At 62.2% G+C, this 45,524-nt stretch carries 45 protein-coding genes and 4 tRNA genes; 30 read left to right on the top strand and 19 right to left on the bottom strand.

Annotated features, from left to right (window positions below):
- Window positions 1-55: 55 nt before the first annotated feature.
- Both AC3WK8_RS30115 and AC3WK8_RS30110 read right to left on the bottom strand, forming a co-directional pair.
- Window positions 56-397, bottom strand: a complete 342-nt coding sequence (locus AC3WK8_RS30115; RefSeq protein WP_103326380.1) for a zinc ribbon domain-containing protein YjdM — start codon at window positions 395-397, stop codon at window positions 56-58.
- A 121-nt stretch (window positions 398-518) separates the two neighbouring features.
- Window positions 519-1,487: a polyprenyl synthetase family protein gene (locus tag AC3WK8_RS30110; protein WP_053134658.1), complete on the bottom strand. Its 969-nt coding sequence runs from the start codon at window positions 1,485-1,487 to the stop codon at window positions 519-521.
- Window positions 1,488-1,867: 380 nt separating this feature from the next.
- Here AC3WK8_RS30110 and rplU point away from each other — a divergent pair, with 380 nt between their 5' ends.
- From rplU to AC3WK8_RS30085, 5 genes are all read left to right on the top strand, one after another.
- On the top strand, window positions 1,868-2,179 hold the full coding sequence (gene rplU, locus AC3WK8_RS30105; protein ID WP_003228361.1) for a 50S ribosomal protein L21: 312 nt from the start codon (window positions 1,868-1,870) through the stop codon (window positions 2,177-2,179).
- A 35-nt stretch (window positions 2,180-2,214) separates the two neighbouring features.
- Window positions 2,215-2,472 (top strand): 50S ribosomal protein L27, encoded by a 258-nt coding sequence (rpmA, locus tag AC3WK8_RS30100; protein ID WP_003228360.1) that lies wholly within the window; start codon window positions 2,215-2,217, stop codon window positions 2,470-2,472.
- 193 nt (window positions 2,473-2,665) lie between these two features.
- A complete protein-coding gene (gene cgtA / locus AC3WK8_RS30095; RefSeq protein WP_031320559.1) occupies window positions 2,666-3,889 on the top strand; it encodes an Obg family GTPase CgtA in 1,224 nt (407 codons plus the stop codon).
- A 185-nt stretch (window positions 3,890-4,074) separates the two neighbouring features.
- Window positions 4,075-5,193 (top strand): glutamate 5-kinase, encoded by a 1,119-nt coding sequence (gene proB / locus AC3WK8_RS30090; RefSeq protein WP_053134652.1) that lies wholly within the window; start codon window positions 4,075-4,077, stop codon window positions 5,191-5,193.
- A 20-nt stretch (window positions 5,194-5,213) separates the two neighbouring features.
- A complete protein-coding gene (locus tag AC3WK8_RS30085; RefSeq protein ID WP_022641089.1) occupies window positions 5,214-5,675 on the top strand; it encodes a CreA family protein in 462 nt (153 codons plus the stop codon).
- Window positions 5,676-5,786: 111 nt separating this feature from the next.
- Here AC3WK8_RS30085 and rpsT read toward each other — a convergent pair whose 3' ends face one another.
- A complete protein-coding gene (rpsT, locus tag AC3WK8_RS30080; RefSeq protein ID WP_009050949.1) occupies window positions 5,787-6,065 on the bottom strand; it encodes a 30S ribosomal protein S20 in 279 nt (92 codons plus the stop codon).
- Window positions 6,066-6,316: 251 nt separating this feature from the next.
- Here rpsT and murJ point away from each other — a divergent pair, with 251 nt between their 5' ends.
- From murJ to ispH, 6 genes are all read left to right on the top strand, one after another.
- Window positions 6,317-7,855: a murein biosynthesis integral membrane protein MurJ gene (murJ, locus tag AC3WK8_RS30075; protein ID WP_085597044.1), complete on the top strand. Its 1,539-nt coding sequence runs from the start codon at window positions 6,317-6,319 to the stop codon at window positions 7,853-7,855.
- Between the two features lie 129 nt (window positions 7,856-7,984).
- Window positions 7,985-8,929 (top strand): bifunctional riboflavin kinase/FAD synthetase, encoded by a 945-nt coding sequence (gene ribF / locus AC3WK8_RS30070; RefSeq protein ID WP_178088061.1) that lies wholly within the window; start codon window positions 7,985-7,987, stop codon window positions 8,927-8,929.
- Between the two features lie 13 nt (window positions 8,930-8,942).
- Window positions 8,943-11,774, top strand: coding sequence for an isoleucine--tRNA ligase (gene ileS, locus AC3WK8_RS30065; protein ID WP_085597045.1), 2,832 nt, complete (start codon window positions 8,943-8,945; stop codon window positions 11,772-11,774).
- Entirely contained in the window at window positions 11,767-12,279 is a 513-nt protein-coding gene (gene lspA, locus AC3WK8_RS30060; protein WP_053134643.1) for a signal peptidase II, read from the top strand. Before ileS ends, lspA begins: the two co-directional genes overlap by 8 nt.
- On the top strand, window positions 12,272-12,724 hold the full coding sequence (gene fkpB, locus AC3WK8_RS30055; protein WP_103326378.1) for an FKBP-type peptidyl-prolyl cis-trans isomerase: 453 nt from the start codon (window positions 12,272-12,274) through the stop codon (window positions 12,722-12,724). The genes lspA and fkpB overlap by 8 nt, the downstream gene beginning before the upstream one ends.
- Before the next feature lie 123 nt (window positions 12,725-12,847).
- Window positions 12,848-13,795, top strand: a complete 948-nt coding sequence (gene ispH, locus AC3WK8_RS30050) for a 4-hydroxy-3-methylbut-2-enyl diphosphate reductase (protein ID WP_085597046.1) — start codon at window positions 12,848-12,850, stop codon at window positions 13,793-13,795.
- Here ispH and AC3WK8_RS30045 read toward each other — a convergent pair whose 3' ends face one another.
- Window positions 13,796-14,320, bottom strand: coding sequence for a GspH/FimT family protein (locus AC3WK8_RS30045; protein WP_103326377.1), 525 nt, complete (start codon window positions 14,318-14,320; stop codon window positions 13,796-13,798).
- A 276-nt stretch (window positions 14,321-14,596) separates the two neighbouring features.
- Between AC3WK8_RS30045 and pilV the strand changes: the two genes are divergently transcribed.
- From pilV to thiO, 6 genes are read left to right on the top strand one after another with little or no spacing between them, the layout of a single operon-like run.
- Window positions 14,597-15,040: a type IV pilus modification protein PilV gene (gene pilV, locus AC3WK8_RS30040; RefSeq protein ID WP_256592408.1), complete on the top strand. Its 444-nt coding sequence runs from the start codon at window positions 14,597-14,599 to the stop codon at window positions 15,038-15,040.
- Window positions 15,037-15,747 carry a PilW family protein gene (locus AC3WK8_RS30035; RefSeq protein WP_103326376.1) on the top strand — a complete coding sequence of 237 codons (711 nt, stop codon included), beginning with the start codon at window positions 15,037-15,039 and terminating at the stop codon, window positions 15,745-15,747. The genes pilV and AC3WK8_RS30035 overlap by 4 nt, the downstream gene beginning before the upstream one ends.
- Complete coding sequence (locus tag AC3WK8_RS30030; RefSeq protein WP_256592406.1) at window positions 15,747-16,220, top strand: pilus assembly PilX family protein; 474 nt, start codon at window positions 15,747-15,749, stop codon at window positions 16,218-16,220. The genes AC3WK8_RS30035 and AC3WK8_RS30030 overlap by 1 nt, the downstream gene beginning before the upstream one ends.
- Complete coding sequence (locus AC3WK8_RS30025; RefSeq protein WP_103326375.1) at window positions 16,207-16,554, top strand: hypothetical protein; 348 nt, start codon at window positions 16,207-16,209, stop codon at window positions 16,552-16,554. Before AC3WK8_RS30030 ends, AC3WK8_RS30025 begins: the two co-directional genes overlap by 14 nt.
- A 15-nt stretch (window positions 16,555-16,569) precedes the next feature.
- Window positions 16,570-16,971: a type IV pilin protein gene (locus AC3WK8_RS30020; protein WP_085597050.1), complete on the top strand. Its 402-nt coding sequence runs from the start codon at window positions 16,570-16,572 to the stop codon at window positions 16,969-16,971.
- 56 nt (window positions 16,972-17,027) lie between these two features.
- The gene (thiO, locus tag AC3WK8_RS30015) at window positions 17,028-18,140 is read left to right on the top strand and encodes a glycine oxidase ThiO (RefSeq protein WP_103326374.1); all 1,113 of its coding nucleotides are present in this window, start codon (window positions 17,028-17,030) and stop codon (window positions 18,138-18,140) included.
- Here thiO and AC3WK8_RS30010 read toward each other — a convergent pair.
- The 3 genes from AC3WK8_RS30010 to AC3WK8_RS30000 form a co-directional block, all read right to left on the bottom strand.
- Window positions 18,137-19,468, bottom strand: a complete 1,332-nt coding sequence (locus tag AC3WK8_RS30010) for a sigma-54-dependent transcriptional regulator (RefSeq protein ID WP_085597052.1) — start codon at window positions 19,466-19,468, stop codon at window positions 18,137-18,139. The genes thiO and AC3WK8_RS30010 overlap by 4 nt on opposite strands.
- Before the next feature lie 270 nt (window positions 19,469-19,738).
- The gene (locus AC3WK8_RS30005) at window positions 19,739-19,972 is read right to left on the bottom strand and encodes a PP0621 family protein (protein WP_085597053.1); all 234 of its coding nucleotides are present in this window, start codon (window positions 19,970-19,972) and stop codon (window positions 19,739-19,741) included.
- Window positions 19,973-20,097: 125 nt separating this feature from the next.
- Window positions 20,098-21,120 (bottom strand): outer membrane protein assembly factor BamD, encoded by a 1,023-nt coding sequence (locus AC3WK8_RS30000; RefSeq protein WP_022641075.1) that lies wholly within the window; start codon window positions 21,118-21,120, stop codon window positions 20,098-20,100.
- 150 nt (window positions 21,121-21,270) lie between these two features.
- On the opposite strand from AC3WK8_RS30000, the gene rluD reads away from it, so the two are divergent.
- The 7 genes from rluD to AC3WK8_RS29965 all read left to right on the top strand — a co-directional run bounded on the left by rluD (window position 21,271) and on the right by AC3WK8_RS29965 (window position 26,358).
- Window positions 21,271-22,233: a 23S rRNA pseudouridine(1911/1915/1917) synthase RluD gene (gene rluD / locus AC3WK8_RS29995; RefSeq protein ID WP_103326373.1), complete on the top strand. Its 963-nt coding sequence runs from the start codon at window positions 21,271-21,273 to the stop codon at window positions 22,231-22,233.
- A complete protein-coding gene (gene pgeF, locus AC3WK8_RS29990) occupies window positions 22,230-22,955 on the top strand; it encodes a peptidoglycan editing factor PgeF (RefSeq protein WP_103326372.1) in 726 nt (241 codons plus the stop codon). The genes rluD and pgeF overlap by 4 nt, the downstream gene beginning before the upstream one ends.
- 130 nt (window positions 22,956-23,085) lie before the next feature.
- On the top strand, window positions 23,086-25,650 hold the full coding sequence (gene clpB / locus AC3WK8_RS29985) for an ATP-dependent chaperone ClpB (protein ID WP_053134614.1): 2,565 nt from the start codon (window positions 23,086-23,088) through the stop codon (window positions 25,648-25,650).
- A 295-nt stretch (window positions 25,651-25,945) separates the two neighbouring features.
- Window positions 25,946-26,021 (top strand) — tRNA-Asn (locus AC3WK8_RS29980).
- Between the two features lie 9 nt (window positions 26,022-26,030).
- A tRNA-Pro gene (locus tag AC3WK8_RS29975) sits at window positions 26,031-26,107 on the top strand.
- 5 nt (window positions 26,108-26,112) lie between these two features.
- Window positions 26,113-26,188: transfer RNA gene (locus AC3WK8_RS29970), tRNA-Lys, on the top strand.
- Between the two features lie 93 nt (window positions 26,189-26,281).
- Window positions 26,282-26,358 (top strand) — tRNA-Pro (locus tag AC3WK8_RS29965).
- Window positions 26,359-26,466: 108 nt separating this feature from the next.
- On the opposite strand, the gene AC3WK8_RS29960 is transcribed toward AC3WK8_RS29965, so the two are convergent.
- Both AC3WK8_RS29960 and AC3WK8_RS29955 read right to left on the bottom strand, forming a co-directional pair.
- Complete coding sequence (locus tag AC3WK8_RS29960; protein WP_103326371.1) at window positions 26,467-30,099, bottom strand: ATP-binding protein; 3,633 nt, start codon at window positions 30,097-30,099, stop codon at window positions 26,467-26,469.
- Window positions 30,100-30,204: 105 nt separating this feature from the next.
- Window positions 30,205-31,395: an EAL domain-containing response regulator gene (locus AC3WK8_RS29955; protein ID WP_085597057.1), complete on the bottom strand. Its 1,191-nt coding sequence runs from the start codon at window positions 31,393-31,395 to the stop codon at window positions 30,205-30,207.
- A 325-nt stretch (window positions 31,396-31,720) separates the two neighbouring features.
- Between AC3WK8_RS29955 and AC3WK8_RS29950 the strand changes: the two genes are divergently transcribed.
- A complete protein-coding gene (locus tag AC3WK8_RS29950) occupies window positions 31,721-32,350 on the top strand; it encodes a response regulator transcription factor (RefSeq protein WP_085597058.1) in 630 nt (209 codons plus the stop codon).
- Window positions 32,351-32,449: 99 nt separating this feature from the next.
- On the opposite strand, the gene AC3WK8_RS29945 is transcribed toward AC3WK8_RS29950, so the two are convergent.
- The 3 genes from AC3WK8_RS29945 to AC3WK8_RS29935 form a co-directional block, all read right to left on the bottom strand.
- Complete coding sequence (locus AC3WK8_RS29945; RefSeq protein ID WP_103326370.1) at window positions 32,450-33,748, bottom strand: NAD(P)/FAD-dependent oxidoreductase; 1,299 nt, start codon at window positions 33,746-33,748, stop codon at window positions 32,450-32,452.
- A 60-nt stretch (window positions 33,749-33,808) separates the two neighbouring features.
- Entirely contained in the window at window positions 33,809-33,982 is a 174-nt protein-coding gene (locus AC3WK8_RS29940; protein WP_022641066.1) for a DUF3094 family protein, read from the bottom strand.
- Between the two features lie 189 nt (window positions 33,983-34,171).
- The gene (locus AC3WK8_RS29935) at window positions 34,172-34,801 is read right to left on the bottom strand and encodes a DUF1780 domain-containing protein (protein WP_085597060.1); all 630 of its coding nucleotides are present in this window, start codon (window positions 34,799-34,801) and stop codon (window positions 34,172-34,174) included.
- A gap of 150 nt (window positions 34,802-34,951) precedes the next feature.
- On the opposite strand from AC3WK8_RS29935, the gene AC3WK8_RS29930 reads away from it, so the two are divergent.
- The 3 genes from AC3WK8_RS29930 to AC3WK8_RS29920 all read left to right on the top strand — a co-directional run bounded on the left by AC3WK8_RS29930 (window position 34,952) and on the right by AC3WK8_RS29920 (window position 36,384).
- Window positions 34,952-35,419, top strand: coding sequence for an FAD/FMN-containing dehydrogenase (locus AC3WK8_RS29930; RefSeq protein WP_103326369.1), 468 nt, complete (start codon window positions 34,952-34,954; stop codon window positions 35,417-35,419).
- On the top strand, window positions 35,416-36,105 hold the full coding sequence (locus tag AC3WK8_RS29925) for an energy-coupling factor ABC transporter permease (protein WP_085597061.1): 690 nt from the start codon (window positions 35,416-35,418) through the stop codon (window positions 36,103-36,105). Before AC3WK8_RS29930 ends, AC3WK8_RS29925 begins: the two co-directional genes overlap by 4 nt.
- 63 nt (window positions 36,106-36,168) lie before the next feature.
- Complete coding sequence (locus AC3WK8_RS29920) at window positions 36,169-36,384, top strand: hypothetical protein (RefSeq protein ID WP_022641062.1); 216 nt, start codon at window positions 36,169-36,171, stop codon at window positions 36,382-36,384.
- Between the two features lie 19 nt (window positions 36,385-36,403).
- Here AC3WK8_RS29920 and yacG read toward each other — a convergent pair whose 3' ends face one another.
- From yacG to AC3WK8_RS29900, 4 genes are read right to left on the bottom strand one after another with little or no spacing between them, the layout of a single operon-like run.
- Window positions 36,404-36,607 (bottom strand): DNA gyrase inhibitor YacG, encoded by a 204-nt coding sequence (gene yacG, locus AC3WK8_RS29915; RefSeq protein WP_103326368.1) that lies wholly within the window; start codon window positions 36,605-36,607, stop codon window positions 36,404-36,406.
- Window positions 36,604-37,227 (bottom strand): dephospho-CoA kinase, encoded by a 624-nt coding sequence (coaE, locus tag AC3WK8_RS29910; RefSeq protein ID WP_085597063.1) that lies wholly within the window; start codon window positions 37,225-37,227, stop codon window positions 36,604-36,606. Before coaE ends, yacG begins: the two co-directional genes overlap by 4 nt.
- The gene (locus AC3WK8_RS29905; protein WP_103326367.1) at window positions 37,224-38,096 is read right to left on the bottom strand and encodes a prepilin peptidase; all 873 of its coding nucleotides are present in this window, start codon (window positions 38,094-38,096) and stop codon (window positions 37,224-37,226) included. Before AC3WK8_RS29905 ends, coaE begins: the two co-directional genes overlap by 4 nt.
- A 2-nt stretch (window positions 38,097-38,098) precedes the next feature.
- Window positions 38,099-39,316, bottom strand: coding sequence for a type II secretion system F family protein (locus tag AC3WK8_RS29900; RefSeq protein WP_085597065.1), 1,218 nt, complete (start codon window positions 39,314-39,316; stop codon window positions 38,099-38,101).
- Window positions 39,317-39,603: 287 nt separating this feature from the next.
- Between AC3WK8_RS29900 and AC3WK8_RS29895 the strand changes: the two genes are divergently transcribed.
- The gene (locus AC3WK8_RS29895) at window positions 39,604-40,020 is read left to right on the top strand and encodes a pilin (RefSeq protein ID WP_085597066.1); all 417 of its coding nucleotides are present in this window, start codon (window positions 39,604-39,606) and stop codon (window positions 40,018-40,020) included.
- 215 nt (window positions 40,021-40,235) lie between these two features.
- Window positions 40,236-40,592 (top strand): BON domain-containing protein, encoded by a 357-nt coding sequence (locus AC3WK8_RS29890; RefSeq protein ID WP_022641055.1) that lies wholly within the window; start codon window positions 40,236-40,238, stop codon window positions 40,590-40,592.
- Window positions 40,593-40,791: 199 nt separating this feature from the next.
- On the opposite strand, the gene AC3WK8_RS29885 is transcribed toward AC3WK8_RS29890, so the two are convergent.
- From AC3WK8_RS29885 to AC3WK8_RS29875, 3 genes are all read right to left on the bottom strand, one after another.
- Complete coding sequence (locus AC3WK8_RS29885; RefSeq protein WP_103326366.1) at window positions 40,792-43,710, bottom strand: DUF748 domain-containing protein; 2,919 nt, start codon at window positions 43,708-43,710, stop codon at window positions 40,792-40,794.
- 104 nt (window positions 43,711-43,814) lie between these two features.
- Window positions 43,815-44,831: a class I SAM-dependent rRNA methyltransferase gene (locus AC3WK8_RS29880; protein WP_103326365.1), complete on the bottom strand. Its 1,017-nt coding sequence runs from the start codon at window positions 44,829-44,831 to the stop codon at window positions 43,815-43,817.
- A gap of 195 nt (window positions 44,832-45,026) precedes the next feature.
- The coding region (locus tag AC3WK8_RS29875) for a thiolase family protein (protein WP_492574091.1) at window positions 45,027-45,524 on the bottom strand (498 nt) is incomplete at its 5' end.

Raw genomic sequence — 45,524 nt, 5'->3', positions numbered from 1 at the left:
CACTGGGGTGTGGCGGGGGGGGGCCCTCTCGCGCCGGGCGCGAGAGGGAAGGGATTCAGACTTTACGGACGAACTCGGACTTGAGTTTCATCGGACCGATACCGTCGATCTTGCAGTCGATGTCATGGTCCCCATCGCACAGGCGGATGTTCTTGACCTTGGTGCCGACCTTGACTACCAGCGAGGTGCCCTTGACCTTGAGGTCCTTGATCACGGTGATGGTGTCGCCGTCTTGCAACACGTTGCCCACCGAATCCTTCTTCACAGTTTCAGCGGATACGGCTTCGGCTTCGCCGCCGGCGGACCACTCATGGGCGCACTCGGGGCAGATCAGCTGGATGCCGTCCTCATAGGTGTATTCGGAATTGCATTTTGGGCAGGGTGGCAAAGTGCTCACTTAAGCTCCTCAAGGTCAGGATGGCTAAAGGCGCACATTGTACAGGGTTTTGCCGCACAGAGGGGCGAGCAGGGCTGTGGAACGGAGCCGGGCCCTGCTGCAGGCAGGGGCCGGGAGCCTGTCAGTGGGTACGGGCGACGGCGAACTCGCTCAGTTCCACCAGGGCGTCGCGATACTCGCTTGCCGGCAGGGCTTCCAGGCAGGCGATGGCGCGAGCGACGTAGTCGCGAGCCAGTTGCGCGGTGTAGTCCAGGGAGCCCGAGGCTTCGACGGCATTGCGGATGCTTTCCAGGTCCTCAATCCCGCCTTTCTGGATCGCCTGGCGAACCAGGGCGGCCTGTTCCGGGGTGCCTTCGCGCATGGTGTAGATCAGCGGCAGCGTAGGCTTGCCTTCCGCCAGGTCGTCGCCCACGTTCTTGCCCAGGGTCTCGGCGTCACCGCGATAGTCCAGCAGGTCGTCGACCAGTTGGAAGGCCACGCCCAGGTGGTCGCCGAAGGTTCGCAAGGCCTCGGCCTGTTCCGGTGTGGCGCCGGCCAGGGCCGCGGCGCTGTGGGTCGAGGCTTCGAAGAGCATCGCGGTCTTGCCGCGGATGACTTCCATGTAGGTTTCTTCAGTGGTGCTGGCGTCGCGCACCTTGGACAGCTGCAGGACTTCGCCTTCGGCGATGACCCGGGTAGCCTGGGACAGGATGCGCATGACCGGCATCGAACCCAGTTCGACCATCATCTCGAAGGAGCGGGAATAGAGGAAGTCACCCACCAATACGCTGGGCGCATTGCCCCACATGGCATTGGCGGTGGAGCGGCCACGGCGCATGCCGGACATGTCGACCACATCGTCATGCAGCAGGGTAGCGGTGTGCAGGAACTCGATGGTGGCGGCCAGCAGGCGCAGCTCTTCGCCTTCGCGGCCCAGGGCCTTGCCGCACAGCAGCACCAGCAAGGGGCGCAGGCGCTTGCCGCCGGCTGACGTAATGTAGTCACCGATTTTCGAGACCAGCGGTACGCGGGACGTCAGTTGCTTCTTGATGATGCCGTCGACGGCGTTAAAATCTTCCGCCACCGCGCGGTAGAAAGCTTGGGGTTGCATCAGTGACAGGTGCTCCAGAAGGGATGCGCGGCATGCTAGGACCCGCGTCCCCAGGTGTCAAGGCGCCTTCCCGGGTAGCCAAAGCCCCGGCGGGCGTTAATTTGTCAGGGTAGAACACTAGGTTAATGGTCATGGTTTGCCATGAAAACCTGACCACAGGCAGTTGTTCCTCCCGTCCGCGGGGCCCCGTGATTCCGCCTCGCGCCGCCTGAGCGGCACTTGCAAGGCAATTGTGCCTTGCGTACAATCGCGCACCCTGAACTTCCTGGGCAGCACCTGCCTTACGCAATTGCACAGGGCCGTTCCAGCCCCAAGCAGCCATGCCAGCCAATACCTCTTCCTATTAAGAGCTGGGTGAGCAGGATTATCGGAGAAATACCATGTACGCAGTAATCGTTACCGGCGGTAAGCAATACAAGGTCGCTGAAGGTGAATACCTGAAGATCGAAAAACTGGAAGTCGCCACTGGCGAATCCGTGACTTTTGACCGCGTTCTGTTGGTCGCCAATGGCGACGACGTGAACATCGGCGCACCTGTTGTTGCTGGCGCAACCGTCAAGGCTGAAGTGATCTCCCAAGGTCGTCACGATAAAGTCCGCATCATCAAGTTCCGTCGCCGTAAGCACCACATGAAGCGTATGGGCCACCGCCAGTGGTTCACCGAGATCAAAATCACCGGTATTCAGGCTTAATTTCAGCCTAATTCCTCACTAGGAGAATTGAACTCATGGCACACAAAAAAGCTGGTGGTAGTACCCGTAACGGTCGCGACTCAGAAGCCAAACGCCTTGGCGTGAAGATGTATGGCGGCCAGGTCATCAAGGCCGGCAACATCATCGTGCGTCAGCGCGGCACCCAATTCCACGCTGGCTACGGCGTTGGCATGGGTAAAGATCACACCCTGTTCGCGAAAATCGAAGGCGTGATCAAGTTTGAAGTAAAAGGCGCCTTCGGTCGTCGTTACGTGAGCGTCGTCGCAGCTTAATTGCGCGATCGCTGGAAAAGCCCTGTCTCGCGACGGGGCTTTTTCGTTTGTGGGATGAGTCTCTTGCAAAGCTGTTTGTACGGGCTGCCAGCGTTGGAATTTCGGTCGTTGATTGAGGCCGCTGCGCTCATTTTTGCAAGAGTCTTATGTCTTGGTTTTTTCAGCTCGCCCATGCGGCGAGAGGCGTTTGATCATGAAGTTTGTTGATGAAGTTTCGATCCGAGTAAAGGCTGGCGACGGCGGCAATGGTTGCATGAGTTTCCGTCGCGAAAAGTTCATCGAGAACGGTGGTCCCAACGGTGGTGATGGTGGTGATGGCGGCTCGATCTTCATGGTCGCCGACGAGAACCTCAATACCCTGGTGGACTATCGCTACACCCGTCATTTCGATGCCGAGCGTGGCTCCAATGGCGGCAGCACCGATTGCACTGGCAAGAAAGGTGAGGACCTGGAGTTGCGGGTTCCGGTTGGTACCACTGTGATCGATGCTGGCACCCAGGAGGTCATTGGCGACCTGACCAAGGCGGGCCAGCGCCTGATGGTGGTGCAGGGTGGTTGGCACGGCCTGGGTAACACTCGCTTCAAGTCCAGTACCAACCGTGCGCCGCGCCAGACTACGCCGGGCAAGCCGGGCGAGCAGCGTGACCTCAAGTTGGAGTTGAAGGTGCTGGCGGACGTTGGCCTGCTGGGCTTGCCGAATGCCGGCAAGAGCACCTTCATCCGTTCGGTTTCCGCAGCCAAGCCGAAAGTCGCCGACTATCCGTTCACGACCCTGGTGCCGAACCTGGGCGTGGTCAGCGTCGATCGCTGGAAGAGCTTCGTGATCGCCGACATTCCTGGTCTGATCGAAGGGGCTTCCGATGGTGCCGGCCTGGGGATTCGCTTCCTCAAGCACTTGGCGCGTACGCGGATCCTGCTGCATCTGGTGGACATGGCGCCGCTGGATGAGAGCAGCCCTGCCGATGCTGCTGAGGTGATCGTCAACGAGCTGATGAAGTTCAGTCCGTCCCTGGCTGAGCGCGAGCGCTGGCTGGTGCTGAACAAGAGCGACATGCTTCTCGAGGAGGAGCAGGAGGAGCGGGTCAAGGAGGTTGTCGAGCGTCTGGAGTGGACCGGTCCTGTGTATGTGATCTCGGCCATCTCCAAAGAGGGTACCGAGCGCCTGAGCCGCGACATCATGCGGTACCTGGAGGATCGTGCTGATCGCCTGGCGGCTGACCCGGCCTTTGCCGATGAGCTGGCCGAGCTGGATCAGCGCATCGAAGATGAGGCGCGTGCCCAGCTGCAGGCCCTGGATGACCAGCGGGCCCTGCGCCGCACTGGCGTGAAGAGCGTCCACGACATCGGCGACGATGACTGGGACGAGGAAGATGTGGATGACGAGGATGGCCCGGAAATCATCTACGTTCGCGACTGATTCATCGTTGGCGGGCTTGCCCGCGAAGACGGTTTATCTGGCTTGGTGCGGTGTTATCATCGCTGCCGGGCCAGCTTTCAATGCGCCGCTCACCTGAGCGGCGTTTTGGTGTCTGCACGGCGTAAATACGAATAACCCCATGAGTGGCGCTCGGTCGCGCCGCTCGCTGGCAAAGGTTGAATGAGATGCGGAGCAAGGTGACGGGTGCACAGCGCTGGGTCGTGAAGATCGGTAGCGCGTTGCTGACGGCGGACGGCAAAGGGCTGGATCGTGCGGCAATGGGAGTATGGGTCGAGCAGATGGTGGCCTTGCATGAGGCTGGTGTCGAATTGGTGCTGGTATCTTCCGGTGCTGTTGCTGCTGGCATGAGCCGCCTGGGCTGGACCGCACGACCGAGTGCGATGCATGAGCTGCAGGCGGCGGCGGCCATTGGCCAGATGGGGCTGGTGCAGGCCTGGGAGTCGAGCTTCGCCGAGCATGGCCGGCATACCGCGCAAATCCTCCTGACCCATGACGACCTGTCGGATCGCAAGCGTTACCTCAATGCGCGCAGTACCCTGCGGGCATTGGTCGAGCTCAAGGTGATCCCGGTGATCAACGAGAACGACACCGTGGTCACCGATGAAATCCGTTTTGGCGATAACGATACCCTGGCGGCGCTGGTGGCCAATCTGGTGGAGGCTGACCTGCTGGTGATCCTGACCGATCGCGATGGCATGTTCGATGCCGACCCGCGCAGCAATCCAGACGCCCAGCTGATCTACGAGGCGCGAGCCGATGATCCGGCCCTGGATGCGGTGGCTGGCGGTACTGGCGGTGCCCTGGGGCGTGGCGGTATGCAGACCAAGCTGCGTGCGGCGCGTCTGGCGGCGCGTTCCGGGGCGCACACCATCATCGTCGGTGGGCGCCTGGAACGGGTGCTGGATCGGCTGAAGGCGGGCGAGCGCATTGGTACCTTGCTGTCTCCGGAGCGCGGCATGTTGGCTGCGCGCAAGCAGTGGCTGGCCGGTCATTTGCAAACCCGTGGCACCCTGGTGCTGGACGAGGGCGCAGTGTCCGCTCTGTCCGAAGGGCGCAAGAGCTTGTTGCCGGTGGGGGTCAAGCAGGTCCAGGGCGGCTTCCGGCGCGGCGAGATGGTGGTCTGCGTGGCGCCTGACGGGCGCGAGATCGCCCGCGGCTTGGCCAACTACAGCGCCTTGGAGGCGCAGAAGATCATCGGCCAGCCTTCCGATGCGATTGTCGGTGTGCTGGGCTACATGGCTGAGCCGGAGCTGGTCCATCGTGACAATCTGATTCTGGTTTGAGTGGCATAAGGAAAAAACGCATGCGCATGGCAAAGGGATTGTTGGGTTTGTTCTTGGTGATGCCGTTCATGGTGTCGGCCGAGGAAATTGGCCAGGTGTCCACGGTTTTCAAGTTCGTCGGGCCGAATGATCGGATCGTGGTCGAGGCGTTCGATGATCCCAAGGTCGATGGCGTCACCTGTTATCTGTCGCGAGCCAAGACGGGTGGTCTCAAGGGTGGCCTGGGTTTGGCCGAGGATCGGGCCGAGGCCTCGATTGCCTGTCGCCAGGTCGGGCCGATCGCCTTCAAGGGTGATCTGAAGGATGGCGAGGAAGTATTCAAGGAGCGCACCTCGCTGGTGTTCAAGACCATGCAGGTGGTGCGATTTCTCGACAAGAAGCGCAATACCCTGGTGTACCTGGTCTACAGCGACCGGTTGATCGAGGGTAGTCCGCAGAATGCGGTGACGGCGATTCCGATCCTGCCGTGGTCGCATCAGTGATCTGATCGCTGGTGGGTCGGCCCGGTGAATGCTGGGTTGGCTCGCTGGGCGGGGTAAATCGCAGGCAATAAAAAACCGACCCTTGGGTCGGTTTTTCAACAAGCGTGTCGCTTAGGCTGCAGCAGCGAGCTTCAGAGCCTTGATGTGGCCATTCAGGCGGCCTTTATGGCGAGCAGCTTTGTTCTTGTGGATGATGCCTTTATCGGCCATGCGGTCGATAACTGGCACGGCCAGAACGTAAGCGGCTTGCGCTTTTTCGGCGTCTTTTGCGTCGATGGCTTTAACTACGTTCTTGATGTAGGTACGAACCATGGAACGCAGGCTGGCGTTGTGGCTGCGACGCTTCTCAGCCTGTTTTGCACGTTTTTTGGCGGAAGGTGAGTTGGCCACCGTCGAGCTCCTCGAAAGACTTTTTGGGAAATAGCAAACAAAATAGGCCGCGAATCATGCCGATGAGTTGGTGTGTTGTCAAGGGCAGCTGATGCGTTCCGCTGAGTGGTCGATCTGTAGAGGCGGGATATTTATTTCCGGCGCTTGACCTGTAAACTCGCGAGCTTTGGCTCTGTGCTGTTGCGGCGCGGAGTATCGCACAAGTGGGCGCCTTTTCGCCCACTGTTTATCTACAAGGCACAAACCTTTTCATGAATCTGCTCAAGTCGTTGGCCGCCGTCAGCTCTATCACGATGCTTTCCCGCGTGCTGGGCTTCGTGCGCGACACCATCATCGCGCGCACCTTTGGTGCCGGCATGGCCACGGACGCCTTCTTCATCGCCTTCAAGCTGCCCAACCTGCTGCGACGGATCTTCGCCGAGGGAGCGTTCTCCCAGGCTTTCGTACCGATCCTGGCGGAATACAAGACCCAGCAGGGCGAAGAGGCGACGCGCACCTTCATCGCCTACGTATCCGGCTTGCTGACCCTGGTGCTGGCTTTGGTCACGGCCCTGGGAATGATCGCTGCGCCCTGGGTCATCTGGGCCACGGCGCCGGGGTTCGTCGATTCCCCGGAAAAGTTCGCCCTGACCGCGGACCTGTTGCGGGTGACCTTTCCTTATATATTGCTGATCTCCCTCTCATCCCTGGCCGGAGCCATCCTCAATACCTGGAACCGCTTCTCGGTACCGGCCTTCGTGCCGACCCTGCTCAATGTCAGCATGATCATCTTCGCGGTGTTCCTCACGCCGTATTTCGATCCGCCGGTGATGGCCCTGGGCTGGGCGGTACTGGCCGGTGGCCTGGCACAGTTGTTGTACCAGCTGCCGCACCTGAAGAAGATCGGCATGCTCGTGCTGCCACGCCTCAACCTGCGCGATACCGGGGTCTGGCGAGTGCTGAAGCAGATGCTGCCGGCGATCCTCGGGGTGTCCGTGAGCCAGATCTCGCTGATCATCAACACGATCTTCGCCTCGTTCCTGGTGGCTGGCTCGGTCTCCTGGATGTACTACGCCGACCGGCTCATGGAGCTGCCGTCCGGAGTGCTGGGCGTGGCGCTGGGGACCATCCTGTTGCCGACCCTGGCCAAGACCTATGCCAGCAAGGATCGTCATGAGTATTCGCGAATTCTCGATTGGGGGCTGCGCCTGTGCTTCATCCTGGTGCTGCCTTGCTCCCTGGCGCTGGGGATCCTGGCCGAGCCGTTGACGGTATCGTTGTTCCAGTACGGTGAGTTCAGCGCCTTCGACGCATCCATGACCCAGCGGGCGCTGGTGGCTTACGCAATCGGTTTGCTGGGCATCATCATGATCAAGGTGCTGGCTCCGGGCTTCTATGCCCAGCAGAACATCCGGACCCCGGTGAAAATCGCCATCTTCACCCTGGTGGTCACCCAGTTGTTGAACCTGGCGCTGATCGGCCCCCTGAAGCATGCCGGGCTGGCCCTGGCCATCAGTGGCGGGGCTTGCATCAACGCCGGCCTGCTGTTCTACCAGCTGCGCAAGCAGCGGATGTTCCAGCCGCAGCCAGGGTGGGGGATGTTCATCCTCAAGTTGCTGGTTGCCGTGGTGGTCATGTCGGCGGTGCTGCTGGGTGCGATGCACTACATGCCAGCCTGGGACGAGGGGCATATGCTCCAGCGTTTCCTGCGCCTGGGGGCACTGGTGGTAGCCGGCGTGGTGGCCTATTTCGGCATGCTGGCCCTGCAGGGCTTCCGCCTGCGGGATTTCAATCGCAAGGCCCTGGGCTGACGAGGATCCGGTCGTCGCAGCAGGGTGGACACAGGTTTTGTCGGTTCGATCACTTTGGGTTGCGGTGCTGCCTGTCGTCAGCCGCCCGGTGTGGTTATAATCGGCCACTTTATGAGCAAGAAGCGCGTTATGCAGCTGGTTCGAGGCCTTCACAATCTGCGCCCCCAGCATCGGGGCTGCGTCGCCACTATTGGCAACTTTGACGGTGTTCACCGTGGTCACCAGGCTATCCTGGACCGGCTGCGTGAGCGTGCGCTCGAGTTGGGCGTACCCAGCTGCGTGGTGATTTTCGAACCGCAGCCGCGTGAGTTCTTTTCTCCCGAAACCGCTCCAGCGCGCCTGACCCGCCTGCGGGACAAGCTGCAATTGCTGGCGCAAGCCGGGGTCGACCGGGTTTTGTGCCTGGCGTTCAACCAGCGCCTGAGCAAGCTCAGTGCCAGCGAGTTCGTCGAGCGAATCCTGGTGGATGGCCTGGGTGTGCGGCACCTGGAGGTCGGTGACGACTTCCGCTTCGGTTGCGACCGGGTCGGCGACTTCGAGTTCCTGCAGCAGGCCGGTGCGACCCACGGATTCACCGTAGAAGCGGCCCGCACTGTGGAAATGGATGGGTTGCGCATCAGCAGCACCCAGGTCCGCAATGCCCTGGCCGCTGCCGATTTCGATCTTGCCGAGCGTCTGCTCGGTCGCCCCTTCCGGATTGCCGGTCGGGTCCTGCATGGGCAGAAGCTGGCGCGCCAGCTGGGCACCCCCACTGCCAACGTGCAGTTGAAACGCCGTCGCGTACCGCTTTCCGGGGTTTACCTGGTCAGTGTCGATATCGATGGCCAGGCCTGGTCCGGAGTCGCCAACATCGGCGTCCGGCCCACGGTCGCAGGTGATGGCAAGGCCCACCTGGAGATTCACCTTCTAGATTTTGCCGGTGACCTGTACGACCGGCGTTTGACGGTGGTTTTCCACCAAAAGCTGCGTGAAGAGCAGCGTTTCGCCTCCCTGGAGGCGTTGAAGACGGCGATCAATGCGGATGTTGCCGCCGCCCGTGCCCAAGTTGCACGTATCCATAGCGCCAATCGCTAATGAAGAGCCTTAAATGACCGACTATAAAGCCACGTTAAACCTTCCGGACACCGCCTTCCCAATGAAGGCCGGCCTGCCTCAGCGCGAACCACAGATTCTGCAGCGTTGGGACAGCATTGGCCTGTACGGAAAGTTGCGCGAGATTGGCAAGGATCGTCCCAAGTTCGTTCTGCACGACGGTCCTCCCTATGCCAATGGCAAGATCCACATCGGTCACGCGCTGAACAAGATTCTCAAGGACATGATCGTTCGTTCCAAGACCCTGTCCGGCTTCGACGCGCCCTACGTACCGGGCTGGGACTGCCACGGCCTGCCGATCGAGCACAAGATCGAGGTGACCCACGGCAAGAACCTGACCTCGGACCAGACTCGCGAGCTGTGCCGTGCCTACGCTTCCGAGCAGATCGAAGGCCAGAAGACCGAGTTCATTCGCCTGGGCGTGCTGGGTGACTGGGACAATCCCTACAAGACCATGAACTTTGCCAACGAGGCCGGAGAAATCCGTGCCCTGGCGGAGATGGTCAAGGGTGGCTTCGTGTTCAAGGGCCTCAAGCCGGTTAACTGGTGCTTCGATTGCGGTTCGGCCCTGGCCGAGGCGGAAGTCGAGTACCAGGACAAGAAGTCCGCCACCATCGACGTGGCCTTCCCGGTCGCCGACGAGGACAAGCTGGCTGCCGCCTTTGGCCTGGCCAAGCTGGCCAAACCCGCAGCCATCGTGATCTGGACCACCACCCCGTGGACCATCCCGGCCAACCAGGCCCTGAACATCCATCCGGAGTTCAACTACGCCCTGGTGGATACCGGCGAGCGCCTGTTGGTCCTGGCCGAGGAGCTGGTGGAGTCCTGCCTGGCCCGTTACGGCCTGGAAGGTTCGGTGATCGCCACGGCCCCCGGCTCTGCCCTGGAGCTGATCAATTTCCGCCATCCGTTCTACGATCGCCTGTCGCCGGTATACCTGGCCGACTACGTGGAGCTGGGCGCCGGTACCGGCGTGGTTCACTCCGCGCCGGCCTACGGTGAAGACGACTTCGTGACCTGCAAGCGCTACGGCATGGTCAACGACGACATCCTCAATCCGGTCCAGAGCAATGGTGTGTACGCGCCTTCCCTGGAGTTCTTCGGTGGCCAGTTCATCTGGAAGGCCAACCCGGCCATCGTCGACAAGTTGAGCGAAGTCGGTGCGTTGTTGCACACCGAGACCATCAGCCACAGCTACATGCATTGCTGGCGTCACAAGACTCCGCTGATCTATCGCGCCACCGCGCAATGGTTCGTCGGCATGGACAAGCAGCCGGTGGCCGGCGACACCCTGCGCCAGCGTGCCCTGCAGGCTATCGAGAACACCCAGTTCGTGCCGGCCTGGGGCCAGGCGCGCCTGCACTCGATGATCGCCAACCGTCCGGACTGGTGCATTTCCCGCCAGCGCAATTGGGGCGTGCCGATCCCGTTCTTCCTGCACAAGGAAAGCGGCGAGTTGCACCCGCGCACCGTCGAGCTGATGGAAGAAGTGGCCAAGCGTGTCGAGCAGGAAGGCATCGAAGCCTGGTTCAAGCTGGATGCCGCCGAGCTGCTCGGCGATGAAGCTGGCCAGTACGACAAGATCGCCGACACCCTGGACGTCTGGTTCGATTCCGGCACCACTCACTGGCATGTGCTGCGTGGCTCCCACGATATCGGCCACGCCACTGGCCCGCGTGCCGATCTGTACCTGGAAGGTTCCGACCAGCACCGTGGCTGGTTCCACTCTTCCCTGCTCACCGGTTGCGCCATCGACGGCCACGCGCCGTACCGCGAGCTGCTGACCCACGGTTTCACCGTGGACGAGAGCGGGCGCAAGATGTCCAAGTCGCTGGGCAATACCATCGAGCCGGAGAAGGTCAACAACACCCTGGGTGCCGACATCATGCGCCTGTGGGTCTCGGCCACTGATTATTCCGGCGAGATGGCGGTATCCGACCAGATCCTGCAGCGTAGTGCCGACGCCTACCGGCGGATCCGCAATACCGCGCGTTTCCTGCTCTCCAACCTGAGCGGCTTCAACCCCGCCACCGATCTGCTGCCGGCCGAAGACATGCTGGCCCTGGATCGATGGGCCGTGGATCGCACCTTGCTGCTGCAGCGTGAGCTGGAGCTGCACTACGGCGAATACCGCTTCTGGAACGTCTACTCCAAGGTGCACAACTTCTGCGTGCAGGAGCTGGGCGGTTTCTACCTGGACATCATCAAGGACCGCCAGTACACCACCGGCGCCGACAGCAAGGCCCGTCGTTCCTGCCAGACCGCGCTGTTCCACATCAGCGAGGCGCTGGTGCGCTGGATCGCGCCGATCCTGGCCTTCACCGCCGACGAGCTGTGGCAATACCTGCCGGGCGAGCGCAACGAGTCGGTGATGCTCAACACCTGGTACGAGGGGCTGAGCGAGCTGCCGGAAGGCTTCGAGCTGGATCGCGCCTACTGGGAGCGGATCATGGCGGTCAAGGTCGCGGTCAACAAGGAACTGGAGAACCAGCGTGCCGCCAAGGCGGTGGGCGGCAACCTGCAGGCCGAAGTGACGCTGTACGCCGAGGACGCGCTGTCGGCCGACCTGGCCAAGCTGAGCAATGAGCTGCGCTTCGTGCTGATCACCTCCACCGCCAGTGTTGCGCCCCTGGCGCAGGCTCCGGCGGACGCGGTAGCCACCGAGGTCAGCGGTCTCAAGCTGAAAGTGGTCAAGTCGAGCTTCGCCAAGTGCGCCCGTTGCTGGCACTGCCGCGAAGACGTCGGCGTCCACCCTGAGCATCCGGAGATCTGCGGTCGCTGCGTAGATAACATCAGCGGTGAAGGCGAGGTCCGTCACTATGCCTAATGCCGCAGGCCGTTTCGGTCGTCTGGGCTGGCTGTTGCTGAGCGTGCTGGTCCTGGTCATCGACCAGGTCAGCAAGCTGCACTTCGAAAACTCGCTGACCATGTACCAGCAGATCGTGGTGATTCCCGACTACTTCAGCTGGACCCTGGCCTACAACACCGGTGCCGCCTTCAGTTTCCTGGCCGATGGTTCGGGCTGGCAGCGCTGGCTGTTCGCCCTGATCGCCATCGTGGTCAGCGCGGTGCTGGTGGTCTGGCTCAAGCGCCTGGGGCGTAACGAAACCTGGCTGGCCATCGCCCTGGCCCTGGTGCTCGGCGGTGCCCTGGGCAACCTGTATGACCGCATCGTCCTGGGTCATGTGATCGATTTCATCCTGGTGCACTGGCAGAACCGCTGGTACTTCCCGGCATTCAACTTCGCCGACAGCGCTATTACCGTCGGTGCCGTGATGCTGGCCCTGGATATGTTCAAGAGTAAGAAAACCGGAGAAACCGTTCATGACTGAACAGGTATTGGCTGGACAACGTATCGGCCAGAACACCGAAGTCACCTTGCATTTCGCATTGCGCCTGGAGAACGGTGACACGGTGGACAGTACTTTCGACAAGGCCCCGGCGACCTTCAAGGTTGGCGATGGCAACCTGCTCCCAGGGTTCGAGGCGGCGCTGTTCGGCTTCAAGGCAGGGGACAGGCGTAACCTGACCATCGAGCCGGAAAACGCCTTTGGCCAGCCAAACCCGCAGAACGTGCAGGTGATTCCCCGTTCGCAGTTCCAGGACATGGAGCTGTCGGAGGGGTTGCTGGTGATTTTCAACGATGCGGCGAACACCGAATTGCCCGGCGTGGTCAAAAGCTTCGATGACGCCCAGGTCACCGTTGATTTCAACCATCCGCTGGCCGGCAAGACCCTGACCTTCGATGTCGAGATCATCGACGTCAAGGCGCTTTAACCGCATCACGGGCGAGCCCGCCCCCGCAAGAGCCTCGGTGTTCTTGCGGGGGCGGGCTTGCTTGCGATCAACCGCGAAGCGGTTGCCATGATTATTCCTTGCGCGCAAGACACGAGGCACAGCATGCAAATCAAACTCGCCAACCCCCGTGGCTTCTGCGCCGGTGTGGACCGGGCGATCGAAATCGTCAATCGCGCCCTGGAGGTCTTCGGGCCCCCGATCTATGTCCGGCACGAAGTGGTGCATAACAAGTTCGTCGTCGAGGACCTGCGTAATCGCGGGGCGATCTTCGTCGAGGAGCTAGAGCAGGTGCCGGACGATGTCATCGTCATCTTCAGTGCCCACGGCGTGTCCCAGGCTGTACGCAGCGAAGCGGCCGGTCGCGGCCTCAAGGTATTCGACGCCACCTGCCCGTTGGTGACCAAGGTGCATATCGAAGTCGCGCGCTATAGCCGTGATGGTCGGGAATGCATCCTCATCGGCCACGCTGGTCATCCGGAGGTCGAAGGCACCATGGGCCAGTACGACGCCAGCAACGGCGGCGCCATCTATTTGGTGGAAGATGAGGACGACGTCGCCAGGCTGCAGGTACAGAACCCCGAGCGACTGGCCTTCGTGACCCAGACCACCTTGTCCATGGACGACACCAGCCGGGTGATCGACGCCTTGCGTGCTCGTTTCCCGGCCATTGGCGGGCCGCGCAAGGACGATATCTGCTACGCCACGCAAAACCGCCAGGACGCCGTCAAGCAACTGGCCGACGAGTGCGACGTGGTGTTGGTAGTGGGTAGCCCCAACAGTTCCAACTCCAATCGCCTGCGTGAGCTGGCCGAGCGCATGTCCACCCCGGCCTATCTCATCGATGGCGCCGAGGACCTGCAACGCAACTGGTTCGATGGCGTCGAGCGCATTGGTATCACCGCCGGCGCCTCGGCTCCGGAAGTCCTGGTACGTGGCGTGATCCAGCAGCTGCAAGCCTGGGGCGCCACCGGTGCCGACGAGTTGGCCGGTCGTGAAGAGAACATCACCTTCTCCATGCCCAAGGAGCTGCGGGTCCGTTCCCTGCTCTGATCATCCTGCACTCATGCACAGGGCCTGCTCGGCGATGTCGCTGCGCAGGCTGATTCTCCCGCTACGCGACAGCACCACCTGGTGGTGGCTGTCTCCTCGACCCTTCTGGCAGATGTGCAGCGTGCCGGCCTGGAAGGCGCCCGTGGGCAGCAATGGGTTGCCCAGAACGCCAAAGCGCACGAATTGCTGCACCGGGCGATTGCCTATTATCTGCACGTGCCCGGCATGCCGACGCTCTATCAGCAGGGGATTTTCCGGATCGTCCGGCCCCTTCCCGCTGGCATCAAGGATGATTCGCCAACCCTTGCTCCAGTCACCGTCCAGCCCGTGTACCAGGGCCGTATGACGTTGCAGGATGGCTGCCGCCCGGGCGTTGCGCAGGTCGCTGGCGAGGGTTCGAGCAGCATCCAATTGTCGATTCGATTGCAGCAATTGGCCGAGCCCGGTGCCGGACAGAGGCAGCAGGATCGCCAGCAAGGCCAGGGTGACCAGGAGTTCTAGCAAGCTGAAGCCTTTCTGTTGCATGGCGTCTCCCTCCTTGGAAACACAACTTCACGCTATCCGTGCGCGGCCCTTGGTGATTCAAGGGCTCGTTTGTTATAGCCCGGGCGTTCCCAGGTTAGATGGTCAATTTGCATACAAGGAATTGCCGACCATTGGCACCTGGCCCCGGGCCAATCCCGGCAATGTGTTGCCGGGTGTACCAGATACCAAACCGCGCTCCATTGCCGGCTAACCTCAAGAGGCGGCGAGGCTGATCGAGCCTGGTATGTCGCTCTCCACGGATCGGAGGAACTTCGGATGAAAGGAGCAGGAAGCGAGTTCGGCATGACCCTGGTCGAGGTCCTGGTGGCGTTGTTGGTCCTCGCCTTGGGCTTGCTTGGGGCTGCGGCGGTGCAGCTCAAGGCGTTGCAGTACACCGATAGCGCACGGATGAGTACCCAGGCGAGCTTCATCGCCCACGGCATGCTCGAGCGGATTCGAACCAGTACCTCGTCGGATGTTCTCCAGGCCAAGCCGGGGGAGGCGGCTTCAGGCGGCCTGCGAGCCCAGGACCTGGCGGATTTCGCCAGTGATGTTGCGAATTTCGCTGGTGTCGATGCCCGGGGCCGCGTCGATGTCGGCCAGGACCTCTACATCGTTCACATCACTTGGGATGATTCGCGTGCCTCGGGTTCCGGCGGGCAGCCGCGTGAGTTGATGCTTGGCAGCCGGCTGGCAATAGCCTCGGATGGTACGCCGTGAATCGTTGGAGCCGGGGTTTCGGCTTGGTGGAAGTAATGATGGTGCTGTTGCTGAGCCTGGTGTTGGTTCTCGGGGCGAGTCGGGTATTCGTGGCGGCCAAGCAGACCTATCTCAGCCAGGGCGCCTCGGCCTACCAGCAAGAAGAGGCGCGTTTCGTCCTGAGCAAGATGCTCCGGGAAATCCGCATGGTTGGATTCTCTGGTTGCCTGAAGAGGATTCGCGATGCCAGTGAGGGTGGGAGTTTTTCTCGCTTGGCGGCGACGCCAATTCACTGGAGTGACACGGAGCAGAAACTGAGCCTGGTGACCGTCGATGCAGGAGAGGTCGATGGCGCGCCGACCTGGAGCCTTGTCACCGACTGCCGTAAGGAGGCAGTGGTCTATTCGGGAGCTCGAAAAGCCGGTGAGGGGCAGCAGGTATTCGCCTTGCGCCGGGTGTCCTACCGCTTCAGGAACCAGCAGTTGCTGTTCGGTACTGGCCTCGAGCAACAACAGATGGTGTTGCTGGACAACGTCCAGTCCTTCGACATCGGTTTTGGCCTGGCCCGCTCGGCTACGGACAACGTCCTGGCAGGCTATAGCCGCCAGCCTGGTGACCCCGCATTGATCCTCAGCGTACGGCTGCGCCTGACCTTGAGCGACCCAAGTGATGCCGTCCGGCCCCAGAGGTTTACCCTCGTGGCGGCCTTGCGCAACAGGTTGTCCTGATGCAGTCGCTGCCCGGTTTGCGCTTCGAACGAGGCATGGCCTTGCTGGCCAGCCTGTTGTTCCTGTCGTTGTTGACGATGATCGGTGTTTCAGCCATGCAGAACGCCACCTTGCAGGAGCGGATGGCCGCCAGCCTGGCCCAGCAGCATCGTGCCTTCCAGGCCGCCGAGACGGCATTGCGCCTGGGCGAGGCGCAAGTGCGCAAGGGGAGCACCTGGCCGGTATGTGCGACGCCAGTGCTGTGCGCTCCCCCTGGCGAGTCGTCATTGGTGGTCGATGCTGGCTGGAACGTAAATTCCGGAGTGCGCTGGGTGGCAACGGTCGATAGTTATTACGCAGTGCAGAACCTGGGGCTCGTCAAGGGGGCGGTCCGATTGCCCGAGGAGGTCACGGCCACCTTGTATCGAGTGACGGCCATCGGCCTGGCCGGCCAGGCACGCAGCGTGCTGGAAAGCATCTATGCCAAATACTGACGGGGATCGCGGACGTTGGCGCAGCAGCCTGCTGGCCCTGGGCGGCCTGCTGTGGGGGCTGTGCCCAGCGGCTACTACCCAGGTGCTGGCTGATGATCTGGCGACGACGCAAGGGATGACGCTGTTGTCGCCACAGGAATCGGAGACTTGCTGCGGCAATATCGATGGCGGGAATTTGCCCGATGTACCTGTGTTCGGCGGTAAGATGCTCGGCGCCCCGATGCCGGGCCAGTCTGACAATGTCTCCCGGGAGCCTGGAGGCGGCGCTATCGAGCCCCCCTTGCAGCGCCCCGATGCCGCTGGCCGGCGCATCCTGTGGCGACAAATCCAGTAAGCGAGATTCTTGACCATGCGCAGATCCAACCAAGGTCTTACCCTGATCGAAATCATGATCGTGATTGCGATCATCGGTCTGGTCCTCACCTTGAGCCTTCCCAGCATCACTGAGTACATGAGGAAGCCTCACCGCAGTGAAGTCACGGTGCTGCTCACCGAGCAGGCACAGTTACTCGAGCGCCATCACGCCTCGGCCGGGGTCTATAGCAATGCACCCGGCCTGAGCACGGGCAATGACTACTACAGCCTCAGTGCAACCCTGACCGATAGCGGATTCTCGCTGACGGCAGTGCCCAAGGCCGATGGCCTGATGGCGGCCGACAAGTGCGGCAGCTTCACCCTCGACCAGGCCGGGGCGATCGGCCTGGCAGGCCAGGCCGATGGGGTGACGACCAAGGACTGCTGGGGCCGTTGAGTACCTGCTTCGGGAGCCCAGGCGCCTACTGTCTTTCTCATTGATTGGAACCATCCATGGCTAAGCAACAGCAAGTGCTGGTGATCGGAGGCGGGGTAATCGGCCTGCTCACCGCCTACAACCTGGCTTCCAAGGGGCAGCAAGTGCGGCTCCTGGAGCGCTCTGACCTGGGGCGTGAGTCTTCCTGGGCCGGTGGCGGGATCGTTTCCCCGCTCTATCCCTGGCGGTACAGCCCGGCCGTCACCGCACTGGCCCACTGGTCGCAGGATTTTTATCCGCAGCTTGCAGTGCAGCTGTTCGGTGATACCGGGATCGATCCCGAGGTGCATACAACCGGCCTCTACTGGTTGGACCTGGAAGACCAGGCCCCGGCCCTGGAGTGGGCGCGGCGTGAAGGGCGGCCGCTGAGCCAGGTGGACATCAACGCCGTGCATGATGCGGTGCCGGTACTCGGGAGCGGCTATCAGCAGGCGATCTACATGGCCAATGTGGCCAATGTGCGTAATCCGCGCCTGGTCAAGTCCCTCAAGGCGGCGTTGCAGGCCCTGCCCAATGTGCATATCGATGAGCAATGCCAGGTCACGGGGTTCATCCGGGACGCGCAGCGAGTGGTGGGTGTGAACAGCGCCCTGGGCGAGTTGAGGGCGGACCAAGTGGTGCTTTGTGCCGGGGCCTGGAGCGGTGAGTTGCTGTCCAGCCTGGGGCTGGCGTTGCCGGTGGAGCCGGTCAAGGGACAGATGATCCTGTACAAGTGCGCCGCCGACTTCTTGTCTTGCATGGTCCTGGCCAAGGGACGCTATGCGATTCCCCGGCGCGATGGGCATATCCTGGTGGGCAGCACCCTGGAGCATGAAGGTTTCGACAAGACTCCGACCGCCTCTGCCCTGGATAGCCTCAAGACGTCGGCCGTCGAGCTGATCCCGGCCCTGGCGGACGCAGAGGTGGTTGGGCATTGGGCGGGCTTGCGTCCGGGCTCTCCTGAAGGCATTCCCTACATCGGACAGGTTCCCGGATTCGACGGTTTGTGGCTCAACTGTGGGCATTACCGTAACGGCCTGGTGTTGGCGCCGGCTTCCTGCCAATTGTTCTGCGACCTGTTGTTGGGCAACCAGCCGATCATCGACCCCCAGCCATATGCTCCTGCGGGACGCATCGAGGCGCGCGTCTAGTCCAGTCCCAGTTTCTTCAAGCGATAACGCATCGAGCGAAACGACAGACCCAGCCGGCGAGCCGCCTCCGTGCGGTTCCAGCGGCATGCGTCCAGCGCCTGGAGCAGCAACTGGCGCTCCACCTGTTGCAGGTGTAGCACCAGATCGAATGCGGTCGCGGTTGGATGCGGGGGACTTTCCGCTCGGCTGGCGCAGGGCAGGCCGAGGTCCGCCACTTCTATCCATTGTCCTTCGCGGAAAATCTGTGCCCGTTCCAGCAGGTTTTCCAGTTCTCGCACATTGCCGGGAAAGTCGTGGGCCTCCAGCGCCTGCAGTGCTTCCGGGCTCAGCTGGGCTACCGTCTGGCCGCTGTCGATGGCCAGGCGCTGCAGGATATGCCGGGCCAACAGGTTGATATCGGCATGGCGCTCGCGCAGGGGTGGAACCCGTAGTTCGATGACATTCAGGCGATAGTACAGATCCTGGCGGAAGCGTCCGGCTTCCACCTGCTGCTTCAGGTCCTGATGGGTGGCACATAGAATCCTGAGGTCCACCGCTTCCTCTGTCTGGCTACCCACTGCCCGCACGGACCTTTCCTGCAAGGCACGCAGGAGTTTCACCTGCATGGCCAGCGGCAGTTCGGCTACTTCGTCGAGGAACAGGGTGCCGCCCCGTGCGGCCAGGAACAGCCCGGGCTGGTCCGCCAGGGCCCCACTGAAGCTGCCTTTGCGGTGACCGAAGAATTCGCTCTCCATCAACTCCGAAGGGATGGCTCCACAGTTGACCGCAATGAACGGTCGCCGGGCCCTGGGGCTCAGGTCGTGGATCAAGCGGGCGACCCGTTCCTTGCCGCTACCGGATTCGCCGCTGATGTAGACCGCTGCCTGGCTGGGCGCCAGCTTGGTGATCTGGCGGCGCAGGTCGGCCATGGCCGGTGAGTTGCCCAGCAGTTGCTTGCTTGCCGGGGTTTCCCGGGGCGCAGGCGGCTTGAGGCGGTTGCCGACCAGCTCTCGTAGATGCTTGAGATCCAGGGGTTTGTGCAGCAGATCGCAGGCTCCGGCCTGCAAGGCACTGGCAGCGGTTTGCTGGCTGGTATCGTCGCTGAGTACGGCCACCGGAACACGGGAGTGGTCCTGGCGGATGTGTCTCAGTAGTTCCAGGCCGCAGCCGTCCGGCAGGTGCAGGTCGGTCAGGCATAGGTCGAAACGATTTTGCCTCAAGTGATCGCGGGCTTCTTGCAGGGTGCGGGCGCTGCGGGTGTGCAGGTGCATCCGGCCGAGAGTGATTTCCACAAGGGCGCGTACTTCCTTGGCCCCATCGACCACCAGGACCGTTTGCCGTGGATTCATGACAGTGCGCCTTCATCCATGAAGTACGGGCAGCCGGCGTATCGCCAGGCCGAGAGTTGAAGTCTAGGCCCGCTAGGCAAGGGCGGCAGAGCAGCGGCGGCGGTGGTGGCGCCGACCAAGGGGGGCGGACCAGTTCGAGGGGCAGCAGAGCCACTGAATCCGGGGGCTGGAGGGGTGCTCCGCCGGCTTGGAGGACGGAGGTTATTTTGTCGCCAATTATTCTGGCGATGGGGCGATTGCCCCGTGCCGCCAGGTGCAGGGCGGGTGCGATCAGCGGTTCTGGCTACCGGGGCCTTGTTCCAGGTGGGCCTGGCTGCAATACCATTGCTGCGACAGGCTCAGGGCCCGGTCCTGGGGCAGGTGTACGCCGCAGTGGGCACAACGCACCATGGGCGTGCTACCTGGCTCAGCGGGGGTATGGGGAGCCGAGGCGGGGCGCTTGAATTTACGCCAGAACCATACCGCAGCGGCAATCAGGGCGATCCAGAACAGTAGACGAACCATGGCATCCAGTTTCTTGAGGAAAGATGCGGCAGTTTAGCCAAGCGCTTGCCGGTCGCACAGGCCCGCAGGATTGCAGGCATCAAAAAGGGAGACTTGAAGTCTCCCTTTATTGAACAGGCTGCTGCTCAGTCGAATACGCCGAAGGTCATGTAGCTGAACCAGGAGCGGTCTTCGTTGTTGCCAGCGGCTTGATGGTTTTCTTCCTCGATCACTTCGCCGTTGCTGTCCTTGGGCTTGAGCTCCTCGGGGATCGCTTCCTTGGCATCCTGATACTGCTTCATGATGTCCTGGTTGGCGCGGGTTTCTCCCGGCGGCAGCGGCGGGCGGGATTCGATCAGGCCCAGGGTGGCCTTGCTCAGCCAGGAGCGGTTGTCGGCCTCGGCTACCCGCGGCACGAACTGGCCATCCACCAGGCTTGGGTGGTCTGGGTAGTTGAGCTTGAGGGTTTCCAGGCTGGTGGCTGCCAGCTCATCCAGGTGCAGGCGCTGATAGGCCTCGGTCATGACCGCCAGGCCATCGCCTACCGATGGGGTTTCCTGGAAGTTCTCCACCACGTAGCGGCCACGGTTGGCGGCGGCGACATAGGCCTGGCGGGTGAGGTAGTAGTCGGCTACGTGGATTTCATAGGAAGCCAGCAGGTTGCGCAGGTAGATCATGCGCTGCTTGGCATCCGGGGCGTAGCGGCTGTTCGGGTAGCGGCTGGTGAGCTGGGCGAATTCGTTGTACGAATCGCGAGCGGCACCTGGGTCGCGCTTGGTCATGTCCAGCGGCAGGAAGCGCGCCAGCAGGCCGACGTCCTGGTCGAACGAGGTCAGGCCCTTGAGGTAATAGGCGTAGTCGACGTTCGGATGCTGCGGGTGCAGGCGAATGAAGCGCTCGGCAGCCGATTTGGCGGCTTCCGGCTCGGCATTCTTGTAGTTGGCATAGATCAGCTCGAGCTGTGCCTGGTCGGCGTAGCGACCGAAGGGATAGCGCGATTCCAGGGCCTTGAGCTTGGAAGTGGCGCTGGTATAGCTGTGGTTGTCCAGGTCGGTCTGCGCCTGCTGGTACAGCTCGACTTCGCTCAGGTTTTCGTCAACGACTTCCTTCGATGAGCAAGCAGCGGTCAGTGCGAGGATGGCGATCAGCAGCAGGTGTTTCACTTGCATAGCGGCTTGCGTCCCTATGACGGCCGCTGTCTTGGGCGGGGCCGTCCTGTTATGATGAGCGCCCCGTTGAAAGCCTCGGGGCAAAAGACGCCGTATTTAACCACAAGCGCGCAGCCGAAACCAAAGGCTGTGCCGACCCCCAGTCCGAGCATGTCCGATAAAATAGAACTTCGCGCAGAGGTGCCGTCCGAACTGGGCGGTCAACGCCTCGATCAAGTCGCCGCCCAATTATTCGCCGAGCATTCGCGCTCGCGCCTTTCCGCCTGGATCAAGGACGGTCGCCTGACCGTGGACGGGGCGGTACTTCGTCCCCGTGACATCGTCCACGGCGGCGCCGTCCTCGAGCTGACTGCCGAGCAGGAAGCCCAGGGTGAATGGGTTGCCCAGGACATCGAGCTGGACATCGTCTACGAAGACGACGACATCCTGGTGATCAACAAGCCGGCGGGACTGGTGGTGCACCCGGCTGCCGGCCATGCTGACGGCACCTTGCTCAATGCGCTGCTGCATCATATTCCCGACATCATCAACGTGCCGCGGGCCGGCATCGTCCACCGCCTGGACAAGGACACCACCGGCCTGATGGTGGTGGCCAAGACCATCCAGGCGCAGACGCAACTGGTGGCCCAGTTGCAGAGCCGCACCGTCAGCCGCATATATGAATGCATCGTGATCGGCGTGGTGACCGCAGGCGGCAAGATCAATGCCCCCATCGGTCGCCATGGCCAGCAGCGCCAGCGCATGGCGGTGATGGAAGGTGGCAAGCCGGCAGTCAGCCACTATCGGGTACTGGAGCGTTTCCGTTCCCATACCCATGTGCGGGTCAAGCTGGAAACCGGGCGTACCCACCAGATTCGGGTCCACATGGCCCACATCAACTTCCCGTTAGTGGGCGATCCGGCGTACGGCGGCCGCTTCCGCATCCCTCCGGCCGCCAGCCCGACCATGGTCGATTCGCTGAAGAACTTCCCGCGCCAGGCGCTGCATGCGCGCTTTCTCGAGCTGGACCACCCGACCACCGGCAAGCGCATGAGCTGGGAGTCGCCGTTGCCGGAAGACTTCGTCTGGCTGCTGTCGCTGCTCAAGCAAGACCGTGAGGCGTTCATCGGATGAATGACTGGCTGATTCCTGACTGGCCCGTGCCGGCCGGGGTCAAGTCCTGTGTCACCACCCGCAGTGGCGGCGTTAGCCTGGCGCCGTTCGACAGCCTCAACCTGGGCGATCACGTCGACGACCAACCCGAAGCAGTGGCCGAGAACCGGCGTCGCCTCACCGAGCAGTTCTCCATCGCTCCGGCCTGGTTGCAGCAGGTGCATGGGGTCGCGGTGGCCCACGCCGATCCCGCCGTGGTTGCAACCGCTGATGCCAGCTGGTCCGCCACGCCGGGCGTTGCCTGCGCGGTGATGACCGCCGACTGCCTGCCGGCGCTGTTCTGTAACCGTGCCGGGACCCGGGTCGCGGCCGCCCATGCTGGTTGGCGTGGGCTGGCTGCCGGAGTGCTGGAAGCCACGCTCGACCACCTCGACGTGCCCGCCGACCAGGTCCTGGTATGGCTAGGGCCGGCGATAGGTCCAAAGCGTTTCGAAGTGGGCGCCGAAGTGCGCGAGGCGTTCGTCACCCAGTTGGTCGAGGCCGAGCAGGCCTTTGTCCCGAGCATCAATGCCGGGCGTTTCATGGCCGATATCTACCAGTTGGCACGCCTGCGCCTGGCGGCCCGTGGTGTCGCCGCTGTTTATGGCGGTGGTTACTGCACTGTCAGCGACTCGCGTTTTTTCTCCTATAGGCGTAATCCGCGTACCGGGCGTTTCGCCTCCCTCGTCTGGCTCGAGCGCTAGACTAATCTGACCTGCGTCAAGCAACTGACGCTTGAATCTCCCAGAATCGACCGCATCTAGGGAATCATCTGGCAGGTTTCTCTATTTAGGTGTGTCCATCGCTCCGGCCTGCTCAAAAGGAAGGTGACTAATGCGTATAGACCGATTGACCAGCAAGCTTCAGCTGGCTTTATCCGATTCCCAATCCCTGGCGGTAGGCCTCGACCACCCGGCCATCGAACCGGCGCACCTGATGCAGGCCCTGCTTGAACAGCAAGGTGGCTCCATCAAGCCCCTGCTGATGCAAGTGGGCTTTGACGTCAACAGCCTGCGCAAGGAACTGAGCAAAGAGCTCGACCAACTGCCGAAGATCCAGAACCCCACTGGCGACGTGAACATGTCCCAGGACCTGGCGCGCCTGCTCAACCAGGCCGATCGCCTGGCCCAGCAGAAAGGCGACCAGTTCATTTCCAGTGAGCTGGTGCTGCTGGCGGCCATGGATGAAAACAGCAAGCTCGGCAAACTGCTGCTGGGCCAGGGCGTGAGCAAGAAGGCCCTGGAAAACGCCATCAATAACCTGCGCGGCGGCGAGGCGGTGAATGACGCCAACGTCGAGGAGTCGCGCCAGGCACTGGATAAGTACACCGTCGACCTGACCAAGCGTGCCGAGGACGGCAAGCTCGATCCGGTGATCGGCCGTGACGACGAGATTCGCCGCACCATCCAGGTGCTGCAGCGCCGGACCAAGAATAACCCGGTGCTGATCGGCGAGCCTGGCGTGGGCAAGACCGCCATTGCCGAGGGCCTGGCCCAGCGGATCATCAATGGCGAGGTGCCCGACGGCCTGAAGGGCAAGCGCCTGCTGGCGCTGGACATGGGCGCGCTGATTGCTGGCGCCAAGTACCGCGGTGAATTCGAGGAGCGGCTCAAGTCGTTGCTCAACGAACTGTCGAAGCAGGAAGGGCAGATCATCCTGTTCATCGACGAACTGCACACCATGGTCGGTGCCGGCAAGGGCGAGGGCGCCATGGACGCCGGCAACATGCTCAAGCCGGCCCTGGCCCGTGGCGAGTTGCACTGCGTTGGCGCCACCACGCTCAACGAATACCGCCAGTTCATCGAAAAAGATGCTGCCCTGGAGCGTCGCTTCCAGAAGGTGCTGGTGGAAGAGCCGAGCGAGGAAGACACCATCGCTATCCTGCGTGGCTTGAAAGAGCGCTATGAGGTGCACCACAAGGTGGCGATCACCGACGGCGCGATCATTGCCGCGGCCAAGCTCAGCCATCGCTATATCACCGATCGCCAGTTGCCGGACAAGGCCATCGACCTGATCGACGAAGCGGCCAGCCGTATCCGCATGGAGATCGATTCCAAGCCCGAAGTGCTCGATCGCCTCGACCGCCGCCTGATCCAGTTGAAGGTGGAGTCCCAGGCGCTGAAGAAAGAAGAAGACGAAGCAGCGAAGAAGCGCCTGGAAAAACTGACCGAGGAAATCGAGCGCCTGGAACGCGAGTACTCCGACCTCGAAGAAATCTGGGCTTCTGAAAAGGCCGAGGTGCAGGGCTCAGCGCAGATCCAGCAAAAGATCGAGCAAGCTCGCCAGGAGCTGGAAGCGGCGCGGCGCAAGGGTGATCTCAGCCGCATGGCCGAGCTGCAGTACGGGGTGATCCCGGACCTGGAGCGCAGCCTGCAGATGGTCGACCAGCACGGCAAGACCGAGAACCAGTTGCTGCGTAACAAGGTGACCGAGGAAGAAATTGCCGAGGTGGTGTCCAAGTGGACCGGCATTCCTGTGTCGAAGATGCTCGAGGGCGAGCGCGACAAGCTGTTGAGGATGGAAAGCCTGCTGCATCAGCGGGTCATTGGCCAGAATGAAGCGGTGGTGGCGGTATCCAATGCCGTGCGACGCTCTCGCGCTGGCCTGGCGGACCCGAACCGGCCAAGCGGTTCGTTCATGTTCCTCGGCCCGACCGGGGTGGGCAAGACCGAGCTGTGCAAGGCGCTGGCGGAGTTTCTCTTCGATACCGAAGAGGCCATGGTACGGATCGACATGTCCGAGTTCATGGAGAAACACTCCGTGGCTCGCCTGATCGGTGCGCCTCCGGGTTATGTCGGTTACGAGGAAGGTGGCTACCTGACTGAAGCTGTACGCCGCAAGCCGTACTCGGTGATCTTGCTGGACGAGGTGGAGAAAGCGCACCCGGATGTGTTCAACATCTTGCTGCAGGTCCTGGAAGACGGACGGTTGACGGACAGCCACGGGCGTACGGTGGATTTCCGCAATACCGTGATCGTCATGACTTCCAACCTGGGCTCGGCGCAGATCCAGGAGCTGGTGGGCGACCGCGAGGCCCAGCGCGCTGCGGTAATGGATGCGGTATCCAGCCACTTCCGGCCGGAATTCATCAACCGGGTCGATGAAGTGGTGATCTTCGAGCCGTTGGCCCGGGATCAGATCGCTGGTATCACCCAGATCCAGCTGGGGCGTCTGCGTAGTCGTCTGGCGGAGCGTGAGTTGCGCCTGGAGCTGAGTGATGAGGCCTTGGACAAGCTGATCGCCGTGGGTTATGACCCAGTGTACGGTGCTCGGCCGCTGAAACGGGCGATCCAGCGCTGGATCGAGAACCCGTTGGCCCAATTGATCCTGTCCGGCGGTTTCCTGCCTGGCAGCACCATCACGGCGGTGGTGCAGGACGACGAGATCGTCTTCAACTGATCTCCGGTTGCCTGGAAATGAAGAGGCCTCGCATTGCGAGGCCTTTTTTTTCACTAGGGCGTTGAACTGTAAGGAAAAGGCTTGTAAAGTGCGCCCCGCAGTCAGTCACCCCTCAGGTTTTTTCTGCTGAAGAAGAAACCGGCAATGAAGTCGCAAATCATTGTCTTAAAAGCAATTTAGGGGGTTGACAGAGGTTTAAAAGATTGTAAAATGGCGCGCCTCAGAGACATGAACGTAGCGATACGCAGAGAGTCGAAGAGGATGAAGCAACACGTTGTAGCTTGAAGTAATCAGTTCCGTGATAGCTCAGTCGGTAGAGCAAATGACTGTTAATCATTGGGTCCCAGGTTCGAGTCCTGGTCACGGAGCCAACTTCAAACCGGGGTATAGCGCAGTCCGGTAGCGCGCCTGCTTTGGGAGCAGGATGTCAGGAGTTCGAATCCCCTTACCCCGACCATATTTGGGTCGTTAGCTCAGTTGGTAGAGCAGTTGGCTTTTAACCAATTGGTCGTAGGTTCGAATCCTACACGACCCACCATTTTTGAAACCAGTTCGCTGGAATCGAATCTTAAGAGCAGAAGCCAAAAGCGCTGCTCGCGGAAGGCGCCTCTCGAAGGTGCCTTTTTTTTACCGGGGTATAGCGCAGTCCGGTAGCGCGCCTGCTTTGGGAGCAGGATGTCAGGAGTTCGAATCCCCTTACCCCGACCATATTCACGAAGAAGGGCACCTCAATGAGGTGCCCTTTTTCGTTTGTTCCTGAAAATATCCCCAGGTTTGTTGGAGTTGGGCAAGCGGCGGCCCTTGAGCCGCCATTTGTCACGGCTCTTGCGCGCCGTCCCAGATACCTGGCTGGGCCAGCAAGTCCTGCTCCAGGGCCGTCATGGCCAGTTGCACCTGTTCCACATGCTCAGCGATGTCCTCCAGTGACACATGATTGAGGCATGCCTGCTCCAGTTGGCGGCAACGCTCCACCAACAACTCTCCCTTGACCACTCGTGCTGCCCCCTTGATGCGATGAGCCAGCTCTGCAAGTTCGACTGTCGCCTGTTTGCGCAGGCAGGTCGTGAGCGCTTGTTGGTCGGTGCGATTGTTGACGATCAGCTCGCTCAATATATGACGGAGCATTTTCGGCTCACTGCCCACCAGGCTTTGCAGGGATTCCAGGTCGAAGCTGCTTGGTGCAGGCGCATCGCCCTGGGCAGGAAGCAGTTCTATCTCACTATCATCAGTGTCGCCGATGGATAGCAAGCGCAGCTCCAGTTCGTCCAGGCCGATAGGCTTGACCAGGCAATCGTTCATTCCGGCCTGGACACAACGTTCCACTTCCTCAGGCTGGGCGTCGGCGGTCAAGCCGATGATCATTACCGGCGGGCTGATGTTGTCCCGCTCATAGCGGCGAATGGCGCGGGTCAGCTCGGCGCCATTCATGATGGGCATGTGGTAGTCGGTGATGATCATGTCGAATCCTCGCTCGCGCCAGATATTCAACGCATCCAGGCCATTTTCCGCTTCCACCACGTCGTGTCCGAGGAAGCTCAACTGCTGCTGCAGGACCTGGCGGTTCACCGCGTGGTCGTCCACGATCAGGATCTGCAAGCGGTACATCGGGCGCGTCTTGGGCTGCGGCGGGCGCTCCGGGGCTTCCACGCGCTCCAGCGCTTGCAGGAGCAGTTCCACGTCCACCCGGGTACCTTGCCCTAGCGCGCTGCTCAGCGAGATGTGCCCGCCCATCATTTCGCACAGGCTCCGGCAGATCACCAGGCCCAGCCCCGTGCCCTCGGTATGCTGCACATTGCGCTCCACCTGGGAAAACGGCTGGAACAGGCGTTGCTGATTGGCTGGAGAGATACCGATCCCGGTATCTTCCACGCTGAGCTTGACCTTCAGTGCCGAGTTTTCCAGGAAGTCGCCGCCGATGGTCACTTTGATGAAGCCGGACTCGGTGAACTTGATGGCATTGCTCACCAGGTTGGACAGGACCTGCTTGAAGCGCATGCCGTCCACCAGCACGTCGCCGTTGATGCTGGAGTCGATTTCCAGTACCAGGTTCAGGCATTTTTGCCGGGCCAGCCCTTCGAATACCCGGGCGACGGATTCCACCAACTCCCGCAGGTTGGCGCGTTTGGGCGAAAGGCTCAGGCGTCCGGACTCGATCCGGGCGATGTCGAGAATGTCGCCGATCAGCTCCAGCAAGCTCTTGGCCGAGCTGTAGGCGATTTCGATGCTGGAGCGTTCGATCTGGTCGTTGTCGGCTCGCTTGAGCTCCAGCTCAAGGATGCTGATGACGGCGTTCATCGGCGTGCGGATTTCATGGCTCATGGTCGCCAGGAAGGTGGTCTTGGCCCGACTGGCCTCGTCGGCGAGGTTCTTGGCCTCTTTCAGTTCCTGGACCAGATGGCGATGCTTGGTGATATCCAGCCAACCGCAGATCACGCCCTTGGTGACGCCATGGCTGTCCTGGAACGGCTGGATCCAGTGCTCGATCCAGACCTCCTTGCCCTGCAAGCGAATGGTCTCCACCGAGGTGAGGGTCTGGCCAGCGGTGATCGCCTGCAAGTATCGCTGGTGCAGGCCCGGCTCCGCGGAGAAGTGGGCCTCGGGCAGCTCCCGCACGGTCTTGTTCAGCACCTGTTCGGCGTTCAGGCCGACGCTGCGCAGGTAGCTGCGGTTGCAGGACAGCATGGCGCCGTCGAGGTCTCGTATGTAGAGCACTGGCGGCATGTTCTCGGTCAGGGTTTCGATGAAGCGCAACTGGTCGTTGAGGGTTTTCTCGACCCTGACCCGGCGCTGCAGGTAGAAGCCCCAGATCAACGACAGCAATAGCAGCAGCGAGGCCCCGGTGACGATTTCGGCGATGACGATGGTGTAGTCGCGCCAGGTTTCGCCGCTCATGCCCGGTGGTGAGCGCCAATGGTTGGCCATGGCGTTGAGATCGTCCGCCGGAAGGCTGAGCAGGGCCTTGTCGAGGATCGACTGCAACTCCGAATCTTCCCGGCGCAAGGCGAAGTTCGCGGTCTTCTGGCTGGTATGGATCAGGTCGGCGATGGCCAGGCGGTTCTGGAACAGGCGGACGATGTAGTAGCGCGAGGTAGGCAGCGACATCACGGTGGCGTCGGCATCGCCTGAATAGACCTTGTTCAGGCTGTCCAGGGCGGTCTGCGTTTCTATCAGCTCGGTGTCCGGGTAGCGCTCGCGTACTTGCTGCAGCATGACATGCCCGGTGGGAATGGCCAGGCGCTTGCCTGCCAGGTTGCCAGGCGACTTGGCTTTGCCGGTCTTGTCAGCCTGGGTAATCAGCACGAAGGGGCTGGCCAGGAATGGACGGGTGAAACGCAGTTGTTCCTCGCGCTGTGCACTGGCGGTCATGATGGCCAGGTCCGCCTCGGACTGGCGCAAGGTTTCGATCTGCTCCGGATACCCACCATTGCGTGCCATCACCTGGAATTGCAGGCCCGTGCGTTGGGAAATCACTTCCAGCAGTTCTGCGGCGACCCCGGAGAACACGCCGTTGGCATCGAAGAAGGCCACCGGTGCCAAGTCATCGTTGATCACCAGGCGCAGCACCGGATTACGCTCGATCCAGCGGGCTTCCTGGGCTGTCAGGGGGATGCGTTCGTCCGTTGGCAAGAAGCCGCTACCTACCCAGCGCCGGCTCAGCACGGTGAGCTTTTCCTGGCCGAGGGCCTCGATGCTCTGGTCCAGGATCCGTTGCAGGCGTTCGTTGTTGCCCTTGAGCGCGAAGCCGTAGTCGCCCTTGGGATGGTCGGCGAAGCGCTCGAACCTGAGAAAGCCGTAGTAGGAGCGGTTGATCTGGAAGTAGGCGCTGAGCACGTCGTCGACATAGACGTCGGCCTGGCCGAAGGCGGTCGCCGCGATGGCGTTCTCATGGCTGGGCTGCACCACCAACCGGGCAAGGGGGAAGTGGGCGCGTAGCTCGGCGGCGTGTTGCTCGGGCACGGCAACCCTCAGGCCGGCGAGATCGCGAGGCGGGGTGCGCAGTTCATCGCTGCGCTTGAACAGGGCCAGGCGCCCTTCGGCGAACGGCCGGGTGTGCCTGATACTGGCATCGGGATGCCCGGAGTTGTAGCTGCCCATGAAGTCGATGGTCCCGGCTTGCAGCGCCTGCAGGGCCTCTTCGTGGGTCTGGAAGGGAAGGAGCTTGATGCGCACCCCCAGCAACTGCCCCAGCAGGACACTGATATCGGCGGTGATGCCTTCGTAGCGACCATCGTTGTAGCTGACGCTGAAAGGCGCCGATTCTTGTGCGACCGCTCCGATCTTCAATTCCAGCTTGTGTCGTAGCCAGTGCCAATCCTCGTCCTCGAGAGCGAGCTCGTGGTGATCGAGGCGGGCCGTGCTGTACAGCGTATGGGGGAGTACCTGGGCCAAGGCCGGTTGGGGGCCGATGATCGCCAAACAGAGGAAAAGCGAGAAAAGTCGGGAATGCATGATTGCTTCAGAAAAATAGGGAGCCAGGGAGTGGTCGATGGACCGGAGGGGGCGGCATCGGCATGTAGAACAGGGGCGTGGGAGGCTGGTGAACGATCGATGGACTCATTCTGGCGGCGGATCTGCGCGGCAATAGGCTATGAAATGGTGTTCGGGCATCGGTCGCGCGAACAGGAATCCCTGGGCCGCTTGGCATCCGAGGTCCCGCAGGCGTTCTTGCTGTTCGATATTCTCGACACCCTCAATGATCAGCGACATGCCCAGTGAGCGGGCAAGGGCCACTGTGTAACTGATGATTGCGCAGCTCCTGGGTTGGTACTTCATCTTGCGAACGAAGGCACCGTCGAGCTTGATCTGGCTGAAGGGCAGTTCGCATAAGCGCTGTAGTGACGAGTGGCCGGCACCGAAGTCATCCATGGCCAGGCCGCAACCCATCAAGCGCAAGCGCACCAGGTTCTCCAGGCTGCAAGCCGGTGCGGTGATCAGGCTGGTCTCGGTGATTTCGAAGATGATACTGGCCGGTGGCACCTGGAATCGCGCGAGCCAGGTGCCGATAGCACCGCTCAAGGCCTGGGAGGCCAGTTGCGCCGGATGGAGGTTGAAAGAAAACTCCAGGGAGCGGCCCTGGTTGGCGAGACTCCTGCGTAGTGCCAGTCCTTGTTCGAGCAATTGCCAGAACAGGCGGTCCAGGAGCTTGTGCTGTTCCATGAGGGGCAGGAAGTGCGATGGCGGGAGTACGCCAAGTCTTGGGTGATTCCAGCGTGCCAGGGACTCCACGCCAAGCAGAGAGGCGTCCTCGAGCGCCACCCTGGGCTGGTAGTAGGGTTCGAATTCGCCGTTATCCAGGCCACGAACCACTTCGGCCAGTGTCGGCAGGCCGGACCTGGCCAGGGGCAGGGGCTGGCCGTGGCGCCAGCTCTGGTGGCGCGCCAGCATGGCGGCCAGCCGTTCCAGGCGAAATGGCTTGCCCAGGTCACCGAGAAAATGCAGGCCCAGGCGCTTGATCATGGCGATGGTGGTTTGCCGCAGGATCGGGTCGGCCTGGCTGCACAGGATCACCGAGCGCAGCTTGCCGCTCTGACTGGCATGGCGCAAGAAAGCCAGGCCGTCCATGCCGGGCATCCTCAGGTCGCAGATGGCGATGTCGATTTTTTCGCAACGGGCCAGCAGGGCCAGGGCTTCGTCGCCATTACCTGCTTCGTGCACCCGCCCGGGCATCGCCTTGTTCAAGGCGGTGATGGTGATCAGTCGTTGGAGTGGTTCGTCATCCAGAACCAGGACGTTCAAATGTTGCATTGCCGGCTCGAGTCATTGATCGCCGAGCATCTTGCTTAAGATTCCAGAGCAGGGTCCATTGGTCGTATCTCTATGGTTTGTAGGAATTTTCCTCAAGGATAATCGAATTATCTGATTCCATAGGACCTGCTCCTTAACCCCTTGTATCGCCGGTTATTTGTCTGGAACCTGAATTTTCCGCTGGACTAGCAAGAGGATTCTCAACGCGAAGCCAAGGCTCAAGGTTTCGCATGGCAGTGAATGGCGCCTGAGCAAGGTGCGATGGCGTAATTTTTCCAGTGGTCATGGTTGACCGACGTTCGAGTTCTTAAGGTGAAATGACAATATGCACAGCGTATTGATAGTGGATGATCATCCTGTCGTGCGGCTTGCCGTCAAGGTGTTGTTGGAAAAGCACAACATGCGTGTGGTGGCCGAGACAGACAACGGACTGGACGCGTTGGAACTGGTTCGTGAGCATGTACCCGACGCAGTGATCCTCGATATCGGGATTCCCAAGCTCGATGGTCTCAAGGTGTTGTCGCGTATCAAGGCCCTGGGCCTGCCCACCGAAGTATTGGTGCTCACCTCGCAATCGGTGGAGGGCTTCTGCCGGCGTTGCATCCAGTTGGGGGCCCGGGGGTTCGTCAACAAGGAAGAGGATCTGGGCAACCTGGTGGTGGCCCTGAACGCCGTGCTGGCCGGCTACACTTTTTACCCGTCGCTGGCCCTGGATGTGTCCGCGTCGGCGGTGGAACAGCGTTCCGAGGCCGAGCAGATCGGCTCGCTGACCGATCGGGAAATGATCGTCCTGCAGCACCTGGCCCAGGGACATTCGAACAAGGCCATCGGGGAAAAACTGTTCTTGAGCAACAAGACGGTAAGTACCTACAAGACCCGCCTGTTGCAGAAGCTGGGGTTGGGTTCCCAGGTCAGCCTGGCGGAGTTCGCCAAGCGCAATGCGCTGATTCCCTGACCAGGAAGGCGCCGGCCCATTGCGGGCCGGCTTTCCAGACGCATTTGCGCCACCTCTATGACTTGGCCCCCGCTACAGGGCGTAGCGGGGGCCGAGTGTTCAGTGCAGCTTCAGGCGTGGGTCCGTACCGCGTCCGATCCGACTCCCAAGCATCATCATCGCCGTGCGGAACATTCCGTACAGGGCCATCTGGTGCATGCGATACAACGAAATGTAGAACATCCGCGCCAACCAGCCCTCGAGCATCACGCTGCCCGTGAGGTTGCCCATCAGGTTGCCCACCGCGGAGAAGCGCGAGAGCGAGATCAGCGAACCGTAGTCGGTGTACTTGTAGGTCGGCAATTCCTTGCTTTCCAGGCGCAGCTTCAACGACTTGGCCAGCAATGACGCTTGCTGGTGCGCGGCCTGGGCCCGTGGTGGAACGTTGCGATCGCTGCCAGGTTGCGGGCAGGCGGCGCAATCGCCGAAGGCGAAGATGTCCGGATCGCGGGTGGTCTGCAGGGTCGGCAATACCTGGAGCTGGTTGATGCGGTTGGTCTCCAGGCCGTCGATATCCTTGAGGAAGCCCGGGGCGCGGATCCCTGCGGCCCACACCTTGAGGCTGGCAGGAATGACCTGGCCGTCGGCGGTGAGCAGGCTTTCTGCGGTCACTTCGCTGACCGAGGCGTTGGTCATGACCCGCACCCCGAGTTTCTCCAGGGTCTTGTGCACCGGCCCGCTGATGCGTTCGGGCAGGGCCGGCAGTACTCTTGGACCGGCTTCGATCAAAGTGATGTGCATGTTCTCCGGGCGGATCCGGTCCAGGCCGTAGGCTGCCAGCTCGTGGGCGGCGTTGTGCAGCTCGGCCGCCAACTCGACGCCCGTGGCGCCGGCGCCGACGATCGCCACGCTGATCTGCTCCAGTTCCTCGGTCTGCCCGGCGTGGGCTCGCAAGTAGTGGTTGAGCAGTTGCTGGTGGAAGCGCTCGGCCTGTTTGCGCGTGTCGAGGAACAGGCAATGCTGGGCGGCGCCCTGGGTGCCGAAGTCGTTGGTGGTGCTACCCACCGCGAGCACCAGGGTGTCGTAGCCGAGCTCACGGGCAGGCAGCAGTTCGGCTCCTTCTTCGTCATAGGTGGCCGCCAGCTGGATTTTTTTCTGCTGGCGGTCGAGTCCACTCATGCGGCCCAGCTGGAACTCGAAGTGGTTCCATTTTGCTTGGGCAACGTAGTTGAGTTCGTCCGCGGAGGAGTTCAGCGATCCGGCAGCCACTTCGTGCAGCAAGGGTTTCCAGATATGGGTCAGGTTGGCGTCGACCAGAGTTATGCTGGCCGTACCGCGTTTGCCCAGGGTCTTACCCAGGCGGGTCGCCAACTCCAGGCCGCCGGCGCCGCCGCCGACGATGACAATACGATGGTTCATGGGGATATCTCGCAAGGCTAAAAGAAATCGGGGCAGTCGACCGAGCGAGCGCGATGCGGCTCATAGCGTCAGGTAACTGATAAGACGGCTCAACAGGCCGAGGGCCACGGTCACCACGACCACCACCACGAGGAGCATCCACGGCCTGAAGGGCCGGCGCTCGACTCGGTGCTGGGGCAGGTGCAGGTATTCTTCGACATGGCGTTGGTCGTCGGGGTTCAGGCGGCTGCTCATAAAAGGCCTCGTCGGGTAGACGTCGCAACATGGAGGAATGTTACAGCGCAGTGTAATCCGGCATGAAAAGGAGCATCACCGCTGCCATGTGGAGATCCATGGCAAGCCCCCCGGGGCCGGCAGGCATGAGCGCTTTTTACCATTGCGGGGAGGATTGCGCCATGCCCACCGATGGCGGATTGACGAGCCTTACAAACTGATACCGACATCGAAGACGATGCTGCGCCCCAGGTTGCTGCGCAGGAACTCCGGGGCATCCGGGTGGGCGAACAGCACCCGGGCGAAGGTTGGCCCGACCAGGGACAACGAGCGCCAGCCCTGGCGCAGGTATTCGGTAGGCGGCGGGAAATGGCTGTTGAGGTCCAGCACTTCGCGCTTGAGGGCGGCAAAGGCGATGATGTCCAGCTCCCCCAGGTTCATTCCGCGCTCCTGATAATTGCGAGCCTTCTTGCGCAAGGTCGGCGCCAACCGCAGCAGCAGTTCGCTGGCCGGAATGCGCTTGGGCTTGGCTTCGCGCCGCACCAATTGGCTCAGGGAAAACGCGCTGCGCCGGCGTTGCAGTTCGTCGCGCCATTCATCGTTGAGCCGACGCCCCTCGTCGAGGACGAAGAACACCTCGAAGCTGGCCTCGCGAAACAGTACATCCGGCGGCTCTTGCGCGGGAGCGGTGAATTCGTCATTGCGGTAGGGAATATTCAAGCCTTGCAGCAGGCGCTGGCAGACCCAACGCTCGCGCTCCCATTTGCGGGCATTGGACAGGAAAGCATTGGCTTGCTCGGCCTGGATGGTTAGCAGGCGCAAGAAATCTGAGTCATCCATACCCTCAAGCTTAGCGCCCAAATGTGACCTTAAGAACCCGCCGCACGGAAAAAGCACCTCGGCCCTGGCCGTTGCCGGGCGCGCCCACTGGAGCCTGCCCAGGGGCGGTGTAGACTGTTGCGCGTCCCATCGAACGATAAGGAGTGTGCCGTGAAGCGCTGGTTAATGCTGTTGCTGGTCCTGTTGCCGTTGTGGGCCCAGGCCCTCGAGATCGGGGAGCGCCTGGCGCCCTGGACCCTGTTGGACCAGTTCGACGAGGCCTATAGCCTCGACGGCCAGGCCCGGATCCTGTTGGTGGCACGCAGCATGGACGCGGCCAAGCTGGTGAATGCGGCGCTCAAGGACCAGCCCAAGGGCTATCTGCAGGAGCGGGGTGGCGTCTTTGTCGCCGATATCCAGCGCATGCCCGCGCTGATCGCCAAGATGTTCGCCGTACCGGCCATGCGCGACTATCCCTACCGGGTGATGCTCGATCGTGAGGGGCGAGTGGCGCCGCGCTACCCGGCAACCGAGGACAAGGTGCTGTGGCTGCAACTGCGGGATGGACAACTCGTCGAGCGCCATGAGTACGCCAGTGCCGAGCAGCTAGCTGCGGCCCTGGAGCAAGCCAGGCCATGATCAGCGCGGCACTGCTGGCGCCGCAGACGCTGGTCCTGGGCTGGCTGCTGTATGTGCCGCTGCTGCTCTGGGCCATATGGCGAGCGCCCTGGGTCGAGCTGTTCACCGACAGTCGCCGCCAGCACCTGCTGTTCGGCACGGTCTTCGCCCTGTTCCTGTTGTGGCTGGTCCGACGGGATTTCGATACCGGCGTGTCCTATCACTTCATCGGCATGACTGCGGTGACCTTGTTGCTGGATTGGCCCCTGGCCATGGTCGGGGGCCTGGTCGCGCAGTTGGGACTACTGGCGTTGGGACGCCAGGACCTGGCGGCCCTGGGCATCAACGGGATGTTGCTGGTGCTGCTGCCGGTGGCGGTGACCGAGGCCTGCGCCTGGTTGGTGGAGCGGGCCCAGCCGCGCAACCTGTTCGTCTATATCTTCTGTTCGGGGTTTTTTGCCGCTGCGCTCTCGGCATTGTTGTGCCTGCTGTGCGGATTGGGCCTCTTGTGGTTGGACGAGCGTTTCGCCATGCCCGAATGGCTGGAGGACTTCATCGGCTACCTGTGGCTGATCATCTTTCCCGAGGCCTTCATCAACGGCATGGTGGTCAGTGCGCTGGTGGTGTTCTGCCCTGAGTGGCTGGAGACCTTCAACCGCACCCGTTACCTCTCGGCGCCCTGGAAGGACGAGGATCCGCGCCCTTGATCCATATCAATTGCGCACGCCTGGCCGCGCTGCATGCTCGGCAAAAATTCCAGGAGTGCGGTCATGAGTGTATATCAGTGGGCCCGGCAGGAAGTGCGCGACAGTCTGCAAAACGCCCTGCAGGAGGGCTTTGAGCCCGGGCTGAGCTTGCGGGCGCTGCTCAGCGCGGTGGTACAGCAGAGCAAGAATGTGCGCAGCATCGAGGACCTGGCGGATGAGTTACAGTTCCTCGCGGAAAACCTCGACGACGATCAGGACTACAGCTTCATGCGGCCCTGATCGGCCTTCAAGAGAATCTTCAGTGGGCGCGGGGCGGCAGTTCTTCGGAGAATAGGTCGTCCTCGGCGTCCGGGCTCACCGGGATCTTGTGCTCCTCTGCGGCCCAGGCTCCAAGGTCGATCAGTTTGCAACGATCGGAGCAGAACGGCCGGTTGGCGTTGGCCGGGGTCCATTCCACTGGGGCGCCACAGGTCGGGCATTCGACGGTCAAGGGTTGGCTCATGGCTGGCCTCCACGCAAGGTTAGATAAAAGTGATGCAGGCGTTCGACTTCGCTGTGCAACCAGGCACGGTCGCGGTCGTTGACCAGTACGTCGTCGGCATTTCGTAGGCGCTCCTCGCGGCTGGCCTGGGCCTGGAGAATTGCCTGGACCTGCTGTTCGCTGACCTGGTCGCGCAACAGGGTGCGTTCGATCTGCAACTGTTGGGGCGCATCGATCACCAGGATGCGCTGGGTCATCCGGGCCTGCCCCGATTCCACCAGCAACGGCGAAACCAGGATGGCATAGGGCGATTGCGCCCGGGCCAGGTGGCTGGCGATTTCCTCGGCGATCAGCGGATGCAGCAGGGCCTCCAGCCAGCGTCGCTGCTGTGGGTCCTCGAAGATCAGCTTGCGCAGGGCGGCACGGTCCAGTTGGCCGTCGGCCTGCAGCACGCCCTCGCCAAAATGCCGGGCGATCTGTTCCAGGGCCGGGCGTCCGGGCTCTACCACCCAGCGGGCGGCATGATCGGCATCGATCACATGGATACCCAGGTCGATGAAGTGCTGGGCAGCGGCGCTCTTGCCGCTACCGATCCCGCCGGTGAGGCCTAGGATCCAGGGGGTGTTAACGGAGCGAGTCATTGGAAACCGACAAACTGCAAATAGAAGTCGGTTATTTGACCACCCCAGAGCAAGGCAATCCAGCCGGCAATGGCCAGAAAGGGGCCGAAGGGGATCGGAGTCGAGCCCTTGGCCTGGCGCAGGCGCAACAATAGGCTGCCAATCAGTGCCCCGGCCAGGGAGGCCAGCAGCAAGGTCAGCGGCAGGACCTGCCAGCCGCCCCAGGCCCCTAGCATCGCCAGCAGCTTGAAATCGCCATGGCCCATGCCGTCCTTGCCAGTCAGCAGCTTGAACAGCCAGAACACCGACCACAGCAGCAGGTAACCCACCACCGCGCCCCAGAGGGCGTCCTCCAGGCTCGCCAGCAGGCCGAAGCTGTTGACGATCAAGCCCAGCCATAACAGGGGCAGTACCAGCACATCCGGCAGCAATTGGTGCTCGGCATCGATCAGGCTCATGCCCAGCAGGCCCCAGCTCAATAGCAACAGCAGGCCGGCCGTCCAGCCGAAGCCGAAATGCCAGGCCACGAATGCCGAAAGCAGTCCACACGCCAGCTCGACCAGTGGGTAGCGCACGCTGATCCGGGTCTTGCAGTGGGCGCAGCGACCGCCCAGCCACAGGTAGCCGAGCAGGGGGACGTTATGCCAGGGGCGCACGGGCTGTGCGCAATGCGGGCAGTGAGAGTGGGGGAGCAACAGGTTGTAGGGAGCTGTCACGGGCTCCGCGGGCAGCCCCAGGATTTCATGGGCCTGGGCGCGCCAATCGCGCTCGAGCATGCGCGGCAGGCGCCAGGCCAGCACGTTGAGGAAGCTGCCGACGATCAGCCCCAGTACCAGGGATGCCAGCACGAACGCCAGGGGGTAAAGGCTCAGGACTTCAGTCAAGGACATGTTCAGATCGCTGTACCGAGTTGAAAGATGGGCAGGTACATGGCTAGCACCAGGGCTCCGACGATACTGCCCAGCAGCACCATGATCAAAGGCTCCATGAGGCTGGTCAGGCTGTCCACCAGGTCGTCCACCTCGCTCTCATAGTGCATGGCGATTTTTTCCAGCAGATGATCGAGGGTGCCGGACTCTTCGCCAATGGCGGTCATCTGGATCGCCATTTCCGGGAAGACGCCGCTGGCGCGCATGGCGAAGTTCAATTGCATGCCGCTGGCGACTTGTACCTGGATCCGCTCCACTGCCCGGCGATGCACGCTGTTGCCGCTGGCCCCCGCCACCGATTCCAGGGCCTGTACCAGCGGCACGCCGGCGGCGAAGGTGGTGGCCAGGGTCCGGGCCAGGCGGGCCACGGCGGCCTTGTTCAACAAGGTGCCGGTCAGGGGGAGGCGCAGCAGGACGATATCCACGGCATCGCGCAGACGGGGCGAGCGGCGATAGGCCAGGCGCGCGCCAAAACCCAGCCCCAGGCTGGCAGCCAGCAGGCTCGCGCCATGATCCTGGAGAAAGTGCGAGAGGCCGATGACCCAACGGGTCAGCAGGGGGAGTTCGGCATTGAAGCCGGCGAACAGGCTCTGGAACTGCGGGACGACCTTGAGCAGCAGGATGCTGCTGACGATGATCGCCACTCCGATCACCGCCAGGGGATAGACCATGGCCTTGTACAACCGGGCCTTGAGGCGCTCGCTCTGCTCCTGGTAGCTGGCGACCCGCTCCAGCAGGGTATCCAGGGCCCCGGCCTGCTCCCCGGCTTCTACCAGGTTGCAGTACAGCGGGTCAAAATGGCGCGGGTGCCGGCGCAATGCGCTGGCCAGGCTGGAGCCAGCCTCGATATCGCGCTTGAGGCTGGCCAGCAGTTGGCGCATGGATGGCTGTCCGAAGCTTTCGGCGATTATTTCCAGGGATTGCAGCAGGGGTACGCCGGCCTGGAACAAGGTCGCCAGTTGCCGGGCGAACAGGGCGATGTCCCGGGGCCTGATCCGTTGTCCCAGGCGCGGCAGGCCGGGGGACTTGCGCCGGATCCGGCTCGGGACTATGCCCTGTCGGCGCAGGCGGGCCCTGGCCAATGCCCGGCTGGCGGCAACCAATTCGCCTTGCAGGGCATGGCCCTGGTTATCGGTGCCCTGCCAGACATAGGTGCTGGTGGCGGGAGGTTGTACCGTCATGGTTCGGTCCTTGAGCAGACGGAGGTCGAGGCGGACGTCGCCTTGCTGCAGAACCAGCGGCAGGACGTGTCCACGCCTAGCCAAGCCTAGCCGTGGCGAGCTGCCGGGTAGCGTCAGGTGCTGACCAGATTTGTCAGTTGATGCGACTTCTGCTTCTCGAGAGCTGGACCACCTAGCGCGCAGGCCATGTATTTCATGGGTTTTGTTCCCTGGCACGGGGCGTGCTTCGAAGCTGATGGCCCTTGTGGCCTTTCTTGTAACTTTCGTTCAAGCCAGGAGGCGACCCAATGAAACGACAGTCTGGTTTCACCCTGATCGAATTGCTGGTGGTGGTAGCGATCATCGGCGTACTCGCCATGGTGGCAATGCCGCTGTATGCCAAGTATCAAGCGCGAGCCAAGGTCATCGCCGCGCTGGCGGAGGTCTCGGCGCTCAAGGCTGGTGTCGAGGACCTGCTGGGCCAGGGCACCGATCCGACCCTGGCGCTGGTCGGAGGCACGGCCCAGACAGCCAACTGCCGGATGACCGCCAGCGGCACGGCCGCCACCGGAGAGGGCAGTATCGGCTGCACCATCCTCAACGCCCCGGGCCCGGTGCTGGACAAGAGCCTGACCCTGATTCGCTCGGCAACCACCGGTTGGAGCTGCACCACCACGGTGGACGCCGACTATGCTCCCAAAGGCTGCGAGACCGAGGAGGCGTGAGCCTGGGCCAGTTCCCCGGTAAAACTCGCAACTTGCATGCAGGGAGAGGGGAAATCATGCATTTTGCATGGTCCTGATTTTTTCATATTTATGTAACTCATTGATTTTTATGGTTATTTTTGCAGTTATGAATTTGGCACAGCCCCTGCAATATCTCTGATAACCCTGTGACCAGGACACGGCGCAGGCTTTCCAGAAAAACAGGAGTTACTCGTATGAAGAAGTTCGCTATCGCTGCTGCAACCGCTACCGCTCTGACCCTGACCATGGCCAACGCAGCCTTTGCGCAGCCCACCCAAGGCACTCAGTCGCCGATGGTCGTGGCCGCTGGTGAAGTGACCAAGGCCAAAGAGGCCACCTCCGACACCTGGATCACCACCAAAGTGAAAAGCGATCTGGTCACCGAGAAAGGCATTCCTGGTACCGATATCAAGGTCGAAACCAACAAGGGCGTAGTTTCGCTGTCGTCCACCGTGGCCATTACCGAGGCACAGAAAGCCACCGCAGTGGCAATTACCAAGAAGATCAAGGGCGTGAAGGCAGTCTCCGCTGATGGCCTGAAGGCCGAGTAAGACCCAGCCTCCTGCCTGGACAGGTGGAGGACGCGGCGGGTACTTGAGCTGCCTCTTCCAAGGGTTCATGCGGAAGATCACAAGGACGTGATCATTACAGGCCCCGGCACTAGTGTCGGGGCCTGTTCTATTGGGCGGGATTCAAAGTTGCTGGCTGGCTTAGGCGAAGGACGCCGGGCGTGGCCCGGCGCAAACCTGATTACTCGCTGTCCAGGTGCATCGGGGTGATGACGTTGCCGTTGCTTTCGGCTTCGCCCAGGTTGGCATCGATGAAGTAGACCCGGTCATCGGCCAGCTGGGCCTTGTCCACCAGGAAGTCCTTGATGCTGCTGGCCCGCTCCTGGCCCAGTTGACGCAGCAATACTTCGCTGCCGCTCCAGAACTGGATCAGGCCCTCGCGCAGCTTGGCGCTGCGTTCGTCGCGGCTGAGCTGGCTCCATTCTGCTGGCGGCTGCTGCTTCAGGCGGGTGCGGTAGATACCCTCCAGCAGTGGCGCCTTCTCATCTTCCGGGACCTTCAACAAGGATGCCTGTGCCGGGACCTTGTCGCCGCGACGCTGGAGGATCTTGTAGTAGTTGTACTGATATTCGCGCTCCAGTCGCTGGTCGGCGATCAGCGGACCATCGCTGCTCTTGGCGCTGGTGCCCTCGATCTCCAGGCGCAGGGTCGGGCGTTCCTTGAGGGCCTTGGCCAAAGTGGTCAGGGCCGATTCGGATTCCTTGCTCAATTCGCTGGAACCAGGGGCGAAGCTGACGCTGCCCAGATCCTCCGAGCCGCCACCGGTGATCAGGCCGCCGATGAACTTGAACGGCGCCTGGGCCGCACGCAGCACCAGGTTGCGCAGGGTTTGCCAGACGATCGGCATGACGCTGAATTGCGGGTTGTTCAGATCACCGGAAATGGGCAGTTCGATGGAAATCTTGCCGTCGGTGTCCTTGAGCAGGGCCACCGCGAGGCGGATCGGCAGATCCACGGCGTCCGGGCTGTCGACTTTTTCCCCCAGTTGCAACTGCTCGACCACCAGTTTGTTCTCGGCCTTGAGCTGGCCCTTGGTGATCATGTAGTGCAGGTCGAGGTTGAGCCGGCCCTTGCGAATGCGAAAACCCGCGAACTTGCCGGAGTAGGGGGTGAGGGTGGTCAGCTCGACCCGCTTGAAGCTGGTGGCGATGTCCAGGGCCGCCATCGGGTCGAAAGGATTGACGCTGCCCTTGATGGTCACCGGCGCATAGCGGTCGACCTTGCCCTTGACGTCGACATCCGCCGGCTTGGCCTGGCGGCTGTCGATGGTACCGATCCTGCCGTTGAGTTGCTGCACGGCGGTGGCGAAGTTGGGGGTCAGGGTCAGGTCGGCGAAGTTGGCCGAGCCATCGTTGATGGCGATTTCGCCGATGCGGATGCCCAGTGGCTTGCCCGAACTGGCGGCCGGCTTGGCCGTGGACTTGCCGGAGCTGCTCGCCGGTTGCGGGATCAGCAGATCGTCGACGTTGGTGGTGCGGTCATCGTTGATGATGAAGCGGGCATAGGGCTGCATCAGGTTGATGCGGCTGATGTTCAAGCTGTCGCCGTGCTGGTAGTTCAGGCCTTCGACCACCACCTGCTTCCACTTAACGAAGTCGCGGGTCTTGAGGGTATCCAGGGTATGCAGTTGATCCACGTTGGCCCGGCCGGTGATGCTGAAGGCCAGTGGTTCGACCTTCTTCAGGTCTACCGCCAGGTCGCTGCCGAGCATGCCGCTACGCAGTTCCAGGCGGATGAAGGGGCTAATGTAGGACTGGGCGACTCGCAGGTCGATGTCCTTGGTCTGGACCTTGAGCTTGGCGGTGATCGGGTTGAGGTTGACCTCGCCGCTGGCATTGATCCGGCCTTGCTTGCCCAGTCCGCTATCGAGCTTGAGGGTGAAGGGCGACTGGTTGAGGCTGTCGAAGTTCTTCAGGTCCAGGTTCAGCGGCCCCACCTCCAGTGCCACTGCCGGCTTGACCTGGCGGTCTGCCAGGTGCACCTGGTAGTTGCGCAGCTCGACGTCCTTGAGCAGTACCTGCCAGGGCTTGCTCGGTGCCGCCGGCTCCTTGGGAGCTTCGGCGGTGGCCGGTTCATGCTTGGTGGCCGGCTTGGGCGGTTGGCTGGCGAACAGCTTCTGCCAGTCCAGCTGGCCATCGGCCTCGCGGGCGGCCCAGGTCTCGAGCTTCTGGCTGCGGATCTTGCCGACCACCACTTGCTGCTTCGCCAGGTCCACCGTGGTCTCGCTGACATCCAGGCGCTCCAGGCGCGCCAGCGGTCGGCCATCCGGGGCCTTGATGGCGAATGGAGCGACGCTGAGCGAGGCGTTGTCCAGTAGCAGTTCGGTGCCCTTGGCCAGGCTGAACTTGTAGTGGGTATCGAGGTTCAGCAGGCCGTCTTCCAGCACCAGCGGCACCGCATCGCGGACGTAGGGCCACCAGGCCTTCATCTTGCCGCCGGTGACCTTCAGGGTGCCTTCGGAGGTCAGCGGGGTCACGCTGAAGTTACCGCTCCAGTCGATCTGTCCACCTTCGGGGCCGGTGGCCACCAGGGTCATGTCGGCGCTGTCGTCGGGCAGGGTGCTGAGGTTCTTCAGTTCGAACTCGAGCTTGTCGTAGAGGAACTCGATGGGCTCGCTGGGGCGCAGGTCCTGGAAGTGCACGTAGCCGCCGGCCAGCTTGATGCGCTCGATGCGTACCGGAAACGGCTTGGCCTCGGGGTCGCTGGGGGTCGGCTCGCTGGCGGGCAGCTTGAACAGGCCCAACAGGTTGAGCTGGCCATCCTTGTCGAACAGGATCTCGGTCTTGGGCCGGTCCAGCTCCACATCCGCCAGGTGCAGCGCCCGGGTCCACAGGCTGTCCAGTTGCAGGTTGGCGTAGAGGCGGTCGAAGGCGATCTGTTCCTTGCCCGGCTCGCCGATGTTCAGGCCCCAGACGGTGAGCTCCAGGCTGAAGGGGTTGAGTTCGATGCGCTGGATATGGGCCGGCGTGGTGGAGTAGTTGGCCAACTGCTGGTTGGCCACGCGCAGGGCGATGCCTGGCAGGATCAGGAAACCCAGCAGACTGTAAAGGGCCAGGGCGGTCAACAAGGCGCCGATAGCGCGAATCAATCCTTTGGTCATGCGAGGCTTCATCTTTTGAATCAAATGTGCCTTGGAGTATGGCACGCGTTTACGGTTCCGAGACCAGCCCTGTTTTCAGGATTGTTCAGATTTTGTAGCTGTCCTTAAAGTTGCAGGACCAGGGTTTTCAGTGGTGGCTGGCCGTCCTGGGAGGGAAAATCCGCAGCCGGTTTCAGCACCTGGCAGTCGCGTACCGGGCGCCCGGCTTTCTCGGCGCAACGCAGCACCTGCTCGCGCCAGTCCTGCAGCGAGACCTTGGCCAGGTTGTTGCAGCAGATCAGCACTCCATCCTCGGCGGTGGCCAGCAGGGCGGGCTTGAGCAGGCTCTGGTAGTCGCGCAGCAGGTCGACGGTGCCGAAGGCGCTCTTGGCCCAGGCTGGTGGGTCCAGGAGTACCAGGTCGTACTGGCGCTGTTCCAGGCGCGGATAGCTGGGCAGCTTCTGGCCTCGCCGCTGGCTGATCGGCAGGCCCGCCAGCTGGCGGATCGCCGGGAAGTAGTCCGACTGCACGAATTGCATCGGCGGCAGTTGCGGGTTGAGCTGGCCGTTCTCCCGGCCGACCGCCAGGTTGCCTTCGGCGAAGTCCAGGTTGCAGACCTCCCGGGCGCCGCCGGCCGCGGCGCAAAGGCCCACACCGCAGGTGTAGGCGAAGAGGTTGAGCACACTCTTGCCGGCGCTGTGGTGCTTGACCCAGCCCCGGGCATTGCGCAGGTCCAGGAACAGCAGCGGGTCCTGCCCGGCGTGGCGTCCACGGACCCGGTAGTTCAGGCCCCATTCATGCCCGACCAGGTCTTGCAGGGCAGCGTCTTCGGCGCGGTATACCGAATCCTCGCGGGCGATGCGCGAGTTGCCCTGGGAGCGATCGTTGTAGACCAGCAGGGTGGACAGTTGCAGTCGCTGGTCGACGATTTCCTGCAGTTGCAGCAAGGCATCGCGCTCCAGCGGTTGGTGAAAGCTCTGTACCAGCAGCTGCGGGCCGTAGCGGTCGACGGTCAGGCCACCGGCGCCTTCCTGGCTGCCATGGAACAGGCGATAGCAATCGGTGCCTTGCTGGTGGAGGTCGGCGAGCAGGTCCTGGCGATGATCGAGGGCGGCGCGCAGCGCCTGGTTCAAGGAAGACATGCGGGCGCCTTGCGAATGATTGGGCGGGGCAGTTTACCAGCTTCGTCCAGTGCTTGTAGGCGAGGCGCGCTTGGCTGTAGGAGCGAGGCTTGCCTGCGATCGAGCGTCCACGAAGACGCGCTGTACCTGATGCACTGCGCTGTAACGACGTGTGTTTCGCGGGCAAGCCTCCTACAAATGTACGGGATGTACGGGTTAGCGCTCGATCGCCAGCGCTACGCCCTGGCCGCCGCCGATGCACAGGGTCGCCAGGCCCTTGTGCGCATCGCGCTTGATCATTTCATGCAGCAGGGTCACCAGCACCCGGCAGCCCGACGCGCCGATGGGGTGGCCGATGGCGATGGCGCCGCCGTTGACGTTGACCTTGGCTGGGTCCCATGCAAGCTCCTTGGCCACCGACAGCGACTGCGCGGCGAAGGCTTCGTTGGCTTCGATCAGGTCCAGTTGCTCCAGGCTCCAGCCGGCCTTCTCCAGGCAGCGGCGGGTGGCCGAGACCGGGCCGATGCCCATGATCGCCGGATCGACCCCGGCGTTGGCGTAGGCGGCGATCTTCGCCAGTACCGGCAGGCCCAGGGCCCGCGCCTTGCTGGCGCTCATCAGGATCACGGCGGCGGCACCGTCGTTCAGCGCCGAGGCGTTGCCGGCGGTGACGCTGCCGTCTTTCTTGAACGCCGGCTTGAGCTTGGCCAGGGC

The organism is Pseudomonas sp. FW507-12TSA (assembly GCF_058781435.1).
The sequence above is the reverse complement of the archived record's forward strand: the minus strand, read 5'-3'. Positions and strand labels throughout refer to the sequence as shown.

Excerpts from the sequence above, each read along its gene's own strand:
- AC3WK8_RS30110 (WP_053134658.1), bottom strand. The coding sequence starts at position 1,487 with ATGCAACCCCAAGCTTTCTACCGCGCGGTGGCGGAAGATTTTAACGCC.
- rplU (WP_003228361.1), top strand. The coding sequence starts at position 1,868 with ATGTACGCAGTAATCGTTACCGGCGGTAAGCAATACAAGGTCGCTGAA.
- rpmA (WP_003228360.1), top strand. The coding sequence starts at position 2,215 with ATGGCACACAAAAAAGCTGGTGGTAGTACCCGTAACGGTCGCGACTCA.
- cgtA (WP_031320559.1), top strand. The coding sequence starts at position 2,666 with ATGAAGTTTGTTGATGAAGTTTCGATCCGAGTAAAGGCTGGCGACGGC.
- proB (WP_053134652.1), top strand. The coding sequence starts at position 4,075 with ATGCGGAGCAAGGTGACGGGTGCACAGCGCTGGGTCGTGAAGATCGGT.
- AC3WK8_RS30085 (WP_022641089.1), top strand. The coding sequence starts at position 5,214 with ATGCGCATGGCAAAGGGATTGTTGGGTTTGTTCTTGGTGATGCCGTTC.
- murJ (WP_085597044.1), top strand. The coding sequence starts at position 6,317 with ATGAATCTGCTCAAGTCGTTGGCCGCCGTCAGCTCTATCACGATGCTT.
- ribF (WP_178088061.1), top strand. The coding sequence starts at position 7,985 with ATGCAGCTGGTTCGAGGCCTTCACAATCTGCGCCCCCAGCATCGGGGC.
- ileS (WP_085597045.1), top strand. The coding sequence starts at position 8,943 with ATGACCGACTATAAAGCCACGTTAAACCTTCCGGACACCGCCTTCCCA.
- lspA (WP_053134643.1), top strand. The coding sequence starts at position 11,767 with ATGCCTAATGCCGCAGGCCGTTTCGGTCGTCTGGGCTGGCTGTTGCTG.
- fkpB (WP_103326378.1), top strand. The coding sequence starts at position 12,272 with ATGACTGAACAGGTATTGGCTGGACAACGTATCGGCCAGAACACCGAA.
- ispH (WP_085597046.1), top strand. The coding sequence starts at position 12,848 with ATGCAAATCAAACTCGCCAACCCCCGTGGCTTCTGCGCCGGTGTGGAC.
- AC3WK8_RS30045 (WP_103326377.1), bottom strand. The coding sequence starts at position 14,320 with ATGCAACAGAAAGGCTTCAGCTTGCTAGAACTCCTGGTCACCCTGGCC.
- pilV (WP_256592408.1), top strand. The coding sequence starts at position 14,597 with ATGAAAGGAGCAGGAAGCGAGTTCGGCATGACCCTGGTCGAGGTCCTG.
- AC3WK8_RS30030 (WP_256592406.1), top strand. The coding sequence starts at position 15,747 with ATGCAGTCGCTGCCCGGTTTGCGCTTCGAACGAGGCATGGCCTTGCTG.
- AC3WK8_RS30025 (WP_103326375.1), top strand. The coding sequence starts at position 16,207 with ATGCCAAATACTGACGGGGATCGCGGACGTTGGCGCAGCAGCCTGCTG.
- AC3WK8_RS30020 (WP_085597050.1), top strand. The coding sequence starts at position 16,570 with ATGCGCAGATCCAACCAAGGTCTTACCCTGATCGAAATCATGATCGTG.
- thiO (WP_103326374.1), top strand. The coding sequence starts at position 17,028 with ATGGCTAAGCAACAGCAAGTGCTGGTGATCGGAGGCGGGGTAATCGGC.
- AC3WK8_RS30010 (WP_085597052.1), bottom strand. The coding sequence starts at position 19,468 with ATGAATCCACGGCAAACGGTCCTGGTGGTCGATGGGGCCAAGGAAGTA.
- AC3WK8_RS30005 (WP_085597053.1), bottom strand. The coding sequence starts at position 19,972 with ATGGTTCGTCTACTGTTCTGGATCGCCCTGATTGCCGCTGCGGTATGG.
- AC3WK8_RS30000 (WP_022641075.1), bottom strand. The coding sequence starts at position 21,120 with ATGCAAGTGAAACACCTGCTGCTGATCGCCATCCTCGCACTGACCGCT.
- rluD (WP_103326373.1), top strand. The coding sequence starts at position 21,271 with ATGTCCGATAAAATAGAACTTCGCGCAGAGGTGCCGTCCGAACTGGGC.
- pgeF (WP_103326372.1), top strand. The coding sequence starts at position 22,230 with ATGAATGACTGGCTGATTCCTGACTGGCCCGTGCCGGCCGGGGTCAAG.
- clpB (WP_053134614.1), top strand. The coding sequence starts at position 23,086 with ATGCGTATAGACCGATTGACCAGCAAGCTTCAGCTGGCTTTATCCGAT.
- AC3WK8_RS29960 (WP_103326371.1), bottom strand. The coding sequence starts at position 30,099 with ATGCATTCCCGACTTTTCTCGCTTTTCCTCTGTTTGGCGATCATCGGC.
- AC3WK8_RS29955 (WP_085597057.1), bottom strand. The coding sequence starts at position 31,395 with ATGCAACATTTGAACGTCCTGGTTCTGGATGACGAACCACTCCAACGA.
- AC3WK8_RS29950 (WP_085597058.1), top strand. The coding sequence starts at position 31,721 with ATGCACAGCGTATTGATAGTGGATGATCATCCTGTCGTGCGGCTTGCC.
- AC3WK8_RS29945 (WP_103326370.1), bottom strand. The coding sequence starts at position 33,748 with ATGAACCATCGTATTGTCATCGTCGGCGGCGGCGCCGGCGGCCTGGAG.
- AC3WK8_RS29940 (WP_022641066.1), bottom strand. The coding sequence starts at position 33,982 with ATGAGCAGCCGCCTGAACCCCGACGACCAACGCCATGTCGAAGAATAC.
- AC3WK8_RS29935 (WP_085597060.1), bottom strand. The coding sequence starts at position 34,801 with ATGGATGACTCAGATTTCTTGCGCCTGCTAACCATCCAGGCCGAGCAA.
- AC3WK8_RS29925 (WP_085597061.1), top strand. The coding sequence starts at position 35,416 with ATGATCAGCGCGGCACTGCTGGCGCCGCAGACGCTGGTCCTGGGCTGG.
- AC3WK8_RS29920 (WP_022641062.1), top strand. The coding sequence starts at position 36,169 with ATGAGTGTATATCAGTGGGCCCGGCAGGAAGTGCGCGACAGTCTGCAA.
- yacG (WP_103326368.1), bottom strand. The coding sequence starts at position 36,607 with ATGAGCCAACCCTTGACCGTCGAATGCCCGACCTGTGGCGCCCCAGTG.
- coaE (WP_085597063.1), bottom strand. The coding sequence starts at position 37,227 with ATGACTCGCTCCGTTAACACCCCCTGGATCCTAGGCCTCACCGGCGGG.
- AC3WK8_RS29905 (WP_103326367.1), bottom strand. The coding sequence starts at position 38,096 with ATGTCCTTGACTGAAGTCCTGAGCCTTTACCCCCTGGCGTTCGTGCTG.
- AC3WK8_RS29900 (WP_085597065.1), bottom strand. The coding sequence starts at position 39,316 with ATGACGGTACAACCTCCCGCCACCAGCACCTATGTCTGGCAGGGCACC.
- AC3WK8_RS29895 (WP_085597066.1), top strand. The coding sequence starts at position 39,604 with ATGAAACGACAGTCTGGTTTCACCCTGATCGAATTGCTGGTGGTGGTA.
- AC3WK8_RS29890 (WP_022641055.1), top strand. The coding sequence starts at position 40,236 with ATGAAGAAGTTCGCTATCGCTGCTGCAACCGCTACCGCTCTGACCCTG.
- AC3WK8_RS29885 (WP_103326366.1), bottom strand. The coding sequence starts at position 43,710 with ATGACCAAAGGATTGATTCGCGCTATCGGCGCCTTGTTGACCGCCCTG.
- AC3WK8_RS29880 (WP_103326365.1), bottom strand. The coding sequence starts at position 44,831 with ATGTCTTCCTTGAACCAGGCGCTGCGCGCCGCCCTCGATCATCGCCAG.